This is a genomic window from Neisseria mucosa, assembly GCF_003044445.1.
GTDB lineage: Bacteria > Pseudomonadota > Gammaproteobacteria > Burkholderiales > Neisseriaceae > Neisseria > Neisseria mucosa_A.
On sequence record NZ_POWX01000003.1, the window covers coordinates 1 to 57,671 of the forward strand.

Annotated in this window: 47 protein-coding genes and 3 tRNA genes (1 of these 50 running past the window's edge); 29 read left to right on the top strand and 21 right to left on the bottom strand. The window is 51.8% G+C overall.

Going from position 1 to position 57,671, the window contains the following annotated elements:
* The 7 genes from DBY90_RS02245 to DBY90_RS02275 form a co-directional block, all read right to left on the bottom strand.
* A partial coding sequence (locus DBY90_RS02245) for a helix-turn-helix domain-containing protein (protein ID WP_185952179.1) occupies positions 1-181 on the bottom strand: 181 nt, incomplete at its 3' end.
* A gap of 90 nt (positions 182-271) precedes the next feature.
* Positions 272-832, bottom strand: coding sequence for a hypothetical protein (locus DBY90_RS02250; RefSeq protein WP_070492520.1), 561 nt, complete (start codon positions 830-832; stop codon positions 272-274).
* Between the two features lie 127 nt (positions 833-959).
* On the bottom strand, positions 960-1,460 hold the full coding sequence (locus tag DBY90_RS02255; RefSeq protein WP_039855956.1) for a hypothetical protein: 501 nt from the start codon (positions 1,458-1,460) through the stop codon (positions 960-962).
* Between the two features lie 478 nt (positions 1,461-1,938).
* Positions 1,939-3,849, bottom strand: coding sequence for an alpha-amylase family protein (locus tag DBY90_RS02260; protein ID WP_070492521.1), 1,911 nt, complete (start codon positions 3,847-3,849; stop codon positions 1,939-1,941).
* Positions 3,850-4,302: 453 nt separating this feature from the next.
* A complete protein-coding gene (znuD, locus tag DBY90_RS02265) occupies positions 4,303-6,591 on the bottom strand; it encodes a TonB-dependent zinc receptor ZnuD (RefSeq protein WP_070492522.1) in 2,289 nt (762 codons plus the stop codon).
* 303 nt (positions 6,592-6,894) lie between these two features.
* Positions 6,895-7,371, bottom strand: a complete 477-nt coding sequence (locus tag DBY90_RS02270; protein WP_070492523.1) for a cupin domain-containing protein — start codon at positions 7,369-7,371, stop codon at positions 6,895-6,897.
* A 94-nt stretch (positions 7,372-7,465) separates the two neighbouring features.
* Positions 7,466-8,875 (bottom strand): leucyl aminopeptidase, encoded by a 1,410-nt coding sequence (locus DBY90_RS02275; RefSeq protein WP_070492524.1) that lies wholly within the window; start codon positions 8,873-8,875, stop codon positions 7,466-7,468.
* Positions 8,876-9,043: 168 nt separating this feature from the next.
* On the opposite strand from DBY90_RS02275, the gene lptF reads away from it, so the two are divergent.
* Both lptF and lptG read left to right on the top strand, forming a co-directional pair.
* Positions 9,044-10,159 (top strand): LPS export ABC transporter permease LptF, encoded by a 1,116-nt coding sequence (lptF, locus tag DBY90_RS02285; RefSeq protein ID WP_070492525.1) that lies wholly within the window; start codon positions 9,044-9,046, stop codon positions 10,157-10,159.
* On the top strand, positions 10,156-11,226 hold the full coding sequence (lptG, locus tag DBY90_RS02290) for an LPS export ABC transporter permease LptG (RefSeq protein ID WP_070492526.1): 1,071 nt from the start codon (positions 10,156-10,158) through the stop codon (positions 11,224-11,226). Before lptF ends, lptG begins: the two co-directional genes overlap by 4 nt.
* 375 nt (positions 11,227-11,601) lie before the next feature.
* Here the strand turns inward: lptG and aroD are convergent, their stop codons facing one another.
* Positions 11,602-12,369 carry a type I 3-dehydroquinate dehydratase gene (gene aroD / locus DBY90_RS02300; RefSeq protein WP_070492486.1) on the bottom strand — a complete coding sequence of 256 codons (768 nt, stop codon included), beginning with the start codon at positions 12,367-12,369 and terminating at the stop codon, positions 11,602-11,604.
* On the bottom strand, positions 12,366-13,064 hold the full coding sequence (locus DBY90_RS02305) for a TIGR02117 family protein (RefSeq protein ID WP_083286732.1): 699 nt from the start codon (positions 13,062-13,064) through the stop codon (positions 12,366-12,368). The genes aroD and DBY90_RS02305 overlap by 4 nt, the downstream gene beginning before the upstream one ends.
* A gap of 366 nt (positions 13,065-13,430) precedes the next feature.
* Here DBY90_RS02305 and DBY90_RS02310 point away from each other — a divergent pair, with 366 nt between their 5' ends.
* On the top strand, positions 13,431-14,849 hold the full coding sequence (locus tag DBY90_RS02310) for an SLC13 family permease (RefSeq protein ID WP_107986488.1): 1,419 nt from the start codon (positions 13,431-13,433) through the stop codon (positions 14,847-14,849).
* A gap of 107 nt (positions 14,850-14,956) precedes the next feature.
* On the top strand, positions 14,957-15,466 hold the full coding sequence (locus tag DBY90_RS02320; RefSeq protein WP_003743061.1) for a peptidylprolyl isomerase: 510 nt from the start codon (positions 14,957-14,959) through the stop codon (positions 15,464-15,466).
* A 693-nt stretch (positions 15,467-16,159) separates the two neighbouring features.
* Here the strand turns inward: DBY90_RS02320 and fghA are convergent.
* Both fghA and DBY90_RS02330 read right to left on the bottom strand, forming a co-directional pair.
* On the bottom strand, positions 16,160-16,987 hold the full coding sequence (fghA, locus tag DBY90_RS02325) for an S-formylglutathione hydrolase (protein WP_070492615.1): 828 nt from the start codon (positions 16,985-16,987) through the stop codon (positions 16,160-16,162).
* 8 nt (positions 16,988-16,995) lie between these two features.
* On the bottom strand, positions 16,996-18,132 hold the full coding sequence (locus DBY90_RS02330) for an S-(hydroxymethyl)glutathione dehydrogenase/class III alcohol dehydrogenase (protein ID WP_003743065.1): 1,137 nt from the start codon (positions 18,130-18,132) through the stop codon (positions 16,996-16,998).
* A 219-nt stretch (positions 18,133-18,351) separates the two neighbouring features.
* On the opposite strand from DBY90_RS02330, the gene DBY90_RS13545 reads away from it, so the two are divergent.
* Both DBY90_RS13545 and DBY90_RS13260 read left to right on the top strand, forming a co-directional pair.
* Positions 18,352-18,834, top strand: coding sequence for a calcium-binding protein (locus tag DBY90_RS13545; protein ID WP_003743067.1), 483 nt, complete (start codon positions 18,352-18,354; stop codon positions 18,832-18,834).
* A gap of 32 nt (positions 18,835-18,866) precedes the next feature.
* Positions 18,867-19,049, top strand: coding sequence for a hypothetical protein (locus tag DBY90_RS13260; protein ID WP_003743068.1), 183 nt, complete (start codon positions 18,867-18,869; stop codon positions 19,047-19,049).
* A gap of 219 nt (positions 19,050-19,268) precedes the next feature.
* Here DBY90_RS13260 and DBY90_RS02340 read toward each other — a convergent pair whose 3' ends face one another.
* The 5 genes from DBY90_RS02340 to DBY90_RS02360 all read right to left on the bottom strand — a co-directional run bounded on the left by DBY90_RS02340 (position 19,269) and on the right by DBY90_RS02360 (position 25,176).
* Complete coding sequence (locus tag DBY90_RS02340) at positions 19,269-19,766, bottom strand: YbhB/YbcL family Raf kinase inhibitor-like protein (protein WP_070492614.1); 498 nt, start codon at positions 19,764-19,766, stop codon at positions 19,269-19,271.
* 110 nt (positions 19,767-19,876) lie between these two features.
* A complete protein-coding gene (ung, locus tag DBY90_RS02345; protein WP_070492659.1) occupies positions 19,877-20,536 on the bottom strand; it encodes a uracil-DNA glycosylase in 660 nt (219 codons plus the stop codon).
* A 103-nt stretch (positions 20,537-20,639) separates the two neighbouring features.
* Positions 20,640-22,445, bottom strand: a complete 1,806-nt coding sequence (dsbD, locus tag DBY90_RS02350; RefSeq protein ID WP_070492613.1) for a protein-disulfide reductase DsbD — start codon at positions 22,443-22,445, stop codon at positions 20,640-20,642.
* A 272-nt stretch (positions 22,446-22,717) separates the two neighbouring features.
* Complete coding sequence (locus DBY90_RS02355; protein WP_049227873.1) at positions 22,718-23,374, bottom strand: response regulator; 657 nt, start codon at positions 23,372-23,374, stop codon at positions 22,718-22,720.
* The gene (locus DBY90_RS02360) at positions 23,371-25,176 is read right to left on the bottom strand and encodes a histidine kinase (protein WP_070492612.1); all 1,806 of its coding nucleotides are present in this window, start codon (positions 25,174-25,176) and stop codon (positions 23,371-23,373) included. The genes DBY90_RS02355 and DBY90_RS02360 overlap by 4 nt, the downstream gene beginning before the upstream one ends.
* Before the next feature lie 242 nt (positions 25,177-25,418).
* On the opposite strand from DBY90_RS02360, the gene DBY90_RS02365 reads away from it, so the two are divergent.
* Complete coding sequence (locus DBY90_RS02365; protein WP_003743076.1) at positions 25,419-25,979, top strand: molybdenum cofactor guanylyltransferase; 561 nt, start codon at positions 25,419-25,421, stop codon at positions 25,977-25,979.
* A gap of 313 nt (positions 25,980-26,292) precedes the next feature.
* On the opposite strand, the gene rnr is transcribed toward DBY90_RS02365, so the two are convergent.
* Entirely contained in the window at positions 26,293-28,788 is a 2,496-nt protein-coding gene (gene rnr / locus DBY90_RS02370; RefSeq protein ID WP_107986490.1) for a ribonuclease R, read from the bottom strand.
* Between the two features lie 93 nt (positions 28,789-28,881).
* Between rnr and DBY90_RS02375 the strand changes: the two genes are divergently transcribed.
* The 3 genes from DBY90_RS02375 (at position 28,882) to DBY90_RS02385 (ending at position 29,281) form a co-directional block, all read left to right on the top strand.
* Positions 28,882-28,968: transfer RNA gene (locus DBY90_RS02375), tRNA-Leu, on the top strand.
* A 41-nt stretch (positions 28,969-29,009) separates the two neighbouring features.
* Positions 29,010-29,096, top strand: a tRNA-Leu gene (locus DBY90_RS02380).
* A gap of 94 nt (positions 29,097-29,190) precedes the next feature.
* Positions 29,191-29,281 (top strand) — tRNA-Ser (locus DBY90_RS02385).
* Between the two features lie 506 nt (positions 29,282-29,787).
* Here the strand turns inward: DBY90_RS02385 and DBY90_RS02390 are convergent.
* A complete protein-coding gene (locus DBY90_RS02390) occupies positions 29,788-31,215 on the bottom strand; it encodes an acyl-CoA dehydrogenase family protein (RefSeq protein WP_107986522.1) in 1,428 nt (475 codons plus the stop codon).
* A 191-nt stretch (positions 31,216-31,406) separates the two neighbouring features.
* Between DBY90_RS02390 and DBY90_RS02395 the strand changes: the two genes are divergently transcribed.
* Entirely contained in the window at positions 31,407-32,099 is a 693-nt protein-coding gene (locus DBY90_RS02395; RefSeq protein ID WP_070492428.1) for a VIT1/CCC1 transporter family protein, read from the top strand.
* Between the two features lie 243 nt (positions 32,100-32,342).
* Here the strand turns inward: DBY90_RS02395 and glgB are convergent, their stop codons facing one another.
* Positions 32,343-36,653, bottom strand: a complete 4,311-nt coding sequence (gene glgB / locus DBY90_RS02400; protein WP_070492427.1) for a 1,4-alpha-glucan branching protein GlgB — start codon at positions 36,651-36,653, stop codon at positions 32,343-32,345.
* A 276-nt stretch (positions 36,654-36,929) separates the two neighbouring features.
* A complete protein-coding gene (locus DBY90_RS02405) occupies positions 36,930-37,409 on the bottom strand; it encodes an FKBP-type peptidyl-prolyl cis-trans isomerase (RefSeq protein ID WP_070492426.1) in 480 nt (159 codons plus the stop codon).
* 573 nt (positions 37,410-37,982) lie between these two features.
* On the opposite strand from DBY90_RS02405, the gene DBY90_RS12610 reads away from it, so the two are divergent.
* The 6 genes from DBY90_RS12610 (at position 37,983) to paeA (ending at position 44,020) form a co-directional block, all read left to right on the top strand.
* Positions 37,983-38,261 carry a hypothetical protein gene (locus DBY90_RS12610; protein ID WP_045073051.1) on the top strand — a complete coding sequence of 93 codons (279 nt, stop codon included), beginning with the start codon at positions 37,983-37,985 and terminating at the stop codon, positions 38,259-38,261.
* 137 nt (positions 38,262-38,398) lie between these two features.
* Entirely contained in the window at positions 38,399-39,766 is a 1,368-nt protein-coding gene (locus tag DBY90_RS02415; RefSeq protein ID WP_070492424.1) for an FAD-binding oxidoreductase, read from the top strand.
* A 140-nt stretch (positions 39,767-39,906) separates the two neighbouring features.
* A complete protein-coding gene (locus DBY90_RS02420) occupies positions 39,907-40,893 on the top strand; it encodes a malate dehydrogenase (protein ID WP_070492423.1) in 987 nt (328 codons plus the stop codon).
* Between the two features lie 67 nt (positions 40,894-40,960).
* Positions 40,961-42,133 carry an NYN domain-containing protein gene (locus DBY90_RS02425; RefSeq protein WP_070492422.1) on the top strand — a complete coding sequence of 391 codons (1,173 nt, stop codon included), beginning with the start codon at positions 40,961-40,963 and terminating at the stop codon, positions 42,131-42,133.
* Positions 42,134-42,279: 146 nt separating this feature from the next.
* Positions 42,280-42,633 (top strand): DUF5713 family protein, encoded by a 354-nt coding sequence (locus tag DBY90_RS02430; protein WP_070492421.1) that lies wholly within the window; start codon positions 42,280-42,282, stop codon positions 42,631-42,633.
* 85 nt (positions 42,634-42,718) lie between these two features.
* The gene (gene paeA / locus DBY90_RS02435; RefSeq protein WP_070492420.1) at positions 42,719-44,020 is read left to right on the top strand and encodes a polyamine export protein PaeA; all 1,302 of its coding nucleotides are present in this window, start codon (positions 42,719-42,721) and stop codon (positions 44,018-44,020) included.
* 209 nt (positions 44,021-44,229) lie between these two features.
* On the opposite strand, the gene DBY90_RS02440 is transcribed toward paeA, so the two are convergent.
* On the bottom strand, positions 44,230-45,696 hold the full coding sequence (locus tag DBY90_RS02440) for a DUF3360 family protein (protein WP_199904689.1): 1,467 nt from the start codon (positions 45,694-45,696) through the stop codon (positions 44,230-44,232).
* A gap of 473 nt (positions 45,697-46,169) precedes the next feature.
* Here DBY90_RS02440 and DBY90_RS02445 point away from each other — a divergent pair, with 473 nt between their 5' ends.
* The 12 genes from DBY90_RS02445 to DBY90_RS02495 form a co-directional block, all read left to right on the top strand.
* A complete protein-coding gene (locus DBY90_RS02445; RefSeq protein ID WP_070492419.1) occupies positions 46,170-46,646 on the top strand; it encodes a Fur family transcriptional regulator in 477 nt (158 codons plus the stop codon).
* Positions 46,634-47,563 carry a CobW family GTP-binding protein gene (locus tag DBY90_RS02450; protein WP_003757856.1) on the top strand — a complete coding sequence of 310 codons (930 nt, stop codon included), beginning with the start codon at positions 46,634-46,636 and terminating at the stop codon, positions 47,561-47,563. Before DBY90_RS02445 ends, DBY90_RS02450 begins: the two co-directional genes overlap by 13 nt.
* A 152-nt stretch (positions 47,564-47,715) precedes the next feature.
* The gene (locus tag DBY90_RS02455) at positions 47,716-48,486 is read left to right on the top strand and encodes a phospholipase D family protein (RefSeq protein WP_083286720.1); all 771 of its coding nucleotides are present in this window, start codon (positions 47,716-47,718) and stop codon (positions 48,484-48,486) included.
* A 91-nt stretch (positions 48,487-48,577) separates the two neighbouring features.
* Positions 48,578-49,630 (top strand): ABC transporter permease subunit, encoded by a 1,053-nt coding sequence (locus tag DBY90_RS02460; RefSeq protein WP_070492418.1) that lies wholly within the window; start codon positions 48,578-48,580, stop codon positions 49,628-49,630.
* A 35-nt stretch (positions 49,631-49,665) separates the two neighbouring features.
* On the top strand, positions 49,666-49,842 hold the full coding sequence (locus tag DBY90_RS13085; RefSeq protein WP_167390275.1) for a hypothetical protein: 177 nt from the start codon (positions 49,666-49,668) through the stop codon (positions 49,840-49,842).
* Positions 49,839-50,222: a type II toxin-antitoxin system death-on-curing family toxin gene (locus DBY90_RS02465; protein ID WP_070492417.1), complete on the top strand. Its 384-nt coding sequence runs from the start codon at positions 49,839-49,841 to the stop codon at positions 50,220-50,222. Before DBY90_RS13085 ends, DBY90_RS02465 begins: the two co-directional genes overlap by 4 nt.
* 30 nt (positions 50,223-50,252) lie before the next feature.
* Positions 50,253-51,275 (top strand): ABC transporter permease, encoded by a 1,023-nt coding sequence (locus DBY90_RS02470; protein ID WP_003740704.1) that lies wholly within the window; start codon positions 50,253-50,255, stop codon positions 51,273-51,275.
* Positions 51,276-51,382: 107 nt separating this feature from the next.
* Positions 51,383-52,924, top strand: coding sequence for a fatty acid--CoA ligase (locus DBY90_RS02475; RefSeq protein ID WP_070492416.1), 1,542 nt, complete (start codon positions 51,383-51,385; stop codon positions 52,922-52,924).
* Between the two features lie 191 nt (positions 52,925-53,115).
* On the top strand, positions 53,116-54,663 hold the full coding sequence (locus tag DBY90_RS02480; RefSeq protein ID WP_070492415.1) for an ABC transporter ATP-binding protein: 1,548 nt from the start codon (positions 53,116-53,118) through the stop codon (positions 54,661-54,663).
* 150 nt (positions 54,664-54,813) lie between these two features.
* The gene (gene trxA / locus DBY90_RS02485) at positions 54,814-55,146 is read left to right on the top strand and encodes a thioredoxin TrxA (RefSeq protein ID WP_049223229.1); all 333 of its coding nucleotides are present in this window, start codon (positions 54,814-54,816) and stop codon (positions 55,144-55,146) included.
* 97 nt (positions 55,147-55,243) lie between these two features.
* Entirely contained in the window at positions 55,244-57,271 is a 2,028-nt protein-coding gene (uvrB, locus tag DBY90_RS02490) for an excinuclease ABC subunit UvrB (RefSeq protein WP_070492414.1), read from the top strand.
* Positions 57,272-57,298: 27 nt separating this feature from the next.
* Positions 57,299-57,671, top strand: the beginning of a protein-coding gene (locus DBY90_RS02495) for an AbiTii domain-containing protein (protein ID WP_070492413.1). It continues 512 nt past the right edge of the window; only the first 373 of its 885 coding nucleotides appear in the window; its start codon is at positions 57,299-57,301; its stop codon lies off the right edge, out of view.

A 57,671-nucleotide genomic window follows, 5' to 3' on the forward strand; every position in this document is an offset into this window, starting at 1 on the left:
CGGTCATGGTTTTGGATTGGGGATGTTCGAGTGCGCCGATGCCGCCTTCTTGATAGGCGCGTATCCACCGTCGCAGGTGGGTTCGGGAAATGCCGTAATGATCTGCGGTACGCTGTTGGCTGCGTATATGCAGGTAGTGGAGTACGGCTTGGTATTTGAAGTGTAATGTATATTTGCTCATAAAAAAACTGCACCTTGTGAGTTGGAGGGGGATGTCCAACTTTTGGGGTGCAGTTCAATTTTCAGACGACCTTTTGTCATTGTTGCCGAATTAACGGCGACGACCGAATCCGCGACCCATCGGGCGGCGGTAGTTGGAAGGTTGTTGGGTGGTTTGACGGTAGCGGGGTTGTTGTTGAGCCTGCTGCGCGGGGATGCTGCGGGTATTCAGTTGCTGGCTGGTACGGCCGTTTGGACGGGCAGTTTGGTAGTAATGGGAACGTGCGCGCTGTGCAATCGGGCTGTTTTGGTTGTTCGCACGGGTGAATTTGTTTGCCAGCGCGTTACCGATAAACGCGCCTGCGGCTGTACCGATCAGGCTTTGGAGCAGCCAGCTTCCTGTGGATTGGTCGTAAATATATTGTTGTCCGTCTTTGCCGGTAACGGGTTGACCGTTGTTGCCGTTGGCTTGCGCTTCGGCAGGGATGGTGTCTTGTACGGCTTCGGGAGTGAGTTGGTAAACGGTATTGTCCTGCTGGCCGTTTTGCTGTGCCAATTGTTGTTGCAGGGCTTCGATTTGTTTTTGCTGCTGTTCAAGCTGTGCTTGCGTATTGTCTTTGCAGGCGGCAAGGGCGAAAGCGGAGAGCGCGGCTAAGGCGATAATTTTTTTCATTGTTCTGTGTTTCCTTGGTCGGTTGTCATTAATGCCGTCTTATGTAAGTCGGCGGCGTGGTTCTAAGCGCGTGGCCTGCCTGCCATATGGTGTGTTTTGGGGATTTATCAAGCAAGGTTTCTCTTTTTTACAATGGGAGTTTCGGTAGTTTGGCTGCAAAAGCAAGACTGTCGGCAACAATATTTCCTTGAGGTTTCACTTCGTGTTCGGTTTCCATAATAAGCAGTTTGTCGGGGCGGCGGGCGTGCAGGCTCATGTGCATTTCAGCGGGGGAGAAGGGGAGGTGATGGTGTTTGGCAAATGTTTGTGCGCGTTGATTGGCGGTTTTGAGCATGGGCATCAGGGTGATGTCGAGATGGAAGCGGCGAACACCCAAAATAAGGATGCGTGCGGCGAAGAAGTCGGCTTCTTCCGTAAACACGGCGGGACTGTTGCAGTTGAAGTCGTGGCGTTCGGCTGCAATCAATGTGGCGAGAGAGCGGATTTGCGGAATCAGGGCCTCGCTGATAAGGCCAGAAGTTTGGGGAACGGGGTCGTCTGAAAATGTGTTGTGGCTGTTGCCGTCAACAATCATATGGCAGCGGTGGAGGGTTTGTGGACGTCTTTGGATATTTGCAGAGAGGTTCATGGCTTTTCCTTTATTTACAACTGTTCGCATCGTTTATTGGGATTGGCGGCCACGAAGGGTATAAAAAAAGCCGCTCAATCAGGGCGGCTCTTGTTTTGCTGTTCATTTCCGTCTGTTTCAGACAAGCGCAAAAAAGTACCGCACGTTTGTGTGGTACCAATAGAAGAATGCGTTTGAATGCTTAGCGGTTTGCATGACGGTATTTCGCTGGATATTGAATATATATGCGTCGAAGTTTAAAGCAGAAAGTCGAATAATTTCAATACTTGATGGATAAATTTGATTAATAATTCTTCAACTTGTTGTAATTAATAGAATTTATTTTTAAGCTGTGTATGGGGAGACGCATGGTATGCGGATGTTGGGGGTGAAGTATCATCGCTTGGGCAGGTTTGATGCCGGATATTTTAAAAAGGTCGTCTGAAAACGGGAAATACCGGTTTCAGACGACCTCTGCGTTTTTAAGCTGCTTCAATCATCAGGCGATTTCGAGCCACATCACTTGGTAGGGGCGCAGCACCAAATCCTGATTCAGTGCCACTGTCTCGCCGCTGATGAGGTCTTTGGCACGGGCGGGCATGGCTTGCAGGGTGTGCGCGCTGATGGTTTGAGCGTGTTCGCTGAAGTTGCCGAACGCCAAAAGCGCGTTGTTGCGGATGTAGCCGATGATGTGTTTGTTGTTGGTGTTGAAGGTCACCAGACGGCCGCCGTTCAAACGCGGGTTGTTTTGGCGGATGTCTATCATGTGGCGCAGGCCTTGATAGATTTGTCCGGCTGCGGTGGATGCGTCGTGGCGTTGTTCGTACAACTCGGCGTTGTAACGCGGACGGTGCGCCCAGCGGCTGTCGTCGCTCTTATTGCTGTCGCTTGACCAGTCGTCGTCATTCAACGTGCCGACTTCGTCGCCGAGATAAATCAGCGGCAGGCCGCCGGTACTCAGGGCGATGCTGTACAAGAGTTTGATGCGGTCAACAGCGTGTGGGTCGTGTTGTGCTAAACCTGCCAAAGCGGCGGCAGTACCACTGACGCGGCAGTCGCCTGTGTTGGGGTTGTATTGGAAAGGCACGCCGCGCGCAAAGCTGCCGTCGAAATGGTTGACGAAGAAGCGGTTGAGGAATTGGCGGTGGTCGTAGCCGTGGATGCCGAATTGCGATGCGTCTTCGTCGGCAAACGTCCAGCCGATGTCGTCATGGCTGCGGACGTAGTTGACCCATGCGGTATGGTCGGGCAGGTTGTGGCGGTAGGAGAGGGCTTGGTGGAGCAGGTTGACTTCTCGGGTGGCGAGGGTGTTCCACAACAATGCCATTTGCAGCGGGTTGTAGCCGATTTGGCATTCGTCTTGTGCGATGTATTGGACGACTTGGTCGGGGTGGACGATGGCTTCGGATTTGAAGAACACGGCAGGTGCGGCGATGCGCATGACGGCGTTGAACGCGCGGATTAAGGCATGGGCTTGCGGCAGGTTTTCGCAGCTTGTGCCCATTTGCTTCCAAATGAAGGCAACGGCGTCCATACGCAGGATGTCAACGCCCAAATTGGCGAGGAACATCATTTCGCCCGCCATGGCGCGGAACACCCAGGGATTGCTGTAATTCAAATCCCATTGGAAGGAATTGAACGTCGTCCACACCCAGCGTCCGTCTTCTAATTGGGAGAAGCCGCCCGGATGCTGGTCGGGGAAGATTTCGCGCAGGGTGCGGTCGTATTGGTCGGGCATCCAGCGGTCGGGGAAAATATAGTAGAAATTGTCGAAAAGCGGATTGCCGGCGGCGCAGCCTTTTGCCCATTCGTGTTCGTTAGACGTGTGGTTGAAGATGAAATCGACGACGGCGGAAATGCCTGCTTCGTGCAGCGCGGCAATGACATCGCGCAAATCGTCTATCGTACCCAAAGCGGGATTGACATCGCGGTAGCTGCTGACCGCATAGCCGCCGTCGCTTTTGCCTTCGGGACATTTAAACAGGGGCATCATGTGCAGATAAGTCAGCCCCAGCTCTTGGAAATAAGGGATTTTGGCTTTTAAGCCTTTCAAATCGCCCGCAAACAAATCGACATAGCACACGCCGCCAACCTGTTTGTTAGACAAAATCCAATCGGGATCGCTCTCGCGTGCGGCATCAATGGCTTTCAGAGACTTGTCGCGTTGGGAATAGCTTTGCCATGCTTGTGCAATCAGTTGTTCCAGCATGGGCAGGACGGCTTCGTTGTCGTTGTAAACGTTGTCCAGCTCGTGCATCAGCTTGGGAAAATGCTCGTCCAAACGTCTGTCAAACTGTTTCCAATCTTCGGAAGCTTCGATGGTCGCACGCTGTTTGGGGCTATATTCTGCCAAGGCGCGCTCTTTGAGATGATGCAGGGTCAAATCGACCTGTTGGGTCTGGGTCAACATGATGTTTACTCCGAGTTGAGGTTGGATTTGTTTGGAAGCCTGATTCCGGCGGGAATGCTGGCCGGAAACAGGCTTATCATACTTTAAGAAACTACTTGTGAACAGAGTTTGGAGAGGAGTAACCGTATTGTTTTATGTGGAATTTTTTTAAATCTAGGGCGGCGGGTGTGCTTGGGATAACTGTATATATTATTTAGAAAAAAATTTCATGTATGGAAGACGGTAGGGCAGGGGGATGTTTGGGACGAAGGGGGGGAGGAATATCGGATACCTGTCGGATGATTTGGTTTACAAAGGTTTATGACGAGCGCGGAAAGGCTGGATTAATAGTGAAATCATACGGATGAAAACAATTTCCTTTGACGGAAGTCAAATGATTGGGATGACATGAAGGGATAAATAGAAAAGGTTTTCAGAGGTCGTCTGAAAACCTTTTCTCTTGTCTATCGCCCCTTAAAACTTAAAGTTCACGCCGCCGGTGAAGCTGCGTCCCATTTGCGGGGTGTCGGACAGGAAGCTGCTGTGGGCGTAAACGGATTGGTTGAACAGGTTGTCTGCTTTGACATACCAATTCCACTCGCCGTAGCCGGTGCGGCGGCGGTAGTTTGCGCCGAGGTTGAGCATATGGTGTCCGGGCGTGCGCGTTTCGTAGCGGGCGAGTTTGTTTTGGGCAAACACGCGGTAGTAGTCGAGATGGGCATCGATGCGGTCGGTCAGCGCGGCATTCAGGTGAAAGCCGAGTCGTGCGGCGGGCACGCGCGGGGCGTTTTGGTCGGCTTGGGCAATGAGTGGGCGGTTGCCGTAGGCGTCTTCCCTGCCGGGCAGCGACGGAAGGTTTTTCAGACGACCTCTGACGTAGTCGCCGGACAGTCCGATGCGGTAGCGCGGCGTGGGCTTGAAGAAGATTTGGCCTTCCGCGCCGTAGAAGTCGGCACCGGATTGGTTGTAGCGCACGAGTTTCATTTCGCTGTCGTCTTCGATGGATTTGGGGCCGCGTCCGTCGTTGAGGGTTTGGGCGTAGATGTAGTTGCCGAAGCGGTTGCGGTAGAGTGCCAGATTGTATTGCCAGCGGTCGCCTTCGTAGCCCAGCGCGAGTTCGATGTTGTTGGAACGCTCTTTGTTGAGGTGTTTGTTGCCGACTTCAAAAGTGTTGGTGGCGACGTGTTTGCCGTGTGCGTACAGCTCTTGCGTTGACGGCAGGCGCTCCTGATGGGAAGCGGTCAGGCTGAGTTTGTGGTATGGCGAGAAATACCAGTTGCCGGAAAGCGCGAACGAGCGGGCGGTTTGGCGGTGCGCGCCGAGGTCGGGCAAGGGGTGGTTGTAGTAGTTTTCCCGATCAATCAATGCCTTGTCGTACTGGATGGCGGCTTTTTGTTTTTCCACGCGCACGCCGCCTTCAAGCGAGAAATTGTCCCAATTTGCCTGTTCTACGCCGAAAAAGCTGTAATGATGCACATCGTTGTCGATCAGCATCGGTTGTTGGACGGTTTCGGGAATGGCGGAAAGCGCGCTGGATTTTTGGGTCAGGTATTGCACGCCCCAACTGCCTTTCAGACGACCTATGGGCAGATGGCGCAATTCGATGCGGGCATTTTGCGTTTTGTTTTTAAAGAAGTTTTCCACCGCATCGCCCGCTTTTTCGTCGTGGCGGTAGTCGTTGCGGTTCAGATGCACGCGCAGGGCTTCAAAACCGGGGAGCGGCTGCTTCCATTCGGCGCGGATTTCGTAGCGTTTGTTGCGCAGGTCTATCCACGGTCTGCCGTTGTGGGTATGCGCGTGTGCATTATCGTCGTCATGGAAGCCGCAGCTCAAACCCGGATTGTCGTAATCGACGTCTTCTTCGGTCAACAGGTGCGGATAAAGCTGCAAATAGCGTTTGTTAATCAAACTCTTCTGCCAAATGATGTCGGCGTGGCAGTCGTCGTAGAGATGGCTGTGGGCAGGCAGGCCGTAGCGGTCGCGACGGTCGCTGTATGCCGCGCCGATAAAGCCTTTCTCGCCCACCCAAGACAGCCCGATGCTGCCCGTTTGCGAATCGGCATGGCTGTCAGGCAGCCGTTTCAGATGACCTTCTTCCTTGCGGTAACGCGGTACGGCGTAGTCGCCCGATTTGCGGTACAACCCTTCCGTGTGCAACACAAAATTTTTGCCCAGTCCGACATTGATGCCGCCGGACGTGAGTTTTTCCAAATTGCCGCTGCTCAGGCGCAGCCCCAGTTCGCCCGATACGCCGTTTTCAGGCATTTTTTCGGGGATTTTTCCATCGGCAACATCCACCAAGCCCGCCACATTGCCCGAGCTGTACAATAACGTTACCGGCCCGCGCAGGATTTCGACCTGTTGCGACAAGGCGGTGTCCACCATCAGGGCATGGTCGGGCGAGAAATCCGCCATGTCGCCGGTTTCGCCGTGATGGTTCAACACTTTAATCCGTCTACCCGTCTGCCCGCGTATCACAGGCGCGGACGCGCCGCCGCCGTATTGCGAAGCATGGACGCCCGGCACGCCGTTGAGCGCATCGCCCAGATTGACGGCTTTTTGCCGCAGCGTATCGCCGCTGATGATTTTGTCGGAGGCAGTCGAAGTGTGCAGCAGCCCCGAAGTAGCGCGCGGATGGCTTTTACCGACGACGTTGACCGTTTCCAAGTCCACCGTCTGCTCGGTTTCATGCGCTTGGGCGATGGCCGGAAGATTGATGATCAGTAATGCTAAAACAATGGGTTTAAGCGTGGCTTGTGTCATTTTGGGTTTCCCGTCATATTTCAAATAAATTGTTATTATATAACATCACATCATTAATATGACAAGAATTCAAGGAACAAACCGCATTTGATGCGGCAAAACAGCCAAGCCCAAGCCCATACAAACAGCAAAAAACTAAAGGTCGTCTGAAACCCAATATCTTGAAAATGATAAAAAAGACGGAAACAGCGGCAGCGCGCCATCCCCTCGTTTGCTTGGAACGAATCATGTTGCCTAAACAACAAAAAAGGTCGTCTGAAAACGCAATATGGTTTTCAGACGACCTTGTCGGTTTGATGACTGCTATTTGGTAGCTTGGGCGGCGGCGGTCTCGGCAATCAGGTCAAGGAAGACCAGCGGCTCTTTACCGATGTTCTTCAACGCATGGGACTGGCCGGGGCGGGCGATGGTGATGTCGCCGGCGCCAACTTCGGTCTGTTTGCCCGTGCTGTCGGTAAACACGCCTTTGCCCGATACGATGATGTAAACGTCTTCGTTGTCGGTGTGTTTGTGTTCGCCGATGGATGCGCCCGGCGGCAGGGTCAGCCAGCCGATTTCCCTAAACGCGTCTTGTGCGGCGGTCTGGTGGCGGTTGAAGGCGAAGCGGCCGAGCAGCGGGCCTTTGCCTCCGGCTGCATTTTCGCGGTTCCACTCCGCCAAGTCGGCTTTTTTGTACACTTGGACGCTACGGTCGGTAGGTTTGGCCTGTTCCGCGGCGTGGATACTGACGGTCGTGCCGAGCAGAAAGGCGACGGACAATGCGGCAAATAGCGGTTTCATCATGGTTCTCCGTTTGTTGGTTGTATCAGAAGATGATGCGTTCCGTTTTCAGACGACCTGCGGGGTCGGTTGCTTACCCCGCAGGCGTCCAGACTTATTTCACGTTGCGCAGATAGTTCAGCAACAAGGGAACAGGGCGGCCGGTTGCGCCTTTTTCGCTGCCTGATTTCCATGCCGTACCCGCGATGTCGAGGTGCGCCCACGGGTAGTCTTCGGTGAAGTAAGACAGGAAGGTGGCGGCGGTAATCGTGCCTGCGCCGGGCGTGCCGATGTTGGGGATGTCGGCGAAGTTGGATTTGAGCTGGTCTTTGTAGGTTTCAAAGAGCGGCAGTTGCCATGCTTTGTCGTCCACGTTGCGGGAGGCGGCGAGCAGGCTGTCGACCAAATCTTGATTGTTCCCCATCACGCCGCTGACGTCATGCCCCAAGGCGATGATGCACGCGCCGGTCAGGGTGGCGACGTCGATGACGGCTTTGGGCTTGAACTGCTCGGCGTAAGTGAGCGCGTCGCACAAAATCAAACGACCTTCGGCATCGGTGTTCAACACTTCAATCGTCAGACCTTTCATGCTTTTCACGACGTCGCCCGGTTTGTTTGCCGCGCCGGAAGGCATGTTTTCGCAAGTGGCGACGACGGCGACGAGGTTGATCGGCAGTTGCAGTTTGACGGCGGCGCAGAAGGTGCTGATGACGGTTGCCGCGCCGCACATGTCAAACTTCATTTCATCCATGTTCAAACCGGGCTTAAGAGAGATACCGCCGGTGTCGAAGGTGATGCCTTTGCCGACCAAGACGACGGGGGCGGCTTCTTTGTCGGCTGCGCCGAAGTAGCTCAATTCAATCAGATAGGGGTCTTCCACGCTGCCTTTGGCAACCGACCAGAAGGAACCCATGTTTTCTTTGATGTAGTCTTTTTCGATGATTTTGGCGTGTGCGCCCAGTTTTTCGGCTTCGGCTTTGGCGGTGCGCGCTAAGAATTCGGGCGTGCATTCGTTGGGCGCGGCGTTGCCCAAGTCGCGGCAGAGGCTTTGTCCGTAAACCTGCGCTTCGGCGACGCGCAGGGCTTCTTTGACGGCGGCTTCGTGTGCGGTGTGGAACACGGCTTGTGCGAATTTGGCGGGCTTGGCTTCTTTTTTGTAGCGGTCGAAACGGTAGGCGGCGTTGCCGAACGCGATGGCGAAGGCTTCGGCAACGGCGGCGGCTTGCGCTTCATCGAAGGCATGGATGTCCGCATTGACCGTTTCCTGATTTTGCGCCCATTTGGCGGCTTCGGCGGCAGCTTTGTTCAGCGCGGCGCGGTCGGTTTTTTCGAGGCGGACGACGGCGACTGCCTGCAAACCGTTGTCCGTCGGTATTTTGGTGTCGGCAAAAGTTTGACCTTCTTCAAGCGAAGACAAAAGGGCAAGGGCGGTAGGGTGGTTTAATTGCGCTGCTTCGGTGCAGACAAATAACTGCGCGCCTGCCTGTTGCGGCTGCAAGGTTCCGGCTTTTGTGCTAAATTCCACGTTTATTCTCCTGATTGAGATGGTTTCGGGTAGTTTCAGACGACCCTTTGCATCAAGAGGTCGTCTGAAAACGGTTGGAAAGATTGTACTCCATTTGAGAGGTCGTCTGAAACCTTGCGCAGACAATCCGCCTGCGCCGAACCGCTTACCGCTCCTAGCCGCGATTCTATGATTTATCAAAGAAACTTCATCAAAGAACTCTCTTTTACCGCAGTCGGCATTTTCGTCGTCCTCTTGGCGGTGTTGGTCTCCACGCAAGCGATTAACTTGCTCGGCCGCGCCGCCGACGGGCGCGTCGCCATCGATGCCGTGTTGGCATTGGTCGGCTTCTGGGTCATCGGCATGACGCCGCTTTTGCTGGTGTTGACCGCATTCATCAGTACGCTGACCGTGTTGACCCGCTACTGGCGCGACAGTGAAATGTCGGTCTGGCTCTCCTGCGGATTGGCGTTGAAACAGTGGATACGCCCCGTCATGCAGTTTGCCGTGCCGTTTGCCATCCTGATTGCCGTCATGCAGCTTTGGGTTATGCCGTGGGCGGAACTGCGCAGCCGCGAATACGCCGAAATCCTCAAGCAGAAACAAGAATTGTCGATGGTGGAAGCGGGCGAGTTCAACAGCCTAGGCAAACGCAACGGCAGGGTTTACTTCGTCGAAACCTTCGATACCGAATCCGGCATCATGAAAAACCTGTTCCTGCGCGAACAAGATAAAAACGGCAACGACAACATTATCTTCGCCAAAGAAGGCAATTTTTCGCTGAACGACAACAAGCGCACGCTCGACCTGCGCAACGGCTACCGTTACAGCGGCACGCCCGGTAAAGCCGACTACAACCGCGTTTCCTTCCAAAACCTCAGCCTGATTATCAGCACCACGCCCAAACTCATCGACCCCGTTTCCCACCGCCGCACCATCCCGACATCCCAGCTCATCGGCAGCAGCAACCCGCAACATCAGGCGGAATTGATGTGGCGCATCTCGCTGACCGTCAGCGTCCTCCTGCTCTGCCTGCTTGCCGTGCCGCTTTCCTATTTCAACCCGCGCAGCGGCCACACTTACAACATCCTCGTCGCCATCGGGCTTTTCCTGATTTACCAAAACGGACTGACCTTCCTGCGCAATGCCGTGGAAGAAGGCAAAATCCATTTCTGGCTCGGACTGTTGCCCATGCACATCATCATGTTCGCCATTGCCGTCGTACTCCTGCGCGTCCGCAGTATGCCTAGCCAGCCCTTCTGGCAGGCGGTTGGCAAAAGTCTGACATTGAAAGGCGGAAAATGAACCTGATTTCACGTTACATCATCCGCCAAATGGCGGTTATGGCGGTTTACGCCCTCCTTGCCTTCCTTGCCCTGTACAGCTTTTTCGAGATCATCAACGAAGTCGGCGACTTGGGCAAAGGCAGCTATAACGGCGCAACCATGGCGCAATACGTCCTCATGCAAATGCCCGCGCGCGCCTACGAACTCATGCCCCTCGCCGTCCTCATTGGCGGACTTGTCTCCCTCAGCCAGCTTGCCGCCGGCAGCGAACTGACCGTCATCAAAGCAAGCGGCATGAGCACCAAAAAACTATTGCTGATCCTGTCGCAGTTCGGACTGATTTTCGCAATCGCCACCGCCGCGCTCGGCGAATGGATTGCCCCCGTCCTCAGCCAAAAAGCCGAAAACATCAAATCCGCCGCCATCAACGGCAAAATCAGCACCGGCAATACCGGGCTTTGGCTCAAAGAAAAAAACAGCATCATCAACGTGCGCGAAATGTTGCCCGACCATACCCTGCTGGGCATTAAAATTTGGGAGCGCAACGACAAAAACGAGCTGACGCAGGCGACGGAAGCCGAGTCCGCCGTTTTAAACAACGATGGTAGTTGGCAGTTGAAAAACATCCGCCGCAGCACGCTTAGCGAAGACAAGGTCGAAGTCTCGACCGCAGCCGAAGAAAACTGGCCGATCGCCGTCAAGCGTAACCTGATGGACGTATTGCTCGTCAAACCCGACCAAATGTCCGTCGGCGAACTGACCACCTACATTAGCCACCTCGAAAACAACAACCAAAACACCCAAATCTACGCCATCGCCTGGTGGCGCAAATTGGTTTACCCCGTCGCCGCCTGGGTGATGGCACTCGTCGCCTTTGCCTTCACCCCGCAAACCACCCGCCACGGCAATATGGGCTTGAAACTCTTCGGCGGCATCTGCCTCGGCTTGCTGTTCCACTTCGCCGGACGGCTCTTCGGGTTTACCAGCCAACTCTACGGCGTCCCACCCTTCCTCGCCGGCGCACTGCCCACCATAGCCTTCGCCCTGCTCGCCGTTTGGCTGATACGCAGGCAGGAGAGAAGATAAAAAGATGAATTCGGGGAAAACGTCGTCTGAAAACGGTTTTGCGAAATACGCTATGCCTGTTTTCAGACGACGTTTTGTTTGGTTTGATGTTGGGTAGGGCGGGGTAGCGGAGGGTACGGTTTATTTGGATTGTTATAGTGGATTAAATTTAAACCAGTACGGCGTTGCCTCGCCTTGCCGTACTATTTGTACTGTCTGCGGCTTCGTCGCCTTGTCCTGATTTAAATTTAATCCACTATATAAGCCAATCCGCTGTAAAAGTCGTCTGAAACCAATCCGTCGCTCAGGAGATTTGCCCGCCAAATTGCTGAAACAAAGAAAACGAGGTCGTCTGAACGCTGTTTCAGACGACCTCTTGTCTTTTTGTTTTTATGGTTATCCGGCGGTGTTGCCGTTTTCCAAAACATCCAAGATGTTTTTCAGGCTGGCGGAATCAAGCTGACCGGGCGCGGAGGCGGTTCCTGCCGTGCCGAATGTGATGGCGGAGCCGAAGGTTGAGCCTGCGATGCGGCTGACGAGTCCGAGTTTGCCCATAGAAATGGTAACAATCAGACGGTTTGCGACTTGACAGGCTTCCCAAGTGGCGTCCAAAAGCGTCAGGACATCGGCGGGACTTTGGGGCATCACGGCGATTTTGCAGATGTCTGCGCCTGCCTCTTCCATTTTTTTCAGACGACCTGTGATGTCCGACTTGGCGGGCGTTTGATGGAAATCGTGGTTGCTCATCAGGACGACGGTGTTGTTCGCCTTGGCGGTAGCAACCGCTTGGCGAACTTCGCTTTCTCCAGCGGAAAGTTCGATGTCGATGATGTCGATGATGCCTGAAGCGGCGGCTTTATCGAGCAGCTCGAAATAATATGCTTTGCTGCAAGGGTATTCGCCGCCTTCCTCCGCCCGTCGGAAGGTAAACAGCAGCGGGGTTTCGGGAAACGCATGGCGCACTGTGACGGCTTGGGCGAGCAGGTATTCGGGATTGCCTGCTTGGACGAAATAGTCGGCTCTGAACTCGATAATATCGAAACAGGCGTGTTCGAGATTTTTCAGGGCGGCGGATAAGGCCGCTTCGTCTCGGGCAACTAAGGGAACGGCGATTTTCGGCTGCCCGCTGCCGAGCGTGAGATGGCGGATGGTCAGAGTTTTCATGGGTTTTCTGCTGTATTGGTACGATGGCTGTCGAGCAGCGGATCGGGGAACGGTGTCCAGACGACGCCGTTGATGCCGCTTTCGGTTAGGCGGCGGTTGAGCCAGCTGTTGCATGTATTGAAAAGATGGTAACGCCCTTCTGCCTCATAAAATGCGTCGTCAGCGCTGTAATGTGCGCCAACGACGGGGATGGCTTTGCCTGCTTTCAATTTGAAATGACGCATCAGGTTGGCACTCAGGCGGCGGTATTGCTCGCGGCTGACGGTAAATTTGACGGTATTTTCCCCTTCAGGCGGCGGATCGCGGTAGTAGACGGCGTGAATCAGCGTGCTGTTGACTCCGCTTAATGCCTGCACCGCCGTAGATGCGGTCAAATCTGCCCACTGCGGCGTGTTCAAATAAAAATTGCGCTCGCCCCAGCCTATGCCGACGTAGCGGATGGGGGCATCGCCTTGCCCTGCGCGACTGTCGGCAGGATTGATGATGCTGGTCCAGTCGAAGAGGTCGTCTGAAAGCGGCATGACGACATCAGCGTGTACGCCGTTGCTGTGCAGATAAAGGGTTACGTCGCCGTCGGAGGCATTGGTACCGTCCTGCGGAATCTTACCAAGTATGTAGGCGGCGGCAAAGTAAAGGATGGCGGCGATGATAAATGCCAACAGGGCTTTCAGGAGGATTTTGAATATTTTTTTCATTGACGTCATGACGTCGGTTAAGGATGCGGCATCATATCACGATAACGGTATGAATTAAGGTTTTCAGACGACCTCATTGAAAGCTGGGTCGTCTGAAAATCAAAAGATATTTTCATTTCCCATCAATCCGTTTTCGTAAAAACCGCGCCCGATTGTTAACATTATATTTACACTACACGCGATTACAAATATACTCATCGCCATGCTGCACGGCTTTGTTTGCCTGAAATCCAAAGCCTGCGAACGCCCCGCTACGGGAAACAAGAAAAACCGATTCAGTGGAATCAATAAAAAAGCAACGTCAGGCGATGAGCCTAGGCATCAGCGGTTTTAACGATTTCGCGTTATGTTTCAGAGGAATACTTCATGGACTTACATGCAAAGGACAAAACCCAGCATCCTGAGAATGTCGAGTTACTCAGCGCGCAAAAGCCGATTACCGACTTTAAAGGTCTGCTGACCACCATCATCTCCGCCGTCGTCTGTTTCGGCATCTATCACATCCTGCCGTACAGTACCGATGCCAACAAAGGCATCGCACTGTTGATTTTCGTTGCCGCGCTTTGGTTTACCGAAGCCATCCACATCACGGTCACCGCATTGATGGTGCCGATTCTCGCCGTCGTACTCGGCTTCCCCGATATGGACATCAAAAAAGCGATGGCGGGCTTTGCCGATCCGACGATTTACATCTTCTTCGGCGGCTTTGCGCTTGCCACCGCCCTGCACATGCAGCGTCTCGACCGTAAAATCGCCGTCAGCCTCCTGCGCTTATCGCGCGGCAATATGAAAGTCGCCGTGTTGATGCTGTTTGCCGTTACTGCCTTCCTGTCCATGTGGATCAGCAATACCGCCACCGCCGCCATGATGCTGCCTTTGGCAATGGGTATGATGAGCCATCTCGACCAAGAAAAAGAACGCAAAACCTACGTCTTCGTCCTGCTTGGCATCGCCTACTGCGCCAGTATCGGCGGTTTGGGCACTGTGGTCGGTTCGCCGCCGAACATGATTGCCGCCAAAGCCCTGAATCTGGACTTCGTCGGCTGGATGAAACTCGGTCTGCCGATGATGCTGTTGATTCTGCCGCTGATGCTCTTCTCCATGTACGTCATCCTCAAACCTAATCTGAACGAGCGCGTGGAAGTCAAAGCCGAGTCTATCCCGTGGACGCTGCACCGTGTAATCGCGCTGTTGATTTTCTTGGCTGCTGCCGTCGCTTGGGTATTCAGCTCCAAAATCAAAGAAGCGTTCGGCATTTCCAACCCCGATACTGTCATTGCCCTGATTGCCGCCGTCGCCGTCGTCGTATTCGGCGTGGCGCAATGGAAAGAAGTCGCCCGCAATACCGACTGGGGCGTATTGATGCTCTTCGGCGGCGGCATCAGCTTGAGCGCGCTGCTGCAATCTTCCGGCGCGTCTGAAGCCTTAGGTCAGCAGGTTGCCTCCACCTTCTCCCATTCGCCCGCATTGCTGGTGATTTTCGTGGTTGCGACTTTCATTATCTTCCTGACCGAGTTCACCAGTAACACCGCCTCCGCCGCGCTGCTCGTGCCGATTTTCGCCAGCATTGCCACGCAAATGGGACTGCCCGAACAAGTCTTGGTATTCGTTATCGGCATCGGCGCGTCTTGCGCGTTCATGCTGCCGGTTGCCACGCCGCCCAACGCGATTGTGTTCGGTACAGGCTTGATTAAGCAACGAGAAATGATGAACGTCGGCTTGCTGCTGAACGTCCTCTGTATCGTATTGGTTGCACTGTGGGCTTATTTCGTCCTGATGCCGTAAACCCGTAAAACCATAGCCAAGGTCGTCTGAAAGAATATTTTTCAGACGACCTTGAAGTTTTTCCGCCCAGCACCATTTCTAAAAAGATTCTTAACGAAAGGAAACCCATGATTATCCTGCACACCAACAAAGGCGATATCAAAATCGAACTCGATTTCGACAAAGCCCCTGTTACCGCCAAAAACTTCGAGCAATATGTCAAAGACGGCTTCTACGACGGCGTAATCTTCCACCGCGTCATCAAAGGCTTCATGATTCAAGGCGGCGGCATGGACGAGAACATGAACGAAAAAGAAACACGCGAGCCGATTCAAAACGAAGCGTCCAACGGCCTGCCGAACGAGAAATACACCATCGCCATGGCGCGTACTTCCGACCCGCATTCCGCCAGCGCGCAATTCTTCATCAACACCGCCGACAACGCCTTCCTGAACTTCCGTTCTAAAGAGCTGTACGGCAAAACCGTCGTCCAAGACTGGGGCTACGCCGTATTCGGCAAAGTGGTCGATGGTTTTGACGTGGTCGATGCCATCGAAGGCGTCGCCACCAAACGCCACGGCTACCACGACGACGTACCGACCGAACCCGTCGTCATCACCAAAGCCGAAGTGGTATAAATTCGACGCATTACATCCCATAACGCAAAAAGCAGCCTGAAACGGGCTGCTTTTTTTTGCGGATAAGGCATATCGCCGGCTTCTTTGGTTTTTGACGAATCAGTTGCCATCAACCGTCAAAAATTAATCAAACAAACCTGTTGTATTGGTAGCGTAGCGTGGGTTTTGCACAAGGGAAAATATGTAGGGCGAAACTAAGCAGGGCGGTATGCCTGACTATTTTTTTAATCCGCAACGAAACAGGCGAAAACCTGTGTTTGGGTTTCGACTGTTGGGGGTGAAAAGGGCTATTTGCAAAGTTCTCGATAACAACAAAAGGCCGTCTGAAAACAGGTTTTCAGACGACCTTTTCGTTTTTTACCTCTCAACAACGGGTTGGATTGGAATGGGGGGATATTTAAGTAGAATGAGTGAGGAAATTTTGTAAAGGTCTCCTCATGCTGATTCTAGGAGGTATCTGATTTTAATAGCACTTTTTTATCATTTATAAAAACAAAAGGCATCAATCCGATGCCTTTTTAATTCATTATAGTGGATTAACTTTAAACCAGTACGGCGTTACCTCGCCTTGCCGTACTATCTGTACTGTCTGCGGCTTCGTCGCCTTGTCCTGATTTAAATTTAATCCACTATAACATGAAAAAATTAACGTTCACTTCAACGTTTAATCGATTCACGAATCACTTCTTTGGCTTACTTCAAAAATGCCGCATGATACGCAATATGCTCACCAATAAAACTGGCGATGAAGTAATAGCTATGGTCATAGCCTTTATGGAAGCGCACATCGATCGGCTGGTTTGCCGCACGACAGGTTTCAATAAAATCTTCGGTACGCAATTGTGTTGGCAAAAACTCATCTTCTAAGCCCTGATCAATGCGCATACCTTGCACTTTATAGCCTTGTTGAATGAGCGAGCCGGCATCATATTGCTGCCATTTTTCACGATCTTTTCCCAAATAAGCAGAAAAGGCTTTCTCCCCCCAAGGCACGAGACTTGGCGATAAAATAGGCGAAAAGGCAGAAACACTCTGATAACGTTCTTGGTTTCGCAATGCTAATACCAATGCACCGTGTCCGCCCATTGAATGCCCCATGATGGAACATTTGCCGTTGGTAGGAAAATTTTCCTCAATCAGACGGGGTAACTCATTCAAAATATAATCATACATTTGATAATTCGTCGCCCAAGGCTGCTCGGTCGCATTAAGATAAAAGCCTGCACCTTGCCCTAAATCATAAGCAGCATCGTTCGGCACTTGCTCTCCGCGAGGGCTGGTATCGGGGGCAACCACAATCACTTGATGTTCTGCCGCATAACGCTGAAAGCCTGATTTAGTAATAAAATTTTGTTCAGTACAAGTCAAGCCGGAAAGCCAATAAATCACACCAAGCGGTCGATTCTCCTGGTTATCCGGCAAATAGACTGCAAATTTCATTTCGCATTGCAACGTTTGGGCATGATGTGCCCAAACTTGTTGCGAACCGCCAAAAATTTGATGTTGTTCAATCAGTTTCATCTCGAGCCTTAGTAATGAATAACAGCGCGGATCGATTTACCTTCGTGCATCAACTCAAAGGCTTCATTGATTTGATCGAGTGTCAGTGTGTGGGTCACAAACGGTTCTAACTCGATGTCGCCTTTCATTGAATCTTCCACCATTTTCGGAAGTTCAGAGCGGCCTTTCACGCCACCAAATGCAGAGCCTTTCCAAACACGACCCGTTACCAACTGGAACGGACGAGTTGAAATTTCTTGTCCTACACCTGCTACGCCGATGATAATGGATTGTCCCCAACCACGGTGTGCACTTTCTAATGCCTGACGCATTACGTTTACGTTGCCGATGCATTCAAAGGTGTGGTCAATACCCCATTTATTGATGTCTAACAACACGTCTTTGATCGGTTTATCGTAATCGTTCGGGTTTAAACAATCAGTTGCACCGAAGTGTTTTGCCAACTCGAATTTTGCGGGATTGGTATCAATGGCGATAATGCGCCCCGCTTTGGCTTGACGCGCACCTTGCACCACAGCCAAACCAATCGCCCCCAAACCAAACACGGCAACAGAGTCGCCTTCTTGCACTTTTGCCGTATTATGTACCGCGCCAATACCTGTGGTAACGCCACAGCCGAGCAAACATACTTGTTCGTGGTTGGCTTCTGGGTTGATTTTCGCCAATGAAACTTCCGCAACAACAGAGTATTCACTGAAAGTCGAACAGCCCATATAGTGATAGATCGGCTGACCTTGATAAGAAAAACGCGTCGTGCCGTCCGGCATTAAGCCTTTACCCTGCGTCTCACGTACCGCAACGCATAAGTTGGTTTTACCTGAACGGCAAAACTCACATTCGCCACATTCAGCGGTGTAAAGAGGAATGACGTGATCACCCGGTTTTACGCTTGACACACCTTCGCCCACAGCAACAACCACACCCGCACCTTCGTGTCCAAGCACCACAGGGAATACGCCTTCAGGATCGCTTCCTGATAATGTAAATGCATCAGTATGGCACACCCCCGTGTGGGTATTGCGGATTAACACTTCGCCTTTGCGAGGCATTTCTACATCGATTTCCACAATTTGTAAGGGTTGATTTGGGGCGAATGCTACCGCTGCGCGAGATTTGATAGTTGAATTGGTTTGTTTAATTTCCATTATTTTTTCTCTTTAATTCATTAACAAAATGACTAGATGACAGCAGTTTATACTTTGGACTTCAGTCTAAAGCAAGCGTTTTTTGTGATTCTGCTCCGGCAGTAGCATGATCGACTGAAGAGCCACCATGCAATCGGCAGTTAATTAGAATGCTATCAAATATCATTTCATGGTGGATCCGGTAACGATACTTTAGACGGTGGCACCGGTGTAGACCGCATGAGCGGCGGAGACGGAAATGATGTCTATCATGTGGACAATGTCAATGACACAGTTACCGAGCGATCGGCAGAAGGTACCGATACCATTTACAGTAGCGTTTCCTATACCGCCGCAGCAAATGTTGAAAACCTGACTTTGAGAGGCAGCAGTGACATCAACGGTATTGGCAACCGTAGTGACAACATCTTGACAGGCAATAACGGAAATAATCGCTTGAGCGGTGAAGACGGCAATGATTTCCTGTACGGCATGGGCGGTAACGACACCCTGTCAGGTGGCAATGGAAGTGACCACCTCAACGGTGGAGTCGGTGATGACTATATTGCAGGCGGCTCGGGCAGCGACACCATCATCACAGGTGAAGGCAAAGACACCGTCGCTTTTACCGCATCAGATATTCGTGAAGGCAGCATAGATCGTTTGCTCGACTTAACCCTGCGACGGACAAACTCGACCTATCCGGTATGCGTTCATTGCTGACTGGCAGCAACGCCAATTTAAGCTGGTCAGAGATGTTCATTGACAAAGACCCCTATATCGATACCATCCTTAAAAACGACCGACCTTATCTCATCTTCGATACAGAGCAGCAAACACTTGCTTATCGTGCGGCAGGTTCGAGAAGTAGCACCGTATTTGCCAAATTCGATAGCGACCAAGAACTATGGTTGAGCGCATCCAATATCATCGGCTAAAACTTGCTAAAAAGAAATGACCATTTGGAACGAATCTGCTTTTTAAACTCCAAAGCAAAGATTTAAAACAAACATTTTTTGAAACAAATCGTCAGTTCATTCTAAGCTGATTCAATAAAAACGTCGTCTGAAAACTTAGTTACAGGTTTCAGACGACGTTTCTGTTTCTAAGATTGCGCTTTCTGAAAAATCTAGCAAAGGTTTCAAATTGCTTAGGCTTTATACGTCATACGTTCCCATTACGCTTGCGCTGTCTAAGATATGCCCCTGCATGGCGAAATGCAGGTCGTTGAAGCGGAAGCTGCGCGGCAGGTTTAATACGGTGTCGAGTGCGTAAACGATGAGTTCGTAGCGGTGGCGGCAGTTGGGCGGATACATGCCGCCGTAGCCTGTGGCTTCTTCGATGTCCAACTTGCCCAACAGGCTCGCCCAACTGTTTGCGCCTTGCGTATAGTCGGTGGCGGTCAGGCTTTCGTTTTCGGCGACGGAGGTGCGTTTGAGGTCGGAAATCAGCCAGTGCGTCCACACGAATCCGCTGGCGGTAATGGCGTCTTTGTCTTCCAAAACGACGGCAAAGGATTTCGTGCCTTCGGGCGCGCCGCTGATCTCAAAGGGGATGGAGTAAGTCGGCATGTTGTTCGGACTGAACTGGCTGCCGCGTTTGCCGTATTTGTCTTCAAATTCGCCGTTGACAATGGCTGAAGTCGTTACCTGCATAGTGTTCTCCTGTGGGGTTGGGGAAGGGGTCGTCTGAAAAAGGAAGGCTTGTTCAGACGGCGGGTGGATTGTCCGGTTTGCTATGGCTGCCGTTTTCAGACGACCTGTTTTTATACCTGCCAGTCTATCGGTGTTATCCCGTTTTCCTGCAAATAGGCATTGGCGCGGGAAAAGTGTTTGCAGCCGAAGAAGCCGCGATAGGCGGACAGCGGCGAGGGGTGCGGCGCGCTGAGGACGAGATGGCGGCTGCGGTCGATAAACGCGCCTTTTTTCTGCGCGTGGCTGCCCCAAAGCATGAAGACGACGTGTTCACGGTTTTGGTTGATTTGGTTGACCACTTCGTCGGTAAAGCGTTCCCAGCCCAATGTGGCATGGGAATGCGCCTGCCCCGCGCGGACGGTCAGGACGGTATTGAGCAGTAAAACGCCCTGTTCCGCCCAATGTTGCAGATAGCCGTGTTGCGGGATACGGAAGCCTTCGATGTCGTCCGCCAGCTCTTTGTAAATATTGACCAACGAGGGCGGGACGGCGATGCCTTCGCGGACGGAAAACGCCAGCCCGTGCGCCTGCCCTGCGCCGTGATACGGGTCTTGCCCCAGAATCACGACTTTGACGTTACCGAATTCGGTCGCTCTAAAGGCGTTGAACACGTCTTCGGCGGGCGGATAGATAATCCGCCCCATGCCGCGTTCTTTTTTGACGGTTTCGATGATATGTTGGAAATAGGGTTCGGACTTTTCCGAGCCAATTGCTTCGTGCCAAGTTTGCATCAGGCTGCCTTTGTGAAAGGGAATAGTGGGCATTATAGTGCGGTTGTTTGCAAAAAGGTCGTCTGAAAAACCAGTTTCATGTTTTTCAGACGACCTTTTGTCTTTATTTTTCGTTTTGTTTGTACCAGTTGATGAATTCGTCCGGTTTGGCGAAACCGAGCAAGGGGTCGCTGCGGCGGCCGTCGGCGTGGATGGCGAAAATGCCCGGCGGGCCGTAGATTCCGTATTCTTTGTAGAGTGCCTGATGTTCGGGCATGTTGGCGGTTACGTCGATTTGGAAGAAGCGTTCCATATCGACGGCTTCATGCACTTGCGGCTGGTTGAGCGTGTAGTTTGCCATTTCTTTGCAGGAAATACACCAGTCAGCGTAGAAATCCAAAACGACGGGTTTGTCGGGGTTGGCTTTCAATGCGGCGTCCATGGCGGCTTTGAGTTCGGCGACGTCGGTGAACATTTTGCCGTGGTCGGTGGTTTTGCCTGCTTCGGACGGGGGAGACAGCGTCAGGAAGTGGTGCAGGGCGGTGGTTTGTTTGTTTGCGCTTTGCCAGCCGAACCATGCGCCGCCGATGATGAGTAGGAAGCCTAAAACGGAGGCGGCGGTTTTCAGACGACCTTTCTGTTTGCCGGATTTAACCAGCAACATGACGGCAGGGACGATCATGAGCAGGGTGTAAAGCGCGACAATGAGGTAGTAGGGCAGGTGCGGCGTGGCGAGATAGACGGCTACGGCAAGCAGGATGAAGCCGAAGGCGTATTTGATGCCGTTCATCCAGTCGCCTGCTTTGGGCAGGACGTGGCCGCCGAATGTGCCGATGAGGATCAGCGGGACGCCGGTGCCGAGTGCCAAGACATACAACGCCAGTCCGCCCAAAACGGCATCGCCGGTTTGTCCGATATAGCCCAAGGCGAATCCGAGCGGCGGGGCAACGCAGGGGCCGACGATCAGCGCGGAGAGTATGCCCATGACGAAGACGGAGAAGATTTTGCCGCCGGAGAGTTTGCTGCTTTGGTTTTGGAAGTAGGATTGGACGGCGTTGGGCAGTTGGATGTTGAAGAGTCCGAACATGGAAAGCGCGAGGACGACCATCAGGCCTGCGGCGGCAAGGACGACCCATGCCTGTTGCAGCCATACGGTCAGAAGCGCGCCCGTCAGACCTGCGATGACGCCGACCAGTGTGTAGGTCAGTGCCAAACCTTGCACATACGCTACGGACAGCGCGAAGGCGCGGCCTTTGCCAGCGGTTTTATCGCCGACGATGATGCTGGAGACTATCGGTAAAAGCGGATACATACAGGCGGTAAAGCTCAAGAATACCCCTGCGGTAAAAAACGCCAACAGGTTGGCGTTTAATGTGTCCCACGATAATTTGAAGCGGCTGTTGTCATCGTTTTGCGAGGCTTTAGGCGCGGCGGCGGGGGATGGTTTGGCGGAATCGGGTTGAAGGAAGCGGTCTTTGGCGGATATGGGTTCGTCGCTTTGCGTCTTGTACAGACCGTTGCCTTTAATCTCAAAAGATGTGTCTACGGGCGGGTAACATACGCCGGCTTCGGCACAGCCTTGATAAGTCAGCGTCAGCTTGTAGGTCGGCGCGGCTTTTTTGTAAGGCCAGTTGACCTGCGCGGCGCGGTGGAATACGGTTTGTTTGCCGAAAAACTCATCTTCTTTGAGTTCGCCTTTGCTGAAAACCGGTTCGGCCAATACGCCCTCAGGCGCGGTGGCAGCGACGATTTTCGATTGGTACATATAGTAGCCGTCGGCGATTTTGAATTCGACGTTGATGCCTTTGTCGGTAACGTTCACTTGCGGCACGAACGCTTTTTCAGGCGGCAGCAAATCATCGGCGTTCACAGCAAACGCGCTGGAACACAGGGCAAAAAAGGCGGTAAAGAAGTAAATGAGTTTTTTCATGGCGTCTTCTCAGTGGAAGGGTTAAACAGGCGCATTATAAACGCAGCAGTCGTTTATAGGTCTTAATTTATATTAAAAGCTGCGATGGTTTTTATCGCGACGAGGGTGGATTATCGGACTGCTTGATAGATGATGCCCGTCGGATTGTCTCTTTTTCATAGCCGATTTAAACAGGAAAGGTCGTCTGAAAACGGATAGTGTAAATTCTGTCCAAACTATTTTCAGACGGCCTTTCATGTTTTTACCACTTTCGCACCGGTATCCTGAGCTGTTTAATTGATTTCAGGCTGCGGGACTTTGTGCTGAACGGCATAAACAGCGGCTTGGACGCGGCTGCTGAGGTCCAGTTTTCGCAGCAGGTTTTGAACGTGGACTTTGACGGTAGATTCTGCCAAGTCCAAATGGCGGGCGATGACTTTGTTGCTGTGTCCGGCGGCGAGGTAGCCTAGGATTTCGAGTTCGCGCGGGGTGAGGGTGGCGAGTGCCTGGTCGGTACGCGGTGCGGATGGGGAAATCAGGGATTGGACGAGGCGCGTGGTCATTTCGGGAGAGAAGACGTTGTCGCCGTCGACAGCTTTGCGGATGCTGTCGAGCAGGAAGTCGGCGTTGATGTTTTTCAGCAAAAAGCCGCGCGCGCCGATGCGCATACATTCGGTCAAATCGTCGCTGTCTTCGGAAACGGTCAGCATGATGACGGTTTGGTTCGGGTTGACGCCCAAGATTTGTGCCAGTGCTTCGCGTCCGTTCATGACGGGCATGTCAAGGTCGAGTAAGACGACGTCGGGTTTGAGCTGTTCCGCCATTTTGACGCCGGACAAGCCGTCGGCGGCTTCGCCGATGACTTCGAAGTCGTTTTGACGTGAGAGTAGGGCTTTGATGCCGCTGCGGAAGAGTGTGTGGTCGTCGATGAGGATAATTTTGATAGTCATGAGAATGTTCTATTCTGTTTGGGTAAAGTTAGGGTGACGGTAGTACCTTCGTCGGGTTTGGAGCTGACTTCCAGTTCGGCACGAATTCGTTGGGCACGTTCTCGCATGATACCCATGCCGACATGTTCGCCGGAAAGCGCGTCCAGATGGGCGGGATCGAAGCCTACACCGTCGTCACGGATGATCAGCGTGAAGTCCTGACGGTTATCAATGCTGACGGTAACGTTATGGGCGAGAGAGTGTTTGCGGATGTTGGACAGGCTCTCCTGGAGGATGAAGATAATCTGCAATTGTTCGTCGTCGTTTAACGTTGCTCCTTCGTCGCGCCACTTGGCGCTCACGTTGATTTTGGTTTGTCTTTCGAACCGGGCGAGTAAGGTGGAAACGGCTTCGGGGAAATCTTTGTTACTGATTTTGGTACGGAAGTTTAGCAGAAGTTCGCGTACGTCTTCATAGCATTCCTGTACGCCGTCTTTGATAAAGCGGATGTTTTCTTCGGCTTGTTCTTTTTGGTCGGCATAAAACGCACTTTCCAGCATTTGAACCTGCAGGTTCAGGAAAGTCAATGCTTGTGCGATGCTGTCGTGCAGGCCTTGGGCAATCAGGTTGCGTTCCTGTAAAACGGCAAGCAGGCGGCGCTCTTGCTCGAGGCGGCTGTTGACGATGGAAACGCCTAATTGTCCGCTCAATGTGTGCAGTAGCTCGTTGTCGTTGTGATCAGGTTTAAGGTCGTCTGAAAAATACAGGTTTAAAACGCCCAACTCTTCCTCCTGATAACTGATGGGGAAAACGGCGTGTTTGAATTCCGTTTTATCTGATTTATCCGAGACAGTATCTGGCTCATCATCCGAATCATCAGGCAGTCCGATGGATGCCACTATATCTGTGCGTTTGCGTTCGTTATCCCAAAGGCGGATGCTGCCCGCTTCTGCGGAGACGGCGGGCAGGGTTCGTTTGAGGAATTCTTCCGCTGCCTGTTGGGGAGTGAAAGTTTGATGCAAATCGCGGGTGGTTTGATAGAGCAGGGTCAGGTCGCGGTTTTGGCGCGCTAAATCTTGAGTTTGCCGTGCCACTTGTCCTTCCAAATCGGTATAAAGTGTTTTCAGCCGGCTGCTCATTTGGTTGAAGCCTTTGTTGACTTGGGCGAACTCGCTTATCTGGTCAGTGTCGATTTGAACGCCGAACCTGCCTTGACTGATGGTTTTTACACCGTCCCTCAATGTTTCCAGAGGGCGGATAATCCACGCGTAGTGCCAGATAATCATCAATCCTGCCGCCGCAAAGATCATCCCCATCATAATCATTTGAAAGCGGCGCAACCATAAGGTGTTTTTCTCATTGGCATGTTCCATCGCCTGTAAGAACAGTTCGATATTGGCTGCAAAACGGTAGAGCTTGATTTGGTCGGGACGCTCGTAACGGCGCAAGACGGGCTGTATATTTGATTTCCAGTCTTCAATCAGTGCCGACTGTATCAGGTCGTAGGCAGGTGGTGTTTCTGAGGGCATTAGCGGGTGAATGGCATTGCTCTGGCTGATACGGTTGAGATTTTGTTCAAATTCGTGAATTTGGTTGTTAATCTGCGCCCTTGGGGCATGTTCGCCGACCATATAGGCAAGGCGGTAAACCTGTGTTCTCAAATTCCCTGCGTCTTCGATGACAGTAGCGGCGTTTTGCAGCCTCCAAGAGAGCACCAAAGTCAAGATGACGGACAAAAGGGCAGAGCCAACCCATAATACGGTCAGCAGCTTCAAGCGTGAAGACAGGCTCAGGTGGTTTAAAAAACGGAATGTGAAGGACATAGACGGTATATGCCGTTGAGAGTTTGAGATCGGTTACGGTGTAAACATATCATTCATTCGGATTGGAGGCAATCAGACCTATGAAATGATTGTCATCAAATAGAGATAGAGATGACACTGTTTCAATGTAAAATCATGTTATGATAAAATTCAAATTATATGAATTTTATCATAAGCCCATTTGAGCGAATGAAACCTTTCAGACGACATCGGGCAACCAAACCGCTTCACAAAGGATAAATATGAAAATATTTGCGTTGATATTGTCAGGAGGACAGTCAGACGGCGTAGATAAAGGCCTCTCTCCCTGGCAGGGTAAGACGCTGATTGATTGCGTTATTGATAGGATTAAACCGCAGGTTGACCATATCGCCATCAGTTCCAACCGTAATTTGGAAAGTTATGCCCTTAGAAGCCCGCACCTGCTTCCGGATGCAAGGCAATGGCGGTATTTGGGCGGATTGGCTGCATTGTGTACCGCTGCCAATGATTTGCAGATTGCCTCTGCAGACTGGCTTTTGGTTGTACCGTGCGATATGCCTGATTTGCCGGAGGATTTGGTAGAAAGATTTCGGACGGTTTCTAAAAAAACGCCTTTGTGCAACGCCTTTTATATCGAAACACCTGTAACGCCGCATTACAACGTGATGTTCATCCGTCCGCAAATTTTACAAAGTGCCGTACCTTATCTGAGTTCAGGATTAAGGACAGTGAGAGGGTGGTTGCAGCAACAGCGCGCCCGTGTCTTACAATTTGACCATGATGATTGTTTTATCCGTTACGGAAAATCAAACAATGCCTGAGTCGAAACAATTAAACATATCCAGAGACCTTTGCAATAACATAGGTTACTAAAATTTTATGCTCAATCTCATTTTCAAAATGCAAAACTTTTCTGATTTTTCCTACTTTTTGCTCAATATTAGGAAGGTTTTAGGCAATTGAAAATTTTTTGGCGCATTTTTATGCGTCAAATTTCGTTAACAGACTATTTTTACAAAGGTCTCATCCAAACTACTGGCATTTATTTATTGCAAAATGAAAGTCGTTACACAAAAGGTCGTCTGAAAATTTCAGACGACCTTTTGTGATTGAAGGAGGTTTAGGGTTGCAATATCAGCCGTTAGCCTTGCTTCTGCCTTTGCGCTTGGTTGTCGCGGTATCTGGGGTTTTTACCTTGATTTTCACGCTTTTGCTTGGTTTTTTGTCTTTGCGTTTGGCTTTTTCCGTTGCTGTTTTGGCTTTGGCGGTTTTCTTTTTGCCGTTTTCAGACGACGTTGCCGGTGCGTTGACAGGCTGGGCTTTGCTGCGGCGTTTGGCGGCGGGTTTTTCCTGTTTTACAGGTGTTTTCATCGCGTCGTCGATTTCTTTCGCCGTCAGTTTGCGCTTGGTTTTCGAGCCGGTTGAAGCGGTGGTTTTAGCGCGGCGTTTTTTGTCGCTGGTGCCGCCGCTGATCAAGGTCAGGTCGATTTTGCTGGTGTCCAAATCGGCGCGCGCCACTCGGACGCTGACTTTGTCGCCCATGTTGAAACGGATGCCGCTGCGTTCGCCTTCTATCGCCATGATTTCGGGACGGAAGTTGAAATAGTCTTCGCCCAAATCACTGATGTGTACCAAGCCGTCGATGTGGATGCCGTCCAGTGTAACGAAGAGGCCGAAGTTGGTCATGCCGGAGATTTTGCCTTCGAATATTTCGCCGACTTTATCGCGCATGTAATAGGTTTTCAGCCAGTTTTCCACGTCGCGGCTGGCATCGTCGGCGCGGCGTTCGCAGAACGAGGTATGCACGCCCAAAGCTTGCCAGCTTTTGTTTGGCGTGTAGGTTTGCTGGTTCAACACGGCTTTGATGGCGCGGTGGACGGTCAGGTCGGGATAGCGGCGGATGGGGGAGGTGAAGTGGGCGTATGCTTCGTAGGCAAGGCCGAAGTGTCCGTCGCAATGCGGTTCGTAAACTGCCTGCTGCATGGAGCGCAGCATCATGACTTGCAGCAATTCGGCATCGGGTCTGCCTTTGAATTGTTCGGCAAGCGCAGCATAGTCTTTCGGCGTCGGGTTGTCGCCGCCGCCCAGTTGCAAACCTAATAGGCCGAGCTGCTCGCGCAGGGTGGCGAGTTTTTCGGGTGTCGGGCCTAAATGGTTGCGGAAGAGGGCGGTGTGCTTGTTTTTCATTAGGAACTCTGCCGCGCAGACGTTCGCCGCCAACATACATTCTTCAATCAGCTTGTGTGCATCGTTGCGGACAACGGGCACGATTTTTTCTATTTTGCCGTTGTCGTCGAAAAGCATTTGGGTTTCGACGCTTTCAAACTCCACCGCGCCGCGTTCGAAACGTTTTTTCTGAAGGATTTTGAAGAGTTTGTAGAGGGTGTCGATTTGGGCTTTGTGCGGATGATCGAGGTCGTCTGAAATCCAGTCCCAGACTTGGTTGTAAGTCAAGCGCGCATGGGAACGCATAACCGCAGGGTAGAAGCCGTATTCTTTAATATTGCCCGCATAAGTGATGACCATATCACACACCATGCACAAACGTTCGACATCCGGATTGAGCGAGCAGATGCCGTTGGACAGGTTTTCCGGCAGCATTGGAATCACACGGCGCGGGAAGTAAACGCTGGTACTGCGTTCCTGCGCGTCCGTGTCGATAGCGTCATCGGGGCGGACGTAATGGCTGACATCGGCAATCGCCACGACCAAACGGTAATTGCGTCCGATTTTCTCGGCAAACACGGCATCGTCGAAATCGCGCGCCGTTTCGCCGTCAATCGTTACCAAAGGCAAATCGCGCAAATCAACGCGGCCTTTCAAATCGCTTTTACGAACATGATCGGGGATTTTTTTCGCGGCTTTGGCACACGCTTCGCTGAATTGGTGCGGCAAATGGTGTTTGCGCACAGCGATTTCGATTTCCATGCCGCTGTCGGCATAATCGCCCAATACTTCGATGATTTTCGCCACGGCAGGGCGGTTTTGTTCGGGATAAGTCTCGATTTCGCCGACGATGACCTGACCGGATTCGGGTTTGAAATGCGCGACGCTGTCAGGTTCCAAGACGATGCTTTGATTCAGGCGTTTGTCTTCCGCTTCCAAAATCGCCACGCCTCGATCCATGTAGAAACGGCCGACCACTTTGCTTTGCGCGCGTTCGACAATATCCAAAACCGTACCTTCGCGGCGGCCTCTGCGGTCGATGTCGGCAGGGCGGACGGTCACGATGTCGCCGTGCATGATGCCGCGCATTTGGCGTTCATATAAAACGAAGTCGCCGTCTTTGGTGGGCGTGAGCGGTACGGCGAAGCCGAAGCCGTCTTTGTGTGCCTCAACACGACATTTGACCAAATCCAATTTATCCGCCGCGCAAACCGCGCCGCGACGGTTGATTAAAACCTGACCGTCCCGCGCCATCGCTTTCAGACGACGTTCGAAAAATTCGTATTCTTCTTCCGTAATCGCCAATTCGCGTGCCAAGACTTCAATTTTGGACGGCACGCCTTTTTGTTCCAATAATTCAATGATCCACTCCCTGCTTGGCAGCGGATGTTCGTAACGTTGTTTCTCCCGTTCCAAAAACGGGTCTTTTTCTCGTAAATTTAAAGATTTAATATTTTTGTTCATTTTATTGGTTGACATTCTTTTTCTAAAATATATAATGACCGCTTATTTGCGAAATAGTCAATCACTGTAACGCAAAACAGGAAATAAAGCAAAGCCCAGGTGGCGGAATTGGTAGACGCGCTAGCTTCAGGTGCTAGTGTCCTCACGGGCGTGGAAGTTCGAGTCTTCTCCTGGGCACCAAAGCTTTTGGTCGTGCCGCTTTGCTTATCTCCATCCTAATTGCCCAGGTGGCGGAATTGGTAGACGCGCTAGCTTCAGGTGCTAGTATCCTCACGGGTGTGGAAGTTCGAGTCTTCTCCTGGGCACCAAATCAATTATCCGGCTTATCCGGATTTTTTATTGAATAGATTTATTTGTCTGATTAAGATACAATATCAGGCAACAAAATATGTTTAATTCCACAGAGAGGTGGATGAGTGGTTTAAGTCGCACGCCTGGAAAGCGTGTATACGTGAATAGCGTATCGAGGGTTCGAATCCCTTCCTCTCTGCCAAATTCTAAAGGCACTGCTTAAAGCAGTGCCTTTTATTTGACTATTAAAAATTGGGGGCTGAAGCAGATTGGCCTTAAATATCATACTAATGTCTCAGGGTTTTCAATAACCTTTTCGGTACGTCAAAGTTAAAATAAACTTCACATTTCTTCAAAGCTACACAAAAAGATTTTCCAGTTATTTCTGTTGTATTTACGTAAACCTTCTTATCCTCAAATTTTGCAAAAAAAGATTAGGTCACCTGAAAACAAAAACTTTGTTTCAGATGACATTGATAGGTAGGTCAGGCATGTTTTGCCTTGTTTGCGAGCATGGTAAACAGGATGCCCTGCGGTTGAATGACTGATTCACTGGAGTGGATAAGAAAGCCCCTCTCTACTAAGGGATTAAGACTGGATAACGTGTGCTTCATCCCAGGCCTTAGCATTAAAAACAAAGCCCCGCCAGTTGCGGATTTAAAAAGGTCGTCTGAAACCGATTTCAGACGACCTTTCTGATTTAAACCATCAACCGCAATATCGGCAATCCAATATATCCTTGCGGATGTCGTTCAGCAGGAAGGCTGCCGTATCTTCGTTTTCCGCCTGTACGAAGACGAAGAGTCGGGCGATGATTTTACCGATGAAGACTTTTTGCAGGGCGCAGGCGTCGGTCAGTGTGTGTTCCTGCAGGAAGCTGAGGATGTCTTCGGGCAAAGTGTAATCGCGGGCAACGGCGGCAAAGCGGGCATCGGTTTGCAGGCGGTCGAGCAGGGTTTGGTTTTTGTCCAACTTAATGCCTGCTTCTTTTTCTTCGGCGGTGGCACGGACAAACTGGTCGTAAATTTCGGCATAAAGCATATCGTTCGGACCTTCGAAGATGGTGAAGGGACGAATGTCGATAGCGATATTGCTGGCGGTGTGTCCGCGTTCAAAACCCTTCGCGCCCAAGAGTTTTTGCAACATTTGAGCGGCGGCGTAAGTGTATTCCGTGGCGAGGGTTTTGATGATGTTTGCCTCCATCAATTGATGGGCGACGGGAGCGACGGGCGAAACGGAATGGCAGACGTAGCGATAAAGGATTTCGGAAACCTGATGGCGGCGTTGGATTTCGCGGCGTTCGTAATCGACGAATTTGATGTCGTTGCGGACGTATTGGTTCAAGTTTTCAAGGATGTATTCCATGATGCCGTGCGTCATGCCGATCAGTTGAAGGCGGCTGCGGATAAAGATGTTTTGAAACGCGCGCAAACCGGCGGCGTCGCTCTGAGAGAGTTTCATGACGGCGGCGGCGGGCATTTCGGCATCAATGCGGTTGACGGCATAACGGACGGCGCGCAGACCTTCGGATGTGAGAGCTTCGTAGCGGATGTATTCTTTGGGAACGAGCAGCAGGTTGATGACTTTGGAGAGTTTACCGTTTTTACGCTCTTTGGCGGCAACGAGGAGGAAGTCGCTTTGCGAGTTGCCCTGCCAGTATTTCGTGGCATTGACGTAAATGGTTTGATCGTCGGTATATTCGTAGTAGGACTGCATTTCGCGGGCAATCGCCGCGCCGGAGGTTTCGGGTTCGGTAATGCCCAAACCGCCGCCCTCGCCTTTGAAAATCATCTCCAAACCTTGCGCGATTTGCGCTTCGTCGCCGAATTCTTGCAGAGGCTGCAACACCAGCGCGCCTTCGATGCCGGTACGCAGGGTAACGGGGACGCCGTAATGCCCCGCAATCCGCAGGACTTCTTGGATTTCAAACTGGCTGCCCTTGCGGCCGCCGTGTTTTTTGTCGAGGAAGGGCAACAGCAAACCCGCCTGCTTCAAGGCAAGCCATTTGTCTTCAGGCAGGTACTGCATGAGGTTGAGGTCGTCTGAAAAAATGTGGCGGAATGCAGATTCGATGTGCTTTAAAAAAGCAGCCGTGTCCATAGTTGACGGCTGCGCGCTTGATTCGGTGTGTGTCATCATGATTCTCGGTTAATCGGGCGGTTATTAGAGTTTAGAGCTAAATTTCTAAGATTTATACCACAAACCCGTTTGAGCGACAATTATTATCAAGTATGACCGGATTTTCAGCTTGCAAACATATGATTACGCCGCCCCCGATAAACCGATACGGTGCTACCATAACGCAAAACACTACCGGAACACTTACCATGTATTCACAACACAGCGAACGCCATTTCAGCAACCGCAACAACTGGCTGCGCGCGAGCGTATTGGGCGCGAACGACGGCCTGATTTCCACCGCCTCGCTGCTGACGGGCGTCGCGGCCGCCGCACCCGATTTTCAAACCCTGCTGCTGACGGGCGTTTCCGCCCTGATCGGCGGCGCGGTTTCGATGGCGGCGGGAGAATACGTTTCCGTATCCAGCCAGTCGGACACGGAAAAAGCCGATTTACACAAAGAACGCTACGAATTGGAAGCCAATCCCGATGCCGAACTGGCAGAACTGACCGAAATTTACCGCCGCCGCGGTTTATCCGACGCGCTTGCCGCCGAAGTCGCACAAGCCCTGATGCAACACGACGCGCTCTCCGCCCATGCACGCGACGAAATCGGCATCACCGAAACCTCCGCCGCCAAGCCCATGCAGGCCGCGCTTGCCTCCGCCGGTTCGTTCTGCGCCGGCGCCATACTGCCGCTGCTGGTCGCACTGACCGCCCCCACCGCCCTTATCCCTACGCTGACGGCAACCACTTTATGCGGACTCGCCGCGCTGGGCTACGCCTCCGCCAAACTCGGCGGCGCACCCGTCGCCCCTGCTGTCTTGCGCGTGTGCCTGTGGGGCGTGGCGGCATTGGCGGTAACCGGTCTTATCGGCAAACTGGCGGGCGTAGCAGTTTGAACGGAGGTCGTCTGAAAACTCACCCTCAATGAAGAGGAAAGTATTTTCAGACGACCTTTTGTCATATCCGTTTGTCTTTACACAACATCCCTTACCAGTCAAAACCGATGTAATCGGGCATATCAAACTTTATCTGCCATCCCAAAAAAAATTCAGACGACCCCTTCATCTCAAAAGGTCGTCTGAAAAAAGCAGAACAGTTTGTTTGAACTTGTCTTGTTTAAAACCAAGTTCAGCTCAAGCTCACGCTTCGCCTTCTGCCTGATCGGCTGCCTCCGTTGCCCTGGGCTCGGCGGCTTTGTAGAGGTAAACCGTTGCCAGCGGCGGTACTTTGACGGCGAGCGAGTTGGGTCTGCCGTGCGACCAGATTTCTTCGGTCTGCAGGGTTTGTCCGGCGGATACGCCGCTGCCGTTGTAGTCGGGGTCGTCTGAATTGAGGATTTCGCGGTATTCGCCGGCTTCGTTCACGCCGAAGCGGTAGCTGTCGTGGACGACGGGCGTGAAGTTGCTGATGACGATGACGCGGTTGCCTTCGCGGTCGCGGCGTTCGAAGACGAAGACGGAATTGTTGCCGTCGTCGGCAACCAGCCATTCGAAGCCTTCCGGCCATTGATCGAGCTGGTAAAGCGGCGCGGTGTCTTTATAGACGCGGTTCAAATCGCGCACGAAGTTTTGTACGCCTTTGTGCCAGCCGCCTTCTTGGTCGAGCAGGAACCAATCCAGCCCTTCGTTGTAGTTCCACTCTCTGCCTTGCGCGAACTCGTTGCCCATAAACAGGAGTTTTTTGCCGGGGAATCCGTACATGAAGCCGTAGTAGGCGCGCAGGTTGGCGAATTGCTGCCAGCAGTCGCCCGGCATCCTTCCGAGCAGCGAGCGTTTGCCGTGTACGACTTCGTCGTGTGAGAGCGGCAGGACGAAGTTTTCGCTGTATTGGTACATCATGCCGAAGGTCATTTTGTTGTGGTGGTATTTGCGGTTGATGGGGTCTTCCATCATGTAGCGCAAGGTGTCGTTCATCCAGCCCATGTTCCATTTGTAACTGAAGTTCAAGCCTTCTTGGCGGGTTACGTTGGCGAACGAGGTCGATTCTTCGGCGATTTCGGTGGCAGAGGGGACAACCTCTTTCAGCATGGTGTTGGTATCGCGCAGGAAGGCGATGGCTTCGAGGTTTTCATGGCCGCCGTATTGGTTGGGTATCCATTCACCGTCTTTGCGCGAGTAGTTGCGGTAAATCATGGAGGCGACGGCGTCCACGCGGATACCGTCGAAACCGAAACGCTCTATCCAATACAGGGCATTGCCTTGCAGGAAGTTTTTGACTTCGTTCCTGCCGAAGTTGTAAATCAGGGTGTTCCAGTCTTGGTGGTAGCCTTCGCGCGGGTCGGCGTGTTCGTACAGCGCGGTGCCGTCAAACTTGGCAAGCCCGTGGTCGTCGGTCGGGAAGTGTCCGACTACCCAGTCGAGAATGACGCCGATGCCTTCGTCGTGGGCGGCTTTAATCAGGGCGCGCAATTCGTCGGGCGAACCGAAACGGCTGGTCGGCGCATACAATCCGGTCGCCTGATAGCCCCACGAGCCGTCAAACGGATATTCGGACACGGGCAGGAATTCTATATGGGTGAATCCCATGTCTTTGACGTATGCGACCAATTCTTTGGCGAGCTGTTCGTAAGTCAGCCAGAAGTTGTTTTCGGGATTGCGTTTCCACGAACCTAAATGCACTTCATAAATACTGATGGGCGCGTCAATGGCGTTGGCGCGGGCGCGGAAGTCGGGTGTTTCGACTTTTTCCGGCAAACCGCGCACGACAGACGCCGTATTCGGACGCAACTCTGCGCCGAAGGCATACGGGTCGGTTTTTTGCCGCACATCGCCGTTGGCATCGCGGATTTCAAATTTGTAGAGGGCGTTGAGTTTGACGGCGGGGATGAAGATGTCCCAAATGCCGTTGTCGCGGTGGAAACGCATGACGTGGCGGCGGCCGTCCCAGTGGTTGAATTCGCCGATGACGGACACGCGCTGCGCGTTCGGTGCCCATACGGCAAAGCTCACGCCTTTCACGCCGTCCACTTCGGCAAAATGCGCGCCCAAAGTTTCATAAGGGCGCAGGTGTTTGCCTTCCGCCAGCAACCAAGAATCCATGTCCTTCAAGGCGGAGCCGAAGCGGTAAGGGTCTTCTTCGCGCACAGGCTCGGCATCTTCGGCATAACGGACGTTCAACGCATAATCGGGCGCACCTTCGGGCAACACGGCAACAAAGAATCCGCGTTCATCGACTTTTTCAGACGACGTAATCACCTCGCCGCTTTCACGGTTGACAATATCCACGCCCCAAGCGTTCGGAATCAGAGTCCGCACGACCTCGTCGCCTTCGACAAGGCGGTGTCGTCCCAAATAGGCGAACAAATCGCTGTGGGTGGCAAGAAACAGGCTTTCGACCGTGTCGCGTTCGACTTGGTCAAGCTCGTGATAAGGCTTCATCCGGCTGTTTTTCTTCATGCGTACCTCTCCAATCATGGCAAGTTGGCCGCCTATCAGGCGGTTGTGGGGAAAATCTTCAAGCGCGACAGGCATTTTGCGCGCCCAGTTGGGATAACCCTCGGAAACGCCCGGCACATTCAGGTTGTCGCTCATGCCCAGCAGGTTTTCCAGTTGCACCGCATACAGTTTGCTGCGGCTCATGGCGGCATACCGGTGCAAGGCGGTTAACAGCGTTTCGTCAATTTCAGACGACATCTCGGCGTCGGCAGGCAGGCAGCCGGCGTGTTTCAACTTATCAAACAAATCCGCCTTATCGTGTTCGCGCGCTTCCAAGGTCGTCTGAAAAGTTTCCGCATCGGGAATCGTACCCAAGCGGAACATCAAATCCAAATCCTTGCCCGTCCAATAGCCTGCCAAGGGCGCGACATCGTGCGTACTGACCACCGTAATCGCCTGTTCGGGATATTCTTCGGGCCATTCAAAGCCGTGCCAGCCTTTGCTGAAATACACGACCTTATAAGAAAACACCTGATAGCGGTTCAGCAAATACCGCGCTTGGTCGGGTACCGTTCCCAAATCCTCGCCGATGACCACGCATTGGTTCCGCCGGCTTTCCAAAGCCAGGATGGCAAACATCACATCCGCGTCGTAATGCACATACGCGCCAAAGTCCGCCGTCTTGCCCGCAACCCACCACAGACGGCACAAAGCCATCACATGATCAATGCGCAAGATACCGTAAAGCCGCATATTTTCACGCAAAAGGCGGACGAACTTCTCATAACCTGTGTGCTTCAACATCATCGGATTGAGCGGCGGCAAATCCCAGTTTTGCCCCGTCGGGCTGAACGGATCGGGCGGCGCGCCGACCGCCATATCCATACAATAATCGGCGCGGTTGAGCCAAGTATCCGCACTGCCGCGTGCCACGCCGACCGCCAAATCGCCGTAAATTCCGAGCTTCACGCCGCGCGCCGCAGCCGTCTCGTTCACTTCGCGCAACTGCTCCGCGCAAAGCCATTGCAGCCACATATAAAAACGGATTTCGCGGCGATGGCCCTGTGCAAATCTTTGAACTGCCTCACCATGCGGATCATGAAACTCCGCCGGCCAAGACAGCCAACCCACTTCACCGGAGCGGTTGTAATACTGATCCAACGCCTCAAACAAACCGAAGCCTTCCAAAGCCCAGCCGCGTTCTTCGACAAAGGCGTCAAATGCCGCCCGCTCTTGTTCGGCGGCTTCGCATCCGTCGTTTTCAAACGCGTCAAACGCCCTCTGCAAAGCATCGCGCTTGAACGCCCAAACCGCCGTATAAGCGACGGTTTCCGTAATCCGCAACGCCGCAATGCGCTGGCAGATATTCGGCTGCTTGAGCCAGTTTTTCAGCTTTTCGTTGTAAGTAAACGCGCCGACCTTTTCCACATCCAGATAAATCGGATTGAGCCATTCGCGCGAAGACGGGCTGTACGGGCTGGCAAAAGCAGGCTTGGCACTGAAAAGCGCATGCAGCGGATTGATGCCGACGAAATCCAGTTGCTTATCCGCCGCAAACGCCATCAAATCCAGCAAATCGGTAAAATCCCCGATGCCCCAGTTCCGTTGCGAACGCAGGCTGTACAGATGCGTTGTCAGTCCGTTCATGCGCAAACCGTGTTCCAGCGTTTTCGGCTGATAAACCGACTGCGGCGCAACCACCAGCCGTACCTTGCGGACAATGCCTTCAACTTCTGTAAACAATGTGTAATAGCCGCAAGCCAAAGCAGGCAGCGCAACCCAAAGCACGCCGTCCTCGCCATGATTTAACGACAAAACCTGCCGCCCGCCCGCTTCGTCTTCCAAGCAAATTTCAACCGCGCCACGAAACTCGGAAGGCATTTGCAAAGATTCCTGACCGTTTTCATGCGCCACTAAAGTATTCAAATAAAGGTCGTCTGAAAAACCGTCCTGCTGCAAAGCCCCAACAATCCCTTCCAAAACCTCGGGTTTGGTCTCATGATAAATTCCACCGATGTCGTGGAAACCCAAATCAATTCCCAAGCCCAGAGCCTGCTCTTCCAAATGTTCGCTCATGACACAATTCGCCTGTTTACAATAAACCGAATCTTAATATAAATAAGATTGCACGTTCCTAATAATTTAGAGAAAACAAACCTTCAGACCCAGATTTCCTTGCTTAGTTTGACTTATCCCAAAATTTTTGGGCGATAGGGAAGCAGCTTGATTTTGATGGTTGTCGGAATGTTTCAGCTATATTTGGATATGGGTTTGCAGCATACAAAAAGGTCGTCTGAAAACAGAAACCCAATCCTGCTTTCAGACGACCTTTTAGATTGTCAATCAACTTAATTAGTGATGATGACCGTGCGGGCCGTGAACGTGGCCGTGTGCAATTTCTTCTTCAGTCGCATCGCGTACGCCGTCAACTGTCGCTTTAAACAAAATTTTCATGCCGGCAAGCGGATGGTTGCCGTCTACTACGGCTTTGCCGTCTGCTACGTCGGTTACGCGGTAAATCAAGACGTCGCCGGTTTCAGGATCATCGGCTTCAAACATCATGCCGACTTCCACTTCAACCGGGAACACACTTAAATCTTCGATGCGCACTAAGCCGGGATCTTGTTCGCCGAACGCATCATCGGGAGACAGCGCAACTTCAACTGTATCGCCGACGTTTTTTTCGTGCAAAGCTTCTTCCACCAAAGGGAAAATGCCGTCATATCCGCCGTGCAGATAGGCAATAGGTTCTTCGGTTTTGTCCAGCAGTTGGTTGTCCGCATCGTACATTTCATAGTGAAGCGAAACCACGGAATTTTTTTTAATAGCCATTTTTTATCCTTTATCATGACCGTTTATCAAAATAGGCTTTATTGACAACCCTCTGCCAACAAATCTCAAATATTCTAACACACCGCCGTCATGCACGGATATTTATCTTAAAGATTCATAAAATTAACAATTACCAATAAAAACAGACAATATTTAACCAAAATTATGCAAAAGCGTAAATTTTGATAATTTTTATACTGGTGTAACTTTTTTACAACTTTTGTTTCTGTGTATAATGATTTTGTTTAGATTATTCAAACAAATCAGAAATAGAAGCCGATTGCGTATTGTTTAAATGTAAATACATGAAATCAATAAATTTTACGATATGGTCTATTTCGAATAGAGCCTGAATAACAACCTATGTTGATTAGGTTTATCCCCATCTTTCGTCCATTCCGGATTGATTAGAAGTTACTAAAAAATTACTAATTCGTCTGTATCGTTGCACCGAGCCATGCTGTGGGGCATAATGCAGGAAATTCAGCAATGAATTTTTACTCTAATGGAACGGCTTAATGCCGTTTCATTTGTTCCGTTTTTATTTAAATCGATTTAAAGAAGGTTCTCAAAATGAAAAAATCTCTGATTGCTGCTGCTCTGTTCTCTTTGGCTTTGGCTGCTTGTGGCGACAAAGCTGCTGACACTGCCGCTTCTGCCGCTTCTGAAGCTGCATCTGCTGCTACTGAGGCTGCATCTGCTGCTACTGAGGCTGCATCTGCTGCTACTGAAGCTGCTGCTTCTGCTACCGAAGCTGCTGCTACCGAAGCTGCATCTGCTGCTACTGAAGCCGCTTCTGCCGCTACCGAAGCTGCCTCTGCTGCTACTGAAGCCGCTTCTGCTGCAAAATAATATTTTTACAGTTAAAAAAGCAGGATACGGATTGTATCCTGCTTTTTTTTATTTTTCAGACGACCTTTACCGTTTTTCGCGCCCCCTTATCCGCTATATAATCCCCGTACACATATAAACCATTCCTGCTTCCCGCCATGTCCAATCTGTACGACCGCTTTCTTGAATTCCTTTCTCCTGCCGAAATCCTCGAAGCCACTCCGGCTCTCCTAAACGACCAGCGTCGCCGTTTTGTTTCCGAACCCGACATCATCTTGCAACCGCATTCCATAGAAAATGTACAAAAAATCATGCGGTTTTGTTTTGAACACCGTATCCCCGTTACCCCGCAGGGCGGCAATACCGGTTTGTGCGGCGCTGCGGTAGCCTCCAGCGGCGTGCTACTCAATCTCTCTAAAATCAACCGCATCCGCGAAATCAACCTTGCCGACAACAGCATCACCGTCGAAGCGGGCGTAATCCTGCAAAACGTCCAAAAAGCGGCTGCCGAAGCAGGCAGGCTGTTTCCCCTCAGTCTTGCCAGCGAAGGTTCGTGCGAAATCGGCGGCAATATCGCCTGCAACGCCGGCGGATTAAACGTTTTACGCTATGGCAGTATGCGCGACTTGGTATTGGGTTTGGAAGTCGTCCTACCCAATGGCGAACTTGTTTCCCATCTCCAACCGCTGCACAAAAATACCACCGGCTACGACCTGCGCCACCTCTTCATCGGCAGCGAAGGCACGCTCGGCATTATTACCGCCGCCACGCTCAAACTCTTCGCCCGTCCGCAAACCATAGCTACCGCGTGGGTAGGGCTGGACGACATCGAATCTGCCGTAGAGCTTTTAACAGCCGTACAAGGGCATTTTGCCGAACGTCTAACCAGTTTCGAGCTTATCAGCCGCTACGCTTTGGCATTGTCTTCCGAGTTCAGCCGTCTTAAACAGCCGACCGATGCAAACTGGCATGTCCTGCTCGAACTGACCGACTCCGTTCCCGATGCCGCGCTCGACGAAAAACTTGCCGAGTTTCTCTATCAAAACGGCCAAGAAAACAGCATCATCGCGCAATCCGAACAAGAACGCCTCGAACTGTGGACGCTGCGTGAAAACATTTCCGCATCCCAGCGCAAGCTCGGCACCAGCATCAAACACGACATCGCCGTCCCGATTTCCCAAGTCGCCGCCTTTGTCCGTCAATGCGCCCCCGCTTTGGAAGCCCGCTTTCCCTGCATACAGATTGTCTGCTTCGGACATTTGGGCGACGGCAGCCTGCATTACAACACTTTCCTGCCCGACGTTTTGAGCAACGATGCTTACCGCTACGAAGATGCCGTAAACACCATCGTCTATGAACACATTCTCGCCTGCCACGGTACCATCGCAGCGGAACACGGTATCGGCACTATCAAAAAACACTGGCTCCCCAGCGTCCGCACCCCGTCGGAAATCGCTCTGATGCGCGCCATCAAAGCCCAGCTTGACCCTCACAACATCATGAATCCGGGCAAGCTCCTACCTTAAGCAGAATTTCAGCATTTGCCAAAATCGAAAAGGTCGTCTGAAAACCCATCCTCAAGTTTCAGACGACCTTTTTATTCTCAACTACTCAATGCTGTTATAATTCGTAAATTAAGTAAAACAACGACTTCAAAAGGAAAAACATGACGCTCAAGCCCCCCGTCCGAATCGCCGTTACCGGCGCGGCAGGACAAATTGCCTATGCTACCCTATTCCGTATCGCCGGCGGCATTATGCTCGGACGCGACCAACCCGTTATCCTGCAACTGCTCGACCTGCCACAGGCGCAGCAGGCATTGCGCGGCGTGATTATGGAAATGCAGGATTGCGCTTTCCCGCTTCTTGCCGACATTTTCGCGACAGACGACCCCGAAGTCGCCTTCAAAGATGCCGACATTGCTTTGTTGATTGGTGCGCGTCCGCGTATCAAAGGCATGGAACGCGCCGACCTGTTGCACGCCAACGCCGAAATTTTCAAAGTACAAGGCGCGGCGTTGAACAAAGTTGCCCATCGCGACGTCAAAGTCCTCGTCGTCGGCAACCCTGCCAACACCAACGCCTACATCGCCATGAAATCCGCGCCCGACATCCCGCCGGAAAACTTCACCGCCCTGATGCGTCTCGACCACCACCGCGCCGTCAGCCAAGTCGCCGAGAAAATCAACCGCCCGATTCCTTCCATCGAGCAAATGTGCGTCTGGGGCAACCACAGCCCGACCATGTACGCCGACTACCGCTACGCCACCAGCAACGGCGAGTCCGTCAAAGACATGATTACCGAACCCGATTGGAACACCGAAGTCTTCATGCCGAAAATCGCCGGACGCGGTGCCGCCATCATCGCCGCGCGCGGTTCGTCGTCCGCCGCCTCCGCCGCGAATGCCGCCATCTACCACCTGCGCGACTGGCTGCTCGGCAGCAGCGGCAAATGGATAACGATGGGCGTTCCTTCCGACGGCTCTTACGGCATCCCCGAAGGTTTGATTTTCGGTTTCCCCGTCATTTGCGACGCAGGCAGCTACCGCATCGTCCAAGGCTTGGACTTGTCGGATGAGTTCAGCCGCCAACGCATCGCCGCGACACTGGCGGAGCTGGAAGAAGAACGCGCCGCCATACAAGATATGCTTTAAAAGATCGAGGTCGTCTGAAAACCGGTTTTCAGACGACCTCGACTGACATGAATACCACGGAGTCCCCATGACCACATTGGCCAACAAAAAACTCGCCGTCCTCATCGACGCCGACAACGCCCCCGCCGACATCATCGACCGCCTGCTCGAAGAAGTTGCCAAATACGGCATCGCCAGCGTCAAGCGCATCTACGGCGACTGGAGCCACGGCCTTTCCAAATGGAAAGCCGCCCTCCTGCCCCACGCCATCATCCCCGTCCAACAATTCGCCTACACCAAAGGCAAAAACGCCACCGATATGGCGCTGGTCATCGACGCGATGGATTTGCTATACAGCGGCAACTTCGACGGCTTCTGCATCGTATCCAGCGATTCCGACTTCACCCGCCTGGCAAGCCGCCTGCGCGAAAGCGGGCTGACCGTGTACGGTTTCGGCGAAAAGAAAACGCCCGAAGCCTTCCGCAAAGCCTGCGACAAATTCATCTACACCGAAATCTTCCGTCCCGAAAAACAACGCCAAGAAAAAGAGAAAAACAGCGGCAAAAACACCCCTGCCGCCGCCCCTGACGCGCTGTCCCTGCTCAAACGCGCCGTGCGCGAAAACGCCGACGACCTCGGCTGGGCGAACCTCGGTCCCATCGGCAGCTACATCAGCAAAATCAATCCCGATTTCGACTCAAGGCTGTACGGCTACGGCAAACTCTCCGACCTCATCAAATCCTTCGACATCTTCGAACACCGCACCGACAACAACCAACTCCAAGTCCGCCGCCGCAAATCCGCCGACAAGCCGACAGAGAGGTCGTCTGAAAACCCAGTGGCAACCCATCAGGCAGAAGAAACCGTTTCAGACGACCCCAACGCCGCGCAAAAACGCAAAACGCGCAGCAAAAAAACCAACCCAACCAAAAACGAAAATACTGCACCAAACCCTGCGGCAGACACCGCGCAACCGACACCCGCCAAACCCGAACCCGCCGCCAAAAGCAGCAAACTGCCCGTTACCCGCGTTATCCCCGCTGTACAGCAGGCAGTCGACACCCACGCCGACGAACAAGGCTGGGCGCGTTTGAGCGACGTATCGAAGCAACTCGCCGCACAAGGCACCGACCCGCAGCAATACGGCTTTGAAACCATAAACCACCTCATCCACGCCATCTACACCGACTGGCTGGAAATCAAAAAAGCCGGCCGCGGCGAACGCCTGCGCGTCAACAAACGCTTTACCGCCAAAAGTTAAGCCATATGTTTGAAGGAAAAAGCTAATCTGTCGCCCACAATCCACAGAGGTCGTCTGAAAATCTCAAAACCGTTTTAACTTCGTTGAAGCTGCGCTTTCAGACGACCTTTTTTTAAAATCCATCTGCTAAATAGAAAAGGAAAATCATGACTACACGTCATCAACTGAACAACACCGAATTGGCAAACCACACCTTTTTGCAGGATATGTACGACGACGATTATTTCCCGCACAAACTCGTGCAAAAAGGAGAAAACATCCTGGTTGAACTGTGCCGCCAAATCGAAACCGAACAGCCCGAAAATCTCGACGCCCTATACGAACTGACCCACGCAGCTACCGAACGCTTCAACGAATTGGCTGAAGAGTTTGATGAAAACGACAGCGAAATCGAGACCGTCGCCAGAGACATGATTGCCACCGATATGGAATACATCGCCCAAAGCTACGGCTTTGAAGATGCGGACATCGAAGAACTGGTTGCCCCGCGCGATTGGTAAGTATGGTTGGCAAAAAGGTCGTCTGAAATTTTCAGACGACCTTTAATGCTAAAATGTCCTCTGTTTGCCACACACACCGTTTTTCATGAATATCCTCGAAGCCTTATTATTATTGTGCCTGCTGATCGTTATCAGCGCATTTGTTTCCTGTTCCGAACTCGCGCTCGCCTCGGCGCGCAAAATCAAGTTGCAAGTGATGGCTAAAGACGGCGGCGACACGCGCGCGCTGGATGTGCTCAATATGCAGCAGCAGCCGGGCAGCTTCATCACCGTCGTCCAAATCGGTTTGAACGCCGTCGCCATTCTCGCCGGTATCGTCGGCGAAGCGGCGGTGCGCCCTTATTTTGGCGGTTTGTTGGCAAACGCGGGCAGTTGGGGCAGTACCGCCGCGTCGCTGCTGACATTCGCGCTGGTTACGGGCAGCTTCATCCTGATTGCCGACCTGATGCCCAAGCGCATAGCGATGACCCATCCCGAAGCGGTGGCAGTGCGCATTGTGCGGCCGATGATGTTTTTGATTTTTATCCTAAAGCCTTTCGTTTGGACATTTGACGGACTGGCGAACGCGATATTCAAACTCTTCAAAATTTCCACCGTCCGCCAAGAGCAGCTGACTTCGGAAGACATTTACGCCGTCGTCGATGCGGGCGCACAGGCGGGTGTATTGAAAGAGCAGGAACACTACCTGATTGAAAATATCTTCGACATGCAGGCGCGCACGGTAACTTCCACCATGAGCACGCGCGAATACATCGCCTATTTCGATAAAAATGACGGCAGCGATACCGTGTTGGAAATCATGTCGGAAAAACCGCACAACAAATTCTTGGTGTGTGATGGCGATTTGGAACGCGTCATCGGCTACATCGAATCACACACGCTGCTGACTTTGTTTTTAAAAGAAAAAGACGTCCGCCTGACCGACAAGCGCGTGTTGCGCAAAGCCTTGTTCATCCCAGACACGCTGTCGCTTTACGATGTATTGGAAACCTTTAAAACTTCCGGCGAAGACTTTGCCGTGGTGGTGAACGAATACGCGCTGGTGGTCGGCGTAGTAACGCTGAAAGACGTGATGAGCATCGTCATGGGCGAGCTGGTCAATACCGAAGAAGAGCCGCAAATCATCCGCCGCACCGAAGATACCTGGCTGGTGGACGGCGCGACCCCGCTCGCCGACGTGATGCGTGCGCTGGACATTGAGGAATTTCCCAATTCGGAAAACTACGAAACCATCGCCGGCTTTATGATGTATTCCCTGCGCAAAATCCCGAAACGCACCGATTTTTTGGTTTACGCGGGCTATAAATTTGAAATCATCGACACCGAAAATCTGAAGATTGATCAGCTTTTGGTTTCTAAACAAGGGGAGGACGTAGTCAGCCGGTAAATGGCAAAAAACTTTTTTCTGAAATGACGTTACCGAATCTATTGTCTTAACATCTCAAATAACGAAAGGTCGTCTGAAAATCAGTTTTTCAGACGACCTTTTATTTTAAAACTTCAAACCAATGTCGATTATTTGGTTTATTCAAGATCCACAGTTTTCAGACGACCTTGAGTGCTAAAAAGGTTGTCTGAAACGCTCGCGCTGCTTCGCTAGTGCAGATTTCTAAACTGCTCGAGGAAGGCGGGAATACCGGGCAGCATGCCTACTGCGCCCATTGCTGCGCAGAGAATTACAAAGCCGACGGTAGGTACGACGACGCGCCCCATAAACCCAAGTTCCGCGCTGCGTTCTTTACATCCGATCAAGCCCAAGTTATCCAAAAGCATGGTCAGCGACCAGCCGAAAACGGGATTGACCAGCGCAGAAGAGAACACAACGATGGCGGCAGATTGGGTAGTTTTACCCTTGCGCGTCATTTCCATGCCTGCTTCCAAAAGCGGAACATAGACGCCGACAATCAGCGCAACGCTCAATACGGGCTGCCAAATCGCCAAATCCATAGGATAGCCCCAAACGGAGGCGATGATGCAGAACAAGGCCGTCAGGATTGCGCCTGCGGGAATCGGGCGTTTGGCGATAGAGGCGGGAACGATATAGGTTCCCCATGAAGAGGTAAAGTTCGCGCCGCCTAATACCGAGCCTGCGACTTGGCGGACGGAACAGGTGAACATAGTGTCGTCGATGTTCATCAAGGCTTTTTCGGAACGCTCCGGGTAGCTGATTTTTTGGAATACTTGATGTCCCAAGAAATCAGGCGACCACATGGCGACGGCGAGTACGGCAAAGGGGAACACGACCAAAAAGCTGTCCATCGTCGGCATACCCATCATCCAGCCGGTATTTTCACCCCACCAGTAGGCAGGACTCATGGGCGGCAGGCCAGGAGCGGTTTGGAAGGAAAACGGCGCACCCAAAAGATAGGCGGTAAAGCCTGCCAACACGCAGCCCAACGGGACGGCAAGCCAGCGTTTGCGCCAATGTTCAAGCAGCGCATAGAGCAGGATGGTGCCGATGATCACGATAAAGGCAATATAGCTTTTGTCAAAGCTGCCCGCCCATTCAAAAAGTTTCTTGACCTGTCCGGTCGTGCCGACGAAGCCCAGATACAGCAGCAGCCCGCCGCATACACCGTTACTCGTCAGTTTCGCCATCAGGCTGCCGCCCTTGGTAATGCCCAACAAGAAACCGAACACCCCGATCAACAAGCCGAAAGCCAGCGGATGTCCGCCCGCAGCAACGACAACGGGAATCAGCGGAATCAACGGCCCGTGTGTACCGGGTAAGTTGGAAGTGGGAAGAAAGAGGCCGGAAAGCAGCAGGATGAAGACGGATGCAATCAACAGCTCGTAACGGACGTTTTGCGGCAGAAAGGTGTCGGGCAGCCCCAACGGTACAGCAAACGCCGCCGCCACCGCGCTGACCATCACTACCTTACCAATCGTTCCCGCCACAGCAGGAATCAGGTCTTCAGGTTCGAAGCGGTAATCTCGAAACGGCAGATTGAGCCGCCAGCGTTTGGGCTGCATGATTTGCAGCTCATGTTCCAAATATGCCTCACGGCTTTCAAAGTCCGACGACGGTTTGTGCATACCGGAATATGATGTGTCGTGGTTCATAATTTCTCCTTTGGTTGACTTGTTTTTGATTCTGTCGGCAATCGCCGTCCGACTTTTTATATCCGCTCCGAAAGCGGCTATACACGGCAAGGCCGGTAGTCGGGATCGGGCTGTATTGTCAACAATTTAGTGTTTGGATACTAACACACAAATTATCCGGTACAAGTAAAAATTTTCGTTTTAGTATGAATAAGTTGGAAAAACAACAAAAAAAGTTGCCTGAAACTTCAGACGATCTTTGTTTTGAAATTTTTAATCCTCTAAACAGATACAAAGGGGGGAGAGCCATTCCTCTCGGTAAAATGTCAGGTTTATTTTCAGGTATTTGGATTTTGAAGGAGGACTATTATTCGTTATTTCCAAGGGTTTCCCAAGTTTTTCGCTCCTGAAAATAACGGCAGTTTGAACCAAACGGAAACACGTTATAATATAATCCTTTCCATTCAGAATTTTAAGGTCGTCTGAAAGCCTTTATGAAACACGTAATCAAACAAAAAATCCTCGAACAGGCACGCCGTGACGGCGTACAGGTAACCGCTTTGCGCGAGCAGGTGCTCAATATCGTTTTGCAGCAAAGCGGCGTGATTAAAGCCTACAACGTCTTGTCGCAGATGCAGCAGCAAAGCGAGGGCGTGGTTGCGCCGCCGACGGCCTACCGCGCCCTTGATTTTTGGGCGGAGCAGGGCGTTTTGCACAAAGTGGCGGCGGTCAACGGCTATATTTTGTGCAGCCACGCGCAGCACGAGTGCAACGACCATTGCCACGACCACGAAGAAGCTGAAGCGCACCATAGCGCGTTTATTTTGGTCTGTACCGAATGCGGCACGGCAGACGAGCAAACCCTGAGCCACGAATGGGCGGCATTGCGCGCAGGCGTTGCCGAAAGCGGCTTTGCGCTAAAAGAAGAACACGTTGTTTTAACTGGAATCTGTAAAAAATGTCAGAAGTGAAAAAAACTAAAGTCCACCTGATTTCAGGTTTTCTGGGAACAGGCAAAACCACCGCGCTTAAAAGCCTGATGGAACAGAAAGACCCGAACGAAAAATGGGTCATCATCGTCAACGAGTTTGGCGAAATCGGTATTGACGGCGCCGTATTGAGCGACAACGGCATCCCCGTGGCAGAAATCGCCGGCGGCTGTTTGTGTTGCACCGCCGGCCCGCAAATGGGCGTAACCGTGCAGAAAATGCTGCGCGACGCCAAGCCCGACCGCCTGATGATTGAGGCAAGCGGACTGGCACACGCCGCCAGCGTCATCGACGAATTGAAAGCCAAACCGCTGGACAGCCTTTTGGAAATCGGCGCAGTCTTTACCGTCGTCGATCCGCGCCAGTTCATCAATCCCGATTACGCGCAGCAGGCATTGTATAAAGACCAAATCGGCATCTGCGACGTATTGGTCGCCAGCAAAACCGATTTATGCACCCCCGAACAGCTTGCCGAATTTCACGACAAAGCGGCAAAACTGTTCCCACCCAAAGCCAAAGTGGTCGAAGTCCAAAACGCACAACTCGACATCCAATGGCTTGACATTCCCGTCATCGAAAAATCACGCTACCGCCTCAAAGCTTTGCCGGACAACACCATGGGCTTCCAGTCGCAAGGTTTCACTTTCCCCGCCGGACGCGATTTCGACGGCGAAAAGCTGACCAACTTCTTCAACGACCTGCCCAAATTCACAGACGGCCTCGTCCGCGCCAAAGGCGTGTTCCAAGTGCTCGGCACATGGGTGTGGCTCAACTGGGTGGACGGGCAATGGGGCGCCAACCAAGTCTCATGGCGGCGCGACTCGCGCTTCGAGCTGATTGCCAAATCGTTTGACGCGGATTTGATTGAGAAGAAACTGCAAGAGGCTTTGGAGAAATAAGGGAGGTCGTCTGAAAGTTTGCCGCAGCAATTTTCAGACGACCTAAGTGATAGTGAAGTCTGTTGTTTCAACTGTCAGAAGAATATAAAGCAACTGTGTAGCGTGGGCTTTGCCCGCGAATAAATTAAATAAACATTGCAGGAAAGAAGAAAATGGCAAAATTTTTAAATACCAGCGGTACAACGTATTACTTGGAAGAATTAATTAAAAATGCACAGGAACGGCTTTATTTGATTAGCCCTTATCTAAAATTAAACGATAGGGTAAAAGAGCTTTTAGAAGACAAAGACCGCATGAAAATTGATGTGCGGATTGTATATGGTAAAAGTGAATTGCAGCCTTCAGAGGCAGCCTGGTTGAAAAATTTAAATTATGTTCGTACAAGCTATTGTCCGAATCTTCATGCAAAATGTTATGTCAGCGAAGATGCTTGCATTATTACAAGTCTGAATTTATATGAATTCAGCCAAATAAATAATAATGAAATGGGTATCTTACTGAAGCGTAGTGAAGATGGAGAAGTCTATCAAGATGCTTATAGCGAAGCGCAGCGTATTATCCGTATTAGCGATGAAGTTAAGATTTCAGTTGACGTCGTAGAAAAAGAGCAAGTTTCGCAGAAAAATCAGAATATAGAAATTGCTAAAAAATACGATACATTGACTGTCGCTAAGCTGGCAGAAAAATGGGGAGTAACAACGGAAGAATGCAATGCGAAACTGTGTCATGCAGGTTTGCAGGAAATAGACGGTAAGTTCCACCGTTTGACAGATACAGGTAAGAAAGCCGGTGGGCTTATCAAAAAAGGGCGTTACGGATATTTTATTGTGTGGCCGGATAGTTTGACATTGGAAATGGTCGAAGCGGCTGGCAATAATCAGAAAGATTTGCTGGATAGGTTTATTAGCTGGCTTATCAGTTAAATTTTTTACAAGTATTAAAAGTATAGGTCGTCTGAAAGCAATCCGTACTTTTCAGACGACCTTAAAACCCAAATAGAGGAATACCCCAAGTATGTACCGTTACATCCTCCACCGCCTATTACTCTTAATCCCCACGCTGTTGGGGATTTTGGCGATTACTTTTGCCGTTATCCAATTCGTGCCGGGCGGGCCGGTGGAGCAGATGGTGCAGCAGTTGACGCATGGTGCGGTCAGCGGCGAGACGGCGAATGCGACGGCGGGCAATATCATGAAAAACGGTAACCGCATCAGTCCGGAAGATTTGGCGGCGTTGAATGCGCTGTACGGTTTCGACAAGCCGCCGCTGACGCGGTTTGCGGATATGGTGTGGCGGTTTGCCCGTTTTGATTTGGGCAAGAGTTTTTTCCATCATGAAACCGTGTTCGAGCTGGTCAAACAGAAAATGCCGGTGTCGATGAGCTTGGGCTTGTGGACGTTTTTCCTGACTTATCTGATTTGTATCCCGTTGGGCATTGCCAAGGCGGTGCGCGACGGCAGCCGTTTTGATGTGGTAACGGGAATGGTGGTGCTGGTCGGTTATACCATACCGCCGTTTGTGTTGGGTTTGGTGCTGCTGGTGTTGTTTGGCGGAGGCAGCTTTTTTGCGTGGTTCCCGCAGGGCGGTTTGGTCGGCGATGATTTTGACACGCTGTCGTGGGCGGGCAAAATCAAGGATTATCTGTGGCACATGGCGCTGCCGATTACGGCTTCGGTGGCAGGCAGTCTGGCGGTAACGACGGTGTTGACGAAAAACGTGTTTCTTGAAGAAATCCGCCGCCAATATGTCTATACCGCCCGCGCCAAGGGTTTGCCGGAAAAGCAGATTTTGTGGAAACACGTTTTCCGCAACGCGATGATTCCGCTGATTACCGGCTTTCCCGCTGCCTTTATCGGCGCGTTTTTCACCGGCAGCCTGCTGATTGAAACCTTGTTCTCGCTCGACGGGCTGGGTCTGCTTTCCTACGAGGCGGTGATGAAGCGCGATTATCCGGTGGTGATGGGGACGCTGTATGTGTTCACGCTGATGGGTTTGCTGGCGAAATTGGTGTCGGATATTTCTTATTCGTGGGTCGATCCGCGCATTCATTTCGGCGGACAGAAATAGGTCGTCTGAAAACTTAAAGAATTATGGAGTTAAATATGATTAAACGTTTAAAAGATATTTCTGAAGAAAGCCGCGAACATAAAAACGATGGTGCAAAAGTAGTCCGTATGGAATTGCAGGATGATGAAGCAACCAAACGGTTGGTCATGCATAGCGCAAAGCGCGTAATTGCCGCGCATAAGTCAGAATTGGAAAAGTTGGCTTATAAATGAATAATATAAATACAAATTTTGTTATTTTTGTACATGATGAAATCCTGTATCAAACCAAAGTAGGTAAAGCAGGGGTCGATTTAGGACGCTTGGAAAGTGTTTTAGGCAGAGTTGACCAGCAAATTTATTACAATCAAATTGATAATGCTTTTGAGATAGCAGCATGGTATGGCGTAGCTTTGGCAAAAGGTCATGCTTTTGTTGATGGAAACAAGCGTACCGGATTGGCAGTAATGCTGACATTTTTGGAAATTCAAGGCATTGATATTCAATATAATACTGGTTTGGATGATTTGATGGTCGATATTGTGGAGAGTAAATTGCCACATGAAACGTTAGCCGAGAAAGTGGCAGAATTTCTTTATCATTTAATGATTTGAATATTCAAACGACCTTTGTGCAACCCAATTATGAAAACACACACCTCAAACCCCACTTGGCAGGCATTCAAGCAACACAAACGCGGCTGGTTCGCGTTGCGGGTTTTAGCCGTTTTGTTCGCCGTCGCGCTGCTTGCGCCTTTGTGGAGCAACGACAAGCCCTTGTGGATACGTTATCAGGGCGAATATTATTTTCCGCTGGTAAACGAATACAACGAAACCGTGTTCGGCGGCGATTTCGATACGCCTGCCGATTACCTCGATCCGCTTATACGCGGCAACATCACGTCAAACGGCAATTACGCCGTTTATCTGCCCAATCCCTACGATGCCGATACGCTCAATGATTTCGACACGCAGCCCGACCCTGCAAGTCCGTCCGAAAGGCACTTGCTCGGTACAGACGACCGCGGTCGCGATGTCTTGGCGCGTTTGGTTTACGGATTCCGCGATTCTCTGCTGTTTGCCCTTGCACTGACCTTGGTAACGACCGTAATCGGCGTGATCACTGGCGCGGTGCAGGGTTATTTCGGCGGCAAGACTGACCTTTTGATGCAGCGTTTTATCGAAATCTGGGGCGGGATGCCGGAACTTTACCTCTTGATTATCCTGTCTTCGTTTTTCAATCCCAGTCTGCTGATATTGCTGGTGTTGCTGTCGTTGTTCGGCTGGATGGGGCTGTCGGACTACGTCCGAGCCGAGTTTTTGAAAAACCGTCAGGCGGATTACGTTTTGGCGGCGCGTTCGATGGGCGTGGGCAACCGCGCGATTATGTGGCGGCACATCCTGCCCAACAGCCTGACGCCCGTATTGGCGTTTCTGCCTTTCCGCATCTCTGGCGCGGTGCTTGCGCTGACCAGCTTGGATTTCCTCGGTTTGGGCGTTCCCGCGTCGCAGGCGAGTTTGGGTGAGCTCTTGGCGCAGGGCAAGGACAACTTAGACGCCTGGTGGATAGGCTTATCCACCGTCGGTACGCTGACGATTATGCTACTTTTGCTGGTGATGATAGGCGAGGGCTTGCGTCAGGCGTTTGACGTGCGCGCGAGGGGATAGTATAAGCACGGAGTCTTTGCGGGCGTACATCAATGCGCGACCCGCGCCTTTAGAAGTTTCAGACGACCTCTATAATATTTTACTCACTTATTTTTTAAAGAATTTCAATGAATCAAACACACAACACAAACTTTTACGAAATGCTGAACGCTGCCTGCCGTAAAAACGGCAAAGGGACTGCGGTGTTCAATGATAAAGAAAAAACCACTTACCATGCACTCAAGCAGGAAGTCGATGCCGTAGCCGCATATCTGCAAAATATGGGCGTCAAATTCGGCGACAAAGTGGCTTTGGCGGTATCCAATTCGCCGGAGTTTATCAGCGCCTATTTTGCCGTCTCCGCCATCGGCGCGGTTGCCGTACCGATGAATACGTTTTTGAAAAACAACGAATACGCGTATATTTTGAACGACTGTAAAGCGCGGTTTATGTTTGCTTCGGCAGGTTTGCAGAAAGAATTGAAGGGGCTGAAAAAACAGACCCGCGTCGAGAAAATCATTTGGATAGGAGAAGCGAAAGCAGCGGACGAAGCCGATGCGCGTTTTGAAGAAGCACGCCGTTTTTCGGGTACGCCCGATTTAAGCCGCCAGCCGAAAATCGATGATTTGGCGCATATTATTTACACTTCCGGCACGACAGGCCACCCAAAAGGCGCATTGATCAGCTATGGCAACCTGTTCTCCAACCTTGAGGGCATCGAGCGCATCTTTAAGATTACCAAACGCGACCGCTTCGTCGTGTTCCTGCCGATGTTCCACAGCTTTACGCTGACGGCCATGGTGTTGCTGCCGATTTATATGGCGTGTTCGATTATTTTGGTGAAATCCGTTTTCCCGTTCTCCAATGTTTTGAAACAGGTTTTATTCAAACGCGCGACCGTGTTTTTGGGCGTGCCCGCGATTTACACCGCCATGAGCAAGGCGAAAATCCCTTGGTATTTCAGATGGTTCAACCGCGTCCGTCTGTTTATCAGCGGCGGCGCGCCTTTGGCGGAACAAACCATCCTCGACTTTAAAGCGAAGTTCCCGCGTGCCAAGCTTTTGGAAGGCTACGGCTTGAGCGAATGCTCGCCCGTCGTCGCCGTCAACACGCCCGAAAGGCAAAAAGCCCGCAGCGTCGGCATCGCCTTGCCCGGATTGGAAGTCAAAGCCGTCAACGACGAATTGGTCGAAGTGCCGACGGGCGAAGTGGGCGAACTCATCGTCAAAGGCGGTTCGGTCATGCAGGGCTACCTGAATATGCGCGATGCCACGGACGAAGCCATCGTCAACGGCTGGCTGAAAACAGGCGATTTTGTCACGATAGACGAAGACGGCTTTATCTTTATCGTCGACCGCAAAAAAGACCTGATTATTTCCAAAGGGCAAAACGTTTATCCGCGCGAAATCGAAGAGGCGATTTACAAACTCGACGCCGTCGAAGCCGCAGCCGTCATCGGCGTGAAAGACCAATACGCCGATGAAGAAATCATCGCCTTTATCCAACTCAAAGACGGCGAAACGTTGGACGAAGCCGACGTGCGCGCCCATTTGCGCGGACATTTGGCGAATTTCAAAATCCCCAAACAGATTTACTTTAAAGACGAACTGCCGAAAAACGCCACCGGCAAAGTGTTGAAACGGGTGTTGAAAGAGCAGTTTCAGAAATAATAAGCGTTCAGACAACCTCGGTTTGCGGGTTTGAATCAGAGGTCGTCTGAAAAGCAGAAAGCCGATGTTTGCTGGGCGCGTTTCTTGTAAACCATCAGATATGGCTTATTGCTTCGTAAGATTCCTGTCCGTGCGGCGGGTATTGCCGATTTGATTCCACCCGTTTTCCGTTTTCAGACGACCTCGATATCATGACAAAACCCATCCTTGAAATTGAAAACCTAAACGCCTCGTTCCCCGGCAAGCAAGTCCTGCACGATGTCAGCCTGACCGTACAGACCGGCAGGAAACTGGCATTGGTCGGCGAGAGCGGCAGCGGTAAAACCGTGTTGGCGCAGGGCATTATGCGGCTGAATCCGCTGGTGTCGTTTGAAGGTCGTCTGAAGTTCGACGGCAACGATTTGCTGATCCAATCCGAACGCGCCCTGCAAAAGCTGCGCGGGCGGGAAATCGGCATGGTGTTTCAAGAACCGATGACCGCGCTCAACCCCGTGATGCGCGTTGGCGCGCAGATTGCCGAAGTGCTGACCCTGCATCTGGGTTTGGATAAAAAACAGGCATGGGCGAGGGCGGTCGAACTCTTGGCGGAAACCGGCATCCGCGAGCCGGAGCAAAAAGCCTTTGCCTATCCCTTCCAGCTTTCCGGCGGACAGCGGCAGCGGGCGATGATTGCGATGGCGGTTGCCGCCGAACCCAAGCTCCTGATTGCCGACGAACCGACCACCGCCCTGGATGTCGCCGTGCAGGCGCAGATTCTCGATTTGTTGGCGCGCTTGCAGCAGGCGCACAACATGACCATGCTCTACATCACCCACGACCTGAACCTTGTCCGCTGCTTTGCAGACGACGTCGCTGTGATGCGCGGCGGACGCATTGTCGAAACGGGTGCAGCGGCGGAAGTATTCGCCCATCCGCAACACGAATACACGAAAATGCTGTTGAACGCCGGTGCCGCGCGCAAGGTCGTACCTTTGGCGGACAATCCCGCCACCGTCTTGCAGGCGGAGCAGATTTCCGTTGCCGTCAAAGAAACAGCAGGCTGGTTCAAAAAACGCAGCAAAACCTTGCTGGAGCCGGTGTCCTTCGATTTGAAAGCAGGCGAAACGCTGGGCATCATTGGCGAAAGCGGCTGCGGCAAAACCACGCTGGCAAAAGCCGTCATGCACCTTATCGATGCGGAAGGTCGTCTGAAAATCAACGGCGAAGACTGGAAACACGAATCCAGACGCGATATACAAATGGTGTTCCAAGACCCCTTCGGCGCATTCAACCCGCGCATGAACGTCTTTAATATCGTTTCCGAAGCCCTGCGCGTTCACGAACCCGATTTGTCCCGTGCAGAAATGCGGCAGCGCGTGCAAGACGTATTGCGGCAGGTCGGGCTGCCCGAAGACGCACTCGAACGCTATCCGCACGCCTTTTCCGGCGGACAACGCCAGCGGCTCGCCATCGCCCGCGCCATCATCGTCCGCCCGAAAATCCTCGTTTTGGACGAACCCACCAGCGCGCTCGACGTACAATGGCAGCAACAGATTCTGGAGCTGCTCGCCGATTTGCAGAAAAAACACGGTCTCAGCCTCATCATCATCAGCCACGACCTCGCCGTCATCCGCGCCCTGTCGCACCGCGTGATGGTTTTGAAAGACGGTAAAATCGTCGAAGAGGGCGGCTGCGAAACCGTATTTGCCAACCCTTCCAGCGATTACACGCGCCATCTGATGAGTTTCAGGGCAGGCTGACCTGTCGGACAGGTCGTCTGAAAAACATTAGCCAATCCCGATGGCAACCTTACAAAAAAACTATTACACTTTGGCGACACTTGAAATTTTCAGCCCCAAGCCCTATCCTGCACAATATCTGATTCAATTTGACACAAAAAGGAAAAACTCATGAGCAGCGAACTGATTATCCACACCACCGATGCAAATTTCGAACAAGACGTTTTGAAATCCGACGTTCCCGTATTGTTGGACTTCTGGGCACCTTGGTGCGGCCCTTGCAAAATGATCGCTCCGATTTTGGACGACATCGCAGCCGAATTTGAAGGTCGTCTGAAAGTCGTCAAACTCAACATCGACGACAACGAAGCCACTCCAGCCAAATTCGGCGTGCGCGGTATTCCGACGCTGATGGTGTTCAAAAACGGCGAAAACGTCGCCACCAAAGTCGGCGCATTGGCAAAAGGTCAGTTGACCGCATTTGTAAACGCTTCTTTGGCTTAAGTTTCAACAACGCAAAAGGTCGTCTGAAAATTTTCAGACGACCTTTTTGCTATAATTTCCCTTTTCCCCGAACTAGAAAACAGGTACAGGCGGCAATATGGAAGTCATCCAATACCCAAATTCCCCTTTCAAACTCCACCAACCCTTCCCGCCCGCCGGCGACCAGCCTACCGCCATTGCCGACCTGCTCGAAGGACTTTCAGACGGCCTTGCCTATCAAACCCTGCTCGGCGTAACCGGTTCGGGAAAAACCTACACCATGGCGAACGTCATCGCCCAAAGCGGCCGCCCCGCCATCATTATGGCGCACAACAAAACCCTTGCCGCCCAGCTTTATGCCGAAATGCGCGAGTTTTTTCCTGAAAACGCGGTGGAATATTTCGTCTCCTACTACGACTATTACCAGCCCGAAGCCTATGTGCCCAGCCGCGATTTGTTCATCGAAAAAGACAGCGCAATCAACGAACACATCGAGCAGATGCGCCTTTCCGCCACCAAAAACCTGATGACGCGCGACGACGTGATTATCGTCGCCACCGTATCCGCCATTTACGGTATCGGCGATCCGACCGAGTATCAACAAATGGTGTTGTCCGTCAAAGAAGGCGACACCATCGAGCAGCGCGACATCATCGCCACACTCGTTTCCATGCAGTACGAACGCGGCGATTTGGACTTCAAACGCGGCAGCTTCCGCGTGCGCGGCGACGTGATTGACGTGTACCCCGCCGAAAGCTCCGAAAACGCCTTGCGTATCAGCCTGTTTGATGACGAAATCGACCGCCTCGATATGTTCGACCCGCTTTCAGGCAGCCTGCACCAACGCGTCGGCCGCTACACCGTCTTCCCGTCCAGCCACTACGTTACCCCGCGCGATACCGTATTGCGCGCCTGCGAGTCCATCAAAGAAGAATTGCGCGAACGCATCGAATTTTTCGTCCGCGAACAACGCCCCGTCGAGCAACAACGCATCGAACAGCGCACCCGCTTCGACCTCGAAATGCTCTACGAAATGGGCTTCTGCAAAGGCATCGAAAACTACTCCCGCCACTTCTCCGGCAAAAAAGAAGGCGAACCGCCGCCCACACTGATGGACTACCTGCCCGACAACGCCATCATGTTCATCGACGAAAGCCACGTTACCGTAACCCAAATCGGCGGCATGTACAAAGGCGACGCATCGCGCAAGCAAAACCTCGTGGACTACGGCTTCCGCCTGCCTTCCGCCCGCGACAACCGCCCGCTCAAATTCCACGAATTTGAAAAAGTCATGCCGCAAACCATTTTTGTTTCCGCCACTCCCGCCAAATACGAAGAAGAACACGCCGGACAAGTGGTCGAACAAGTCGTCCGCCCCACAGGGCTGGTCGACCCCCAAATCATCATCCGCCCCGTCGCTACCCAAGTCGATGACTTAATGAGCGAAATCAACGACCGCATCCAAAAAGGCGAACGCGTACTCGTTACCACCCTCACCAAACGCATGGCGGAGCAACTCACCGACTATTACAGCGAACTCGGCATCAAAGTGCGCTACCTGCACAGCGACATTGATACCGTCGAGCGCGTAGAAATCATCCGCGATTTGCGGCTGGGATTGTTTGACGTACTCGTCGGCATCAACCTGCTGCGCGAAGGCTTGGACATCCCCGAAGTCTCCCTCGTCGCCATTCTCGACGCCGACAAAGAAGGCTTCCTGCGCTCCCACCGCAGCCTGATTCAAACCATAGGCCGCGCCGCGCGCAACGTAAACGGCGTCGCCATCCTGTACGCCGACAAAATCACCGACTCCATGAAAGCCGCCATCGACGAAACCGAACGCCGCCGTGAAAAACAGATGAAATTCAACGAAGAACACGGCATCATGCCGCAGCAGATTAAAAAACAGGTCAAAGACATCATCGACGGCGTGTACCACGAAGAAGACAGCGGCAAGGGTCGTCTGAAAGGTAAAAACAAGGTTAAAGTCGGCGAGATTCACAACGAAGAAGACGCGATTAAAGAAATCGCCAAACTGGAGAAGGCTATGCAGCAGGCGGCTAGGGATTTGCAGTTTGAAGAGGCGGCTGTTCTTCGTGATAGAATACGGAATATTAAGGAAAATCTGTTGTTTGGAGCGGAATAATTTTATTTAACATGGAGATTGAATTAAATGACTTCTATTATTTTAGAACTACAAAGCCTAGCTGCCAACCCAAATAGTGATGTAGAAGAGTTAGTAAGTAAAACATTAATGGTTGCAAGAAAATTAAAAATTAATGAATTAACTGAATGGTGTAATAATGAATTACAAGGTTATTCATCAGAAAATTTACCAAAATATAGAATATTTTATGGAGAGTTAAAAGCTTTTAACCCTTATCATGGCGATGTTCCATTTATGCTTCCTGATGAATTGAGAGAACTAGTAACAAAAATTAAATATACATCATCAATTAGTGAAATAAGAAACCTATTAAAGACAAAATGTAATAGCTTTCAAAGAGTTTTACCTAATAATTTAAAACAGTCTTTAATGGATTTAC

Bases quoted from the DNA above. Each gene is read 5' to 3' on its own strand.
- DBY90_RS02425 (WP_070492422.1), top strand. From the start codon at position 40,961: ATGACCACATTGGCCAACAAAAAACTCGCCGTCCTCATCGACGCCGAC.
- DBY90_RS13085 (WP_167390275.1), top strand. From the start codon at position 49,666: ATGATTAAACGTTTAAAAGATATTTCTGAAGAAAGCCGCGAACATAAA.
- DBY90_RS02390 (WP_107986522.1), bottom strand. From the start codon at position 31,215: ATGACACACACCGAATCAAGCGCGCAGCCGTCAACTATGGACACGGCT.
- DBY90_RS02260 (WP_070492521.1), bottom strand. From the start codon at position 3,849: ATGTTGACCCAGACCCAACAGGTCGATTTGACCCTGCATCATCTCAAA.
- DBY90_RS02395 (WP_070492428.1), top strand. From the start codon at position 31,407: ATGTATTCACAACACAGCGAACGCCATTTCAGCAACCGCAACAACTGG.
- aroD (WP_070492486.1), bottom strand. From the start codon at position 12,369: ATGAAAACTCTGACCATCCGCCATCTCACGCTCGGCAGCGGGCAGCCG.
- DBY90_RS12610 (WP_045073051.1), top strand. From the start codon at position 37,983: ATGAAAAAATCTCTGATTGCTGCTGCTCTGTTCTCTTTGGCTTTGGCT.
- fghA (WP_070492615.1), bottom strand. From the start codon at position 16,987: ATGAAACTGATTGAACAACATCAAATTTTTGGCGGTTCGCAACAAGTT.
- DBY90_RS02450 (WP_003757856.1), top strand. From the start codon at position 46,634: ATGTCAGAAGTGAAAAAAACTAAAGTCCACCTGATTTCAGGTTTTCTG.
- uvrB (WP_070492414.1), top strand. From the start codon at position 55,244: ATGGAAGTCATCCAATACCCAAATTCCCCTTTCAAACTCCACCAACCC.
- DBY90_RS02270 (WP_070492523.1), bottom strand. From the start codon at position 7,371: ATGAAACCGCTATTTGCCGCATTGTCCGTCGCCTTTCTGCTCGGCACG.
- lptF (WP_070492525.1), top strand. From the start codon at position 9,044: ATGATTTATCAAAGAAACTTCATCAAAGAACTCTCTTTTACCGCAGTC.
- lptG (WP_070492526.1), top strand. From the start codon at position 10,156: ATGAACCTGATTTCACGTTACATCATCCGCCAAATGGCGGTTATGGCG.
- DBY90_RS02470 (WP_003740704.1), top strand. From the start codon at position 50,253: ATGAAAACACACACCTCAAACCCCACTTGGCAGGCATTCAAGCAACAC.
- ung (WP_070492659.1), bottom strand. From the start codon at position 20,536: ATGCAAACTTGGCACGAAGCAATTGGCTCGGAAAAGTCCGAACCCTAT.
- DBY90_RS02365 (WP_003743076.1), top strand. From the start codon at position 25,419: ATGAAAATATTTGCGTTGATATTGTCAGGAGGACAGTCAGACGGCGTA.
- DBY90_RS02405 (WP_070492426.1), bottom strand. From the start codon at position 37,409: ATGGCTATTAAAAAAAATTCCGTGGTTTCGCTTCACTATGAAATGTAC.
- DBY90_RS02455 (WP_083286720.1), top strand. From the start codon at position 47,716: ATGGCAAAATTTTTAAATACCAGCGGTACAACGTATTACTTGGAAGAA.
- DBY90_RS02330 (WP_003743065.1), bottom strand. From the start codon at position 18,132: ATGGAAATTAAACAAACCAATTCAACTATCAAATCTCGCGCAGCGGTA.
- glgB (WP_070492427.1), bottom strand. From the start codon at position 36,653: ATGAGCGAACATTTGGAAGAGCAGGCTCTGGGCTTGGGAATTGATTTG.
- DBY90_RS02420 (WP_070492423.1), top strand. From the start codon at position 39,907: ATGACGCTCAAGCCCCCCGTCCGAATCGCCGTTACCGGCGCGGCAGGA.
- DBY90_RS02340 (WP_070492614.1), bottom strand. From the start codon at position 19,766: ATGCAGGTAACGACTTCAGCCATTGTCAACGGCGAATTTGAAGACAAA.
- DBY90_RS02250 (WP_070492520.1), bottom strand. From the start codon at position 832: ATGAAAAAAATTATCGCCTTAGCCGCGCTCTCCGCTTTCGCCCTTGCC.
- DBY90_RS02440 (WP_199904689.1), bottom strand. From the start codon at position 45,696: ATGAACCACGACACATCATATTCCGGTATGCACAAACCGTCGTCGGAC.
- znuD (WP_070492522.1), bottom strand. From the start codon at position 6,591: ATGACACAAGCCACGCTTAAACCCATTGTTTTAGCATTACTGATCATC.
- DBY90_RS02360 (WP_070492612.1), bottom strand. From the start codon at position 25,176: ATGTCCTTCACATTCCGTTTTTTAAACCACCTGAGCCTGTCTTCACGC.
- DBY90_RS13545 (WP_003743067.1), top strand. From the start codon at position 18,352: ATGAGCGGCGGAGACGGAAATGATGTCTATCATGTGGACAATGTCAAT.
- DBY90_RS02465 (WP_070492417.1), top strand. From the start codon at position 49,839: ATGAATAATATAAATACAAATTTTGTTATTTTTGTACATGATGAAATC.
- DBY90_RS02355 (WP_049227873.1), bottom strand. From the start codon at position 23,374: ATGACTATCAAAATTATCCTCATCGACGACCACACACTCTTCCGCAGC.
- DBY90_RS02320 (WP_003743061.1), top strand. From the start codon at position 14,957: ATGATTATCCTGCACACCAACAAAGGCGATATCAAAATCGAACTCGAT.
- dsbD (WP_070492613.1), bottom strand. From the start codon at position 22,445: ATGAAAAAACTCATTTACTTCTTTACCGCCTTTTTTGCCCTGTGTTCC.
- DBY90_RS02310 (WP_107986488.1), top strand. From the start codon at position 13,431: ATGGACTTACATGCAAAGGACAAAACCCAGCATCCTGAGAATGTCGAG.
- DBY90_RS02460 (WP_070492418.1), top strand. From the start codon at position 48,578: ATGTACCGTTACATCCTCCACCGCCTATTACTCTTAATCCCCACGCTG.
- DBY90_RS02480 (WP_070492415.1), top strand. From the start codon at position 53,116: ATGACAAAACCCATCCTTGAAATTGAAAACCTAAACGCCTCGTTCCCC.
- DBY90_RS02430 (WP_070492421.1), top strand. From the start codon at position 42,280: ATGACTACACGTCATCAACTGAACAACACCGAATTGGCAAACCACACC.
- rnr (WP_107986490.1), bottom strand. From the start codon at position 28,788: ATGAACAAAAATATTAAATCTTTAAATTTACGAGAAAAAGACCCGTTT.
- DBY90_RS13260 (WP_003743068.1), top strand. From the start codon at position 18,867: ATGTTCATTGACAAAGACCCCTATATCGATACCATCCTTAAAAACGAC.
- trxA (WP_049223229.1), top strand. From the start codon at position 54,814: ATGAGCAGCGAACTGATTATCCACACCACCGATGCAAATTTCGAACAA.
- DBY90_RS02305 (WP_083286732.1), bottom strand. From the start codon at position 13,064: ATGAAAAAAATATTCAAAATCCTCCTGAAAGCCCTGTTGGCATTTATC.
- paeA (WP_070492420.1), top strand. From the start codon at position 42,719: ATGAATATCCTCGAAGCCTTATTATTATTGTGCCTGCTGATCGTTATC.
- DBY90_RS02475 (WP_070492416.1), top strand. From the start codon at position 51,383: ATGAATCAAACACACAACACAAACTTTTACGAAATGCTGAACGCTGCC.
- DBY90_RS02445 (WP_070492419.1), top strand. From the start codon at position 46,170: ATGAAACACGTAATCAAACAAAAAATCCTCGAACAGGCACGCCGTGAC.
- DBY90_RS02255 (WP_039855956.1), bottom strand. From the start codon at position 1,460: ATGAACCTCTCTGCAAATATCCAAAGACGTCCACAAACCCTCCACCGC.
- DBY90_RS02415 (WP_070492424.1), top strand. From the start codon at position 38,399: ATGTCCAATCTGTACGACCGCTTTCTTGAATTCCTTTCTCCTGCCGAA.